General features: G+C 69.8%; 42 protein-coding genes and 1 riboswitch (1 of these 43 running past the window's edge). Of the genes, 15 read left to right on the forward strand and 27 right to left on the reverse strand.

All coding sequences use genetic code 11. The features are described from left to right. The first annotated feature begins 157 nt into the window (after positions 1–157). Together PKF00_RS35995 and PKF00_RS36000 are read left to right on the forward strand one after the other, a co-directional pair. Positions 158–4534 (forward strand): RHS repeat-associated core domain-containing protein, encoded by a 4377-nt coding sequence (locus PKF00_RS35995; protein WP_271222195.1) that lies wholly within the window; start codon positions 158–160, stop codon positions 4532–4534. 193 nt (positions 4535–4727) lie between these two features. Further along, complete coding sequence (locus tag PKF00_RS36000) at positions 4728–5240, forward strand: hypothetical protein (protein WP_271222196.1); 513 nt, start codon at positions 4728–4730, stop codon at positions 5238–5240. A 288-nt stretch (positions 5241–5528) separates the two neighbouring features. Here the strand turns inward: PKF00_RS36000 and PKF00_RS36005 are convergent, their stop codons facing one another. Beyond that, positions 5529–5651: a hypothetical protein gene (locus PKF00_RS36005; RefSeq protein ID WP_271222197.1), complete on the reverse strand. Its 123-nt coding sequence runs from the start codon at positions 5649–5651 to the stop codon at positions 5529–5531. 385 nt (positions 5652–6036) lie between these two features. Further along, positions 6037–9720, reverse strand: a complete 3684-nt coding sequence (locus tag PKF00_RS36010; protein ID WP_271222198.1) for an nSTAND1 domain-containing NTPase — start codon at positions 9718–9720, stop codon at positions 6037–6039. A 335-nt stretch (positions 9721–10055) separates the two neighbouring features. On the opposite strand from PKF00_RS36010, the gene PKF00_RS36015 reads away from it, so the two are divergent. The 4 genes from PKF00_RS36015 (at position 10056) to PKF00_RS36030 (ending at position 20090) form a co-directional block, all read left to right on the forward strand. Continuing rightward, on the forward strand, positions 10056–11081 hold the full coding sequence (locus PKF00_RS36015; protein ID WP_271222199.1) for an AraC-like ligand-binding domain-containing protein: 1026 nt from the start codon (positions 10056–10058) through the stop codon (positions 11079–11081). Positions 11082–11272: 191 nt separating this feature from the next. Continuing rightward, entirely contained in the window at positions 11273–18853 is a 7581-nt protein-coding gene (locus PKF00_RS36020) for a DNA/RNA non-specific endonuclease (protein WP_271222200.1), read from the forward strand. Next, positions 18837–19385 (forward strand): SMI1/KNR4 family protein, encoded by a 549-nt coding sequence (locus tag PKF00_RS36025; protein ID WP_271222201.1) that lies wholly within the window; start codon positions 18837–18839, stop codon positions 19383–19385. Before PKF00_RS36020 ends, PKF00_RS36025 begins: the two co-directional genes overlap by 17 nt. 153 nt (positions 19386–19538) lie before the next feature. After that, the gene (locus tag PKF00_RS36030) at positions 19539–20090 is read left to right on the forward strand and encodes an SMI1/KNR4 family protein (RefSeq protein ID WP_271222202.1); all 552 of its coding nucleotides are present in this window, start codon (positions 19539–19541) and stop codon (positions 20088–20090) included. Positions 20091–20385: 295 nt separating this feature from the next. Here PKF00_RS36030 and PKF00_RS36035 read toward each other — a convergent pair whose 3' ends face one another. From PKF00_RS36035 to PKF00_RS36075, 9 genes are all read right to left on the reverse strand, one after another. Beyond that, positions 20386–21093 carry a hypothetical protein gene (locus tag PKF00_RS36035; RefSeq protein ID WP_271222203.1) on the reverse strand — a complete coding sequence of 236 codons (708 nt, stop codon included), beginning with the start codon at positions 21091–21093 and terminating at the stop codon, positions 20386–20388. A gap of 38 nt (positions 21094–21131) precedes the next feature. Further along, positions 21132–21341 carry a hypothetical protein gene (locus PKF00_RS36040; RefSeq protein WP_271222204.1) on the reverse strand — a complete coding sequence of 70 codons (210 nt, stop codon included), beginning with the start codon at positions 21339–21341 and terminating at the stop codon, positions 21132–21134. Between the two features lie 585 nt (positions 21342–21926). After that, positions 21927–23093 carry a site-specific integrase gene (locus PKF00_RS36045; protein WP_271222205.1) on the reverse strand — a complete coding sequence of 389 codons (1167 nt, stop codon included), beginning with the start codon at positions 23091–23093 and terminating at the stop codon, positions 21927–21929. A 450-nt stretch (positions 23094–23543) separates the two neighbouring features. Next, positions 23544–24302 carry a tyrosine-type recombinase/integrase gene (locus PKF00_RS36050; RefSeq protein WP_271222206.1) on the reverse strand — a complete coding sequence of 253 codons (759 nt, stop codon included), beginning with the start codon at positions 24300–24302 and terminating at the stop codon, positions 23544–23546. Positions 24303–24682: 380 nt separating this feature from the next. Continuing rightward, positions 24683–25339 (reverse strand): response regulator, encoded by a 657-nt coding sequence (locus PKF00_RS36055; RefSeq protein ID WP_271222207.1) that lies wholly within the window; start codon positions 25337–25339, stop codon positions 24683–24685. Continuing rightward, positions 25336–26412: a sensor histidine kinase gene (locus PKF00_RS36060; RefSeq protein ID WP_271222208.1), complete on the reverse strand. Its 1077-nt coding sequence runs from the start codon at positions 26410–26412 to the stop codon at positions 25336–25338. The genes PKF00_RS36055 and PKF00_RS36060 overlap by 4 nt, the downstream gene beginning before the upstream one ends. 1 nt (position 26413) lies before the next feature. Next, the gene (locus tag PKF00_RS36065; RefSeq protein ID WP_271222209.1) at positions 26414–27829 is read right to left on the reverse strand and encodes an alpha/beta fold hydrolase; all 1416 of its coding nucleotides are present in this window, start codon (positions 27827–27829) and stop codon (positions 26414–26416) included. 82 nt (positions 27830–27911) lie between these two features. After that, the gene (locus tag PKF00_RS36070) at positions 27912–28292 is read right to left on the reverse strand and encodes a hypothetical protein (protein ID WP_271222210.1); all 381 of its coding nucleotides are present in this window, start codon (positions 28290–28292) and stop codon (positions 27912–27914) included. A 462-nt stretch (positions 28293–28754) separates the two neighbouring features. Further along, positions 28755–29438 (reverse strand): TetR/AcrR family transcriptional regulator, encoded by a 684-nt coding sequence (locus tag PKF00_RS36075; protein WP_271222211.1) that lies wholly within the window; start codon positions 29436–29438, stop codon positions 28755–28757. Positions 29439–29592: 154 nt separating this feature from the next. Here PKF00_RS36075 and PKF00_RS36080 point away from each other — a divergent pair, with 154 nt between their 5' ends. After that, positions 29593–30543 (forward strand): quinone oxidoreductase family protein, encoded by a 951-nt coding sequence (locus PKF00_RS36080; protein ID WP_271222212.1) that lies wholly within the window; start codon positions 29593–29595, stop codon positions 30541–30543. Between the two features lie 253 nt (positions 30544–30796). Next, on the forward strand, positions 30797–31648 hold the full coding sequence (locus PKF00_RS36085; RefSeq protein ID WP_271222213.1) for a class I SAM-dependent methyltransferase: 852 nt from the start codon (positions 30797–30799) through the stop codon (positions 31646–31648). Positions 31649–31801: 153 nt separating this feature from the next. Here the strand turns inward: PKF00_RS36085 and PKF00_RS36090 are convergent, their stop codons facing one another. The 3 genes from PKF00_RS36090 to PKF00_RS36100 all read right to left on the reverse strand — a co-directional run bounded on the left by PKF00_RS36090 (position 31802) and on the right by PKF00_RS36100 (position 34527). Further along, positions 31802–32122, reverse strand: coding sequence for a hypothetical protein (locus tag PKF00_RS36090; RefSeq protein WP_271222214.1), 321 nt, complete (start codon positions 32120–32122; stop codon positions 31802–31804). A 301-nt stretch (positions 32123–32423) separates the two neighbouring features. Next, positions 32424–33056, reverse strand: a complete 633-nt coding sequence (locus PKF00_RS36095) for a cysteine hydrolase family protein (RefSeq protein ID WP_271222215.1) — start codon at positions 33054–33056, stop codon at positions 32424–32426. A gap of 214 nt (positions 33057–33270) precedes the next feature. After that, positions 33271–34527, reverse strand: coding sequence for an MFS transporter (locus PKF00_RS36100; protein ID WP_271222216.1), 1257 nt, complete (start codon positions 34525–34527; stop codon positions 33271–33273). A 134-nt stretch (positions 34528–34661) separates the two neighbouring features. Here PKF00_RS36100 and PKF00_RS36105 point away from each other — a divergent pair, with 134 nt between their 5' ends. Then, entirely contained in the window at positions 34662–35597 is a 936-nt protein-coding gene (locus PKF00_RS36105; RefSeq protein ID WP_271222217.1) for a LysR family transcriptional regulator, read from the forward strand. Positions 35598–35767: 170 nt separating this feature from the next. Here the strand turns inward: PKF00_RS36105 and PKF00_RS36110 are convergent, their stop codons facing one another. Together PKF00_RS36110 and PKF00_RS36115 are read right to left on the reverse strand one after the other, a co-directional pair. Next, complete coding sequence (locus PKF00_RS36110; protein WP_271222218.1) at positions 35768–36394, reverse strand: TetR/AcrR family transcriptional regulator; 627 nt, start codon at positions 36392–36394, stop codon at positions 35768–35770. An 8-nt stretch (positions 36395–36402) separates the two neighbouring features. Beyond that, positions 36403–37323: an alpha/beta fold hydrolase gene (locus PKF00_RS36115; protein ID WP_271222219.1), complete on the reverse strand. Its 921-nt coding sequence runs from the start codon at positions 37321–37323 to the stop codon at positions 36403–36405. A gap of 254 nt (positions 37324–37577) precedes the next feature. On the opposite strand from PKF00_RS36115, the gene PKF00_RS36120 reads away from it, so the two are divergent. Beyond that, positions 37578–37961 (forward strand): VOC family protein, encoded by a 384-nt coding sequence (locus PKF00_RS36120; protein WP_271222220.1) that lies wholly within the window; start codon positions 37578–37580, stop codon positions 37959–37961. Between the two features lie 151 nt (positions 37962–38112). Here PKF00_RS36120 and PKF00_RS36125 read toward each other — a convergent pair whose 3' ends face one another. Both PKF00_RS36125 and PKF00_RS36130 read right to left on the reverse strand, forming a co-directional pair. After that, positions 38113–39558: an acyl-CoA carboxylase subunit beta gene (locus PKF00_RS36125; RefSeq protein WP_271222221.1), complete on the reverse strand. Its 1446-nt coding sequence runs from the start codon at positions 39556–39558 to the stop codon at positions 38113–38115. Between the two features lie 205 nt (positions 39559–39763). Continuing rightward, entirely contained in the window at positions 39764–40702 is a 939-nt protein-coding gene (locus PKF00_RS36130) for a nitroreductase/quinone reductase family protein (RefSeq protein WP_271222222.1), read from the reverse strand. A 91-nt stretch (positions 40703–40793) separates the two neighbouring features. On the opposite strand from PKF00_RS36130, the gene PKF00_RS36135 reads away from it, so the two are divergent. Both PKF00_RS36135 and PKF00_RS36140 read left to right on the forward strand, forming a co-directional pair. Next, the gene (locus PKF00_RS36135; protein WP_271222223.1) at positions 40794–41285 is read left to right on the forward strand and encodes a MarR family winged helix-turn-helix transcriptional regulator; all 492 of its coding nucleotides are present in this window, start codon (positions 40794–40796) and stop codon (positions 41283–41285) included. Positions 41286–41418: 133 nt separating this feature from the next. Then, entirely contained in the window at positions 41419–42507 is a 1089-nt protein-coding gene (locus PKF00_RS36140) for a winged helix DNA-binding domain-containing protein (RefSeq protein ID WP_271222224.1), read from the forward strand. A gap of 61 nt (positions 42508–42568) precedes the next feature. On the opposite strand, the gene PKF00_RS36145 is transcribed toward PKF00_RS36140, so the two are convergent. Genes PKF00_RS36145 through PKF00_RS36165 form a run of 5 tightly spaced genes read right to left on the reverse strand, consistent with a single transcriptional unit; the run spans position 42569 to position 47494 of the window. Continuing rightward, positions 42569–43987 carry a sulfatase-like hydrolase/transferase gene (locus PKF00_RS36145; protein WP_271222225.1) on the reverse strand — a complete coding sequence of 473 codons (1419 nt, stop codon included), beginning with the start codon at positions 43985–43987 and terminating at the stop codon, positions 42569–42571. Next, positions 43984–44913: an ABC transporter ATP-binding protein gene (locus PKF00_RS36150; protein WP_271222226.1), complete on the reverse strand. Its 930-nt coding sequence runs from the start codon at positions 44911–44913 to the stop codon at positions 43984–43986. Before PKF00_RS36150 ends, PKF00_RS36145 begins: the two co-directional genes overlap by 4 nt. Positions 44914–44915: 2 nt before the next feature. Beyond that, positions 44916–45692 (reverse strand): ABC transporter permease, encoded by a 777-nt coding sequence (locus tag PKF00_RS36155; RefSeq protein ID WP_271222227.1) that lies wholly within the window; start codon positions 45690–45692, stop codon positions 44916–44918. Next, positions 45689–46483: an ABC transporter permease gene (locus tag PKF00_RS36160; RefSeq protein WP_271222228.1), complete on the reverse strand. Its 795-nt coding sequence runs from the start codon at positions 46481–46483 to the stop codon at positions 45689–45691. Before PKF00_RS36160 ends, PKF00_RS36155 begins: the two co-directional genes overlap by 4 nt. Before the next feature lie 15 nt (positions 46484–46498). After that, positions 46499–47494 (reverse strand): ABC transporter substrate-binding protein, encoded by a 996-nt coding sequence (locus PKF00_RS36165; RefSeq protein ID WP_271222229.1) that lies wholly within the window; start codon positions 47492–47494, stop codon positions 46499–46501. Positions 47495–47660: 166 nt separating this feature from the next. Here PKF00_RS36165 and PKF00_RS36170 point away from each other — a divergent pair, with 166 nt between their 5' ends. Next, positions 47661–48677, forward strand: coding sequence for a DUF4037 domain-containing protein (locus PKF00_RS36170; protein ID WP_271222230.1), 1017 nt, complete (start codon positions 47661–47663; stop codon positions 48675–48677). 7 nt (positions 48678–48684) lie between these two features. Here PKF00_RS36170 and PKF00_RS36175 read toward each other — a convergent pair whose 3' ends face one another. The 4 genes from PKF00_RS36175 to PKF00_RS36190 form a co-directional block, all read right to left on the reverse strand. Continuing rightward, a complete protein-coding gene (locus PKF00_RS36175) occupies positions 48685–48990 on the reverse strand; it encodes a DUF3817 domain-containing protein (protein WP_271222231.1) in 306 nt (101 codons plus the stop codon). Between the two features lie 237 nt (positions 48991–49227). After that, positions 49228–49986 carry an SAM-dependent methyltransferase gene (locus PKF00_RS36180; protein WP_271222232.1) on the reverse strand — a complete coding sequence of 253 codons (759 nt, stop codon included), beginning with the start codon at positions 49984–49986 and terminating at the stop codon, positions 49228–49230. 429 nt (positions 49987–50415) lie between these two features. After that, positions 50416–54060 (reverse strand): methionine synthase, encoded by a 3645-nt coding sequence (metH, locus tag PKF00_RS36185; protein ID WP_271222233.1) that lies wholly within the window; start codon positions 54058–54060, stop codon positions 50416–50418. 13 nt (positions 54061–54073) lie between these two features. After that, positions 54074–54150: riboswitch (S-adenosyl-L-homocysteine riboswitch) on the reverse strand. Positions 54151–54333: 183 nt separating this feature from the next. Further along, positions 54334–55788: an alpha/beta hydrolase family protein gene (locus PKF00_RS36190; protein ID WP_271222234.1), complete on the reverse strand. Its 1455-nt coding sequence runs from the start codon at positions 55786–55788 to the stop codon at positions 54334–54336. 261 nt (positions 55789–56049) lie between these two features. On the opposite strand from PKF00_RS36190, the gene PKF00_RS36195 reads away from it, so the two are divergent. Together PKF00_RS36195 and PKF00_RS36200 are read left to right on the forward strand one after the other, a co-directional pair. Continuing rightward, a complete protein-coding gene (locus PKF00_RS36195) occupies positions 56050–57489 on the forward strand; it encodes a sensor histidine kinase (protein WP_271222235.1) in 1440 nt (479 codons plus the stop codon). Next, a protein-coding gene (locus PKF00_RS36200) for a response regulator (RefSeq protein WP_271222236.1) crosses the window boundary here: on the forward strand, positions 57486–57671 show its 5' end (the start). Its footprint extends 477 nt past the window's final position; the window shows 186 of its 663 coding nt (coding positions 1–186); it begins with the start codon at positions 57486–57488; the stop codon falls past the right edge of the window. The genes PKF00_RS36195 and PKF00_RS36200 overlap by 4 nt, the downstream gene beginning before the upstream one ends.

The raw sequence follows: 57671 nt of genomic DNA on the forward strand, positions 1-57671 counted from the left end.
CAAGAACGCCAAGAACGAGGAGACCACCTACCGCTACACCGCGGCCGGGGACCTGGCCGAGCAGACCAGCCCATCCGGCCTGGTCACGGCGTTCACCTACGACGCAGTCGGCCGGATGATCTCCCGTAAGGAGATCTCCCAGGCGCACCCTGCGGGAGTGACCACCACGTTCACCTACGACGGGGTGGGGCGGCTGCTGACCCAGACCGGGGCCGGGGTGAAGAACGAGGTCACCGACGTCACCCACACCGCCAAGACGACCCTCACCTACGACGCCGACGGCAACCGGCTCACCGAGACGCTGTCCGACCTGACCGGCGGGGACCCGGCGCGCACCGTCACTTACGCCTACGACACGCACGGCCGCGTGGAGACGGTCACCGACCCCGAGAACGGGGTGACTCATGCCGCCTGGGATGTCACCGGTGCCCAGGTCTCGGCGACCGACCCGATGGGGACCGTGACCACATTCGGCTACACCGAACGTGGTGAACTGGCCACCACGACGCTGAAGAGCTGGACCGGCAGCCCGGTCAACCCGCAGCCCGCCCAGGACAAGGTACTGGAGTCGATCGCCTACGACTTCGCAGGCCGATTGGCCAGCAAGGTCGACGCGATGGGGCGCAAGACCTCCTACAACTACTTCACCGACAACCGCCTGTCGCAGGTGATCGCCGACGACGTCCGGCTGAACGGCTCCACCACCCCCACCGACGTGGTGCTGCAGGCCAACACCTACGACGCGGCTGGCAACCTCACCGAACAGGTCACCGGTGGCGGCAAGAGCACCGTCGTCCGCGTCTACGACGCCGCTGGCCGAACCACCTCCAGCACGCTGGACCCGGCCGACCTCAACCGTAAGACCGCCTACGTCTACGACGCGCGCGGCAACGTCATGCGCACGACCTTCACCGGCGCGGGCACCACGCGCACCGAAATCACCGACTATCAGCACAACACGCTGGGCCAGGTGACCCGGCAGGAGGTGGAGAACGGCACCGTCGACCTAGTGGCCACCAGCACCTACGACGACCGGGGCCTGCTGACCGCCACGACCGACCCGCGCGGCAACGCCTCCGGTGCCACCGCCGCCGATTTCACCACCACGATGCGCTACGACATCGCCGGGCAACTGGTGGAGGTCAAAGCACCGCAGGCGACGATCGAGAAGAACGGCACGGCCGCCGCCGGCAGGCCCACGACCAAGCATGGCTACAACACCGCTGGTGAGTTCACTCAGAACGTCGATGCCGAGGGCCGCACCGTCACCTCAGCCTATGACAAGACGGGCCGTCTACTTTCGACCACTTCGCCGTCCTACACCCCGCCGGGGGGGACTGCGGTCACTCCGACGGCCGCCTTCACCTACGACGCGGCGGGCCGCCGCACCCAGGTCACCGACGAGCGTGGGTATGTCACCAAGACCGACTATGACGCGCTGGGCCGCCCGGTGCGCAAGACCGACCCCGGGCCGTCCGGCCCTGGAGGTGTATGGGTGTCGGAGTTCGACCTGCTGGGCGAGCAGCTCGCCGCGGTCGATCCGACCGGCGCTCGCACCGAGGCGACCTACGACGACCTGGGCCGGAAGATCACCCAGACCCAGATCGAGCGCACTCCTGCTGCTGCGGCCTACACCACCGCGCTGACCTATGACGCCGCGAACAACCTCACCAAAACCGTCGCGCCGGGCAACAAGACCACCAATTTCACGGTCAACGCGGCCGGGGAGGTCACCAGGGAGTCTGACCCGCTGACCCACGACACCACCTACGGCTACGACATTCGAGGCCGCCAGACCAAGGTCACCGACGCCCTCGGCAACGCCACCGAGGCCGTCTACGACCTGGCCGGGCGCAAGACCTCCGTCAAGAACCTCGACAACACCAGCGCAACGGTGCGCACCGTCGGCTACGGCTACGACCTGGCAGGCAACGCGACCAGCACCACCTCCGCCGAGGGATACGTTACCAACCGCACCTTCGACGCGCTGAACCGGACGACCTCGCTCATTGAGCCGGTCACCAGTACCAAGACGATCACCACCACGTTCGGCTACGACGCCACCGGCGCCCGTACCCGCCTGACCGACGGTCGCGGCAACGTCACCTGGACCACCTACAACAGCCTGAGCCTGGCCGAGTCGGTGATCGAGCCGTCCACCACCGCCCACCCCAACGCGGCCGACCGCACCTGGACCACCGTCTACGACGCCGCCACCAATCCGGTGGCCACCATCCAGCCGGGCGGGGTGCGCGTGGACCGCACTTTCGACCACCTGGGCCGGATGACCAAGCAGACCGGCACCGGCGCCTCGGTCACCACCCCCGACCGCGACGTCACCTACGACCAGGCCGGCCGGACCACCGCGATCGGCGACTACACCCTGGAGTACAACGACCGCAGCCTCTTGACCAAGGTGTCCAAGGCCACCGTCCAGGTGGCCACCTACGCCTACGACGCGCTCGGCAACCCCACCCAGCGGGTCGACCCGACCGGCACGGCGAACTTCACCTACGACAACGCCAACCGTCTGGCCACCGCCGGTGACCCGGTCACCGGCCACACCTGGACCTACGGCTACGACAACGCCGACCGCCTCACCAGCCAGACCTCCGCGAGCCCGGTCAACACCCAGTCCTACACCTACGACGCCGTCGACCGGCCGGCCACCCACACGCTGAAGAACAGCTCCGGCACCCAGCTGGCCAAGGTCACCTACGGCTGGGACAAGGATGACAACCTCACCGGCAAGACCACCGTCGGCACCGCCGGAGCCGGCGCCCACACTTATGGTTACGACCGCTCAGGCAGGTTGACCTCCTGGACCGCCCCCGCTGGCACCACCGCCTACACCTGGGACGACGCCGGCAACCGCACCGGCGCCGGATCCAAGACCTACACCTACGACGAGCGCAACCGCCTGACCTCCGGCGACGGCACCGACTACACCTACACCCCGCGCGGCACGACGGCGACCGAGACCAAGGCGGGCACCACCCGCAACCTGGCCTTCGACGCCTTCGACCGGCTCATCACCGACGGCGACGTCAGCTACGGCTACGACGCGCTCGGCCGGACCACCTCCCGCACCAAGGGCCCCGACCAGCAGCGCTACGTCTACTCCGGGCTGACCAACGACATCGCCGCCGTCACCGACGCCGTCGGCGCCGTCCAGGCCAAGTACGGCCGTGACCCGTCCGGTGGTTTGCTCGGCCTGCAGGAGGGTGGCACCACCGCCCTGGGCACGATGACCGACCTGCACGGTGACGTGGTGGGCACCTTCTCCGGCACCGCGCTGGTGGACTCGGTGGCCTTCGACCCGTTCGGCGCCGTCACCCACCGCACCGGCGCCACCCGCGCGCTGGGCTACCAGGGCGAGTACACCGACCCGGACACCGGCAAGGTCAACATGCACGCCCGCTGGTACCGGCCCGGCACAGGTGCGTTTGCCTCCCGCGACACCGCCATCCTCGCCCCGAATCCGTCCGTTCAGGCCAACCGCTACACCTACGGCAACGCCGCCCCGCTCACCGGAACCGACCCCACCGGCCACAGCACAGTGATTCAGACAGGTGGTTCGACTGGAGGCAGGGGAGGAAGCCCTGGGTGGCAGGGGGCTATCCCCAGCCCTGTGTCGTCGACCGGCGCGTACGGAGACTGGGTGGTGCCGCCGCCCATGAGCCGGAACGGGCCGGAGTACGCCTACGGCGAGAACTGCTGTGTGACGTTCAACGGGACTACCGAGGCGGACTTCGATTGGTACAACGACCACTTTGGCGAGTGGACAAGGCTTCCGCTGCTTGGGCGTGATGAGGCCGAGAGGCTAGGCCTCATGGAAAACGGCAGAGAAATAGATCAAAAAGACTACTGGGAGGCCGACTGGGATGTCCGGCTGAAGTACATAAAAAAATGGTCTCCGACGCTGAGCGAAGAAAAGCTTCTCATCAACTGGGTAATGGCAGGGGGATGGGATAAGGCTCTTGAGGCTTTGTCCAAGGCCAATAAAAATATGCTGGCTGCGCGCGCCGGCGGGAAGGCGTCACCTTACGATTCTGTCGTAAGCGACAAAGAGATACAGGAGTGTCTCGACAAGCTCGGTCCATACAAGTGTCAAACGATTCAATCAATAAGGCATTTCGTTAATCAATTCGTCAACGAGAGGACGAAAGAGAAGAGCTGGGCAAGGAATGCGCTCAGGCATTTCGTGGGAATAGTCATGATATGCAAGGAATTTGACTGCAAGGTAGCGAAAACGATTGCCGACATTCACGAAAAGTATATAAATAAAAACGACCCAAAAGAGGTCAGGGATAGCGAATTCGACAAAGTAATCAACGACATGGCGATTAAATATTACAATAAGAATAAGGCCGTGATAGAGCGATCCCTCTCTTCCAGTGGACTGCTTTATCGCATATTTACGGGAGGGGTGTGGGCGGTGTGCGGCGAGAAAATAACTCCCGCAACGGATCCGGTATCATGCAAGGACGTGAACGCCGATCCTTACGGTGAGTTCAAGGGCGTGAAATTGTAGCCGTCCCAAAGAATTAAAACGACCGCCTTAAAGACGGAGTTACTTCTACCGGAAACCGCCCAGTAGAATACGGAGTCAGTCCCGTATTCTACTGGGCGGTTGAGGGAATGCTAGAGGTTGCCGATGACGCGCCAGTAATTACCTCCCGCGGCCGCGACTTTCTCTTTCGGAGGGATCGCGGTAGACTCCTCCTGTGAGAAGTCGTTCTATTGGCATACTGGCTCTTATTTTTCTAGCTGGATCAATCCTCGCCCTAGTCACCTCATGCCGGGGGTGGTTTCTGAGGACCGAAGTAAGCGATTGTTCGGCTAACGATAGAAAACTGATTCCCGAGCTCGTGTCTCAAAAAATCCTCAGCGCTCATCCACCTGGCGCCACAAAAAGCGGAAGTGGTTATTCTGGGTGCGACAGTGACGACTCGTACGCATACGCAGGAAGCTCTTACGCTTTCTCCGGTTCCTTCGCCGACGTTCTATCATTCTACAGGGCGGCAGCCGAGAAAGATGGGTGGCAGCCGGTGGGTGAGGACACGTCTCCGGAGATAAACAAGAAAAACTACTGCTTCCGAAAGTCAATAGATGCCACCACGGCCTACTTCTCTGTAGAACTACTGAAGAAGCAAGAGAAGGGAAAAGATATAAAGTATGACGTAGCAGTTTCCTCTAGTCATGAAGAAGCTCCTGCGGACGGCGGTATTCTGTGCTGATGAAGTGAGCGTCGTTTTCGCCATGTTAAGCAGGAATCTGCGTGTGATCATGATAAGAAGATCGGGCTATTCGCTGACGATGCCGTCGATCCGCCCGCTCAGCAGGTCGGCGTGACCGTCGTGCCGAACATACCCCTCAATCATGCGCAGGTAAGGCCGGAATATGCGGGGGATGTATCGCCGCGCCTCTGGCCGAACAGAAGCACGGCTTTGTCCCCTTTGGCTCAGGTCGGCTGAGCTGCGCGAACGCCTCATTTGGGCCTGGTGGCGCGTTTCTTACCGACACCCCTACTCGGCCAGCCTCTCGGCGGTGGTCGGCAACGGGGTGCGGCCGTGCATCGCGCACCAGGTGGTGAACGCGGTCCAGTCCCGGGCGTAGGCACGGCTGGTGGTGACGAACCCGTCAGCCACCCGGGCCCGCGCCGCGGGCGACAGCGCCCGGTCGGCCTCGGCCCCGGGGTGATCGGCCGGGACGGCGACCGCGAAGGGCGCACCGTACCCGCCAGAGGGCCAGGCGGGCAGCAGGGTCCCGGCGAGCAGAGCCGGACCAGGCGCTCTGGCCCGGGGTCCGGATCGGGGATGGAGGGACGAGCACCGGTCCTTCGCAGAGCGGAGGTGATCATGATTCCGGGTTGCGATAAGCATGGTGATGCGCGCCCGCTGCGCGGCGGCGAACGCCAAACTCGGTCGCCCTGGAAGTCCTGGTGGTCGACGAGTCGCACTCCATGCGACAGGCTGCCGGGGAAAGCAGCCGCCTCAGGCCAGGTCCAACTGGCGTAAGCCCGTGCGACCTCGCTCAGGGGCAGATTCGCTGGTATGGCTGGCCGGGGACGTACTGCTGCCATTCCTGCGGGGTGAGGGAGCGGCCCATGACGGCGCAGACCGCCGCGGACGGGTCCGTAGGTAGCTTCACCGCCCACAGGCGGACGGTCTTGTCCGCGCCGCCGGTGACCAGCAGTCGGCCGTCGGGGCTGAAGGCCAGCGCGTTCACCGCACCGTCATGGCCCAGCATGGGGGTGCCGATCGGGCGGCGGGTGGCGACGTCCCACAACTGGACGTGTCTGTCCTTGCCCGCGCTGGCCAGGGTGGTGCCGTCCGGGCTGAAGGCGAGCCCGGTCACCGTATCGGTGTGGCCGGTCAACGGGGCGCCGAGCGGGCGACGCGTGGCGACGTCCCACAGCCGGACAGTCGCATCATCCGTGGTGGCCAGGGTGGTGCCGTCCGGGCTGAAGGCCACCGCGACGACTGAAGGGGCGTGGCTGGTCAGCGGGGCACCGATCAAGCGGCGGGTACGGACATCCCAGAGCTGGGTGCCCCAGGCGCTACCGGTGGTGGCCAGCAGGCGGCCGTCGGGGCTGAAGGCCACCGCGTTAGCGTCGGTGAGGCTCAGGTCGCTGGTCAGTGGGGTGCCGATCGGACGGTGGGTGGCGGTGTCCCACAGCTGGACGGCACCGTCCTTGCCGGCGGTGGCCAGGGTGGTGCCGTCCGGGCTGAACGCGACCGCGGTGACGCCACGCCCATGACCGGTCAACGGGGCACCGACCAGGCGGCGGGTGGTGACATTCCACAGCCGGGCGCTCCCGTTGTCATCGCCGGTGGCCAGGGTGGTGCCGTCCGGGCTGAACGCGACTGCGGTGACGCCACGCCCGTGACCGGTCAACGGGGCACCGATCAGGTGATGGGTGGCGACGTTCCACAGCCGGAGGGTTGTGTCCTCCTCGGCGGTGGCCAGCAGGCGGCCGTCGGGGCTGAAGGCGACCGCGTTGACGCCCAGCGCGTGGCCGGTGGCCGGGACATCGGTCGGGCGGTGCAGGGTGGTGTCCCACAGCCGGGTGGTGCCGTCCCGGCTCGTGGTGGCCAGCAGGCGGCCGTCCGGACTGAAGATGAGGTCGGAGATGCCCTGGCTGTGGCCGGTCAGTGGGGTGTCGATCAGGCGGCGGGTGGTGAGGTCCCACAGCCGGATGCGACTGCTTGTGCCCACATCGGAGGTGGCCAGCAGGCGGCCGTCCAGGCTGAAGGCCAGCTCACCGGCCCGTTCAACGGGCAGCTTGCCGATCAGGCGGCCGGTGGCGACCTCCCACAGGCGCACGGGTTCGTCCTGGCCGAAGGTGGCCAGCAGGCGGCCGTCCGGACTGAACCGCACGCTGCGGTAGACACTGACGCCGTCGATGAACAGGGTGCCGGTCATACGGCGGGTGGTGACATCCCACAGCTGCAGGCGTCTGTCGTCGGTGGGGGCGACGGCCACGGTGTCGCCGTCCGGGCTGAGGGCCGTCATGAGGACGGTGGTGACACGGGCCGTAGACAAACTGGTGATGAGACGCCGGGAGGCGACGTCCCACCGCTGCACGGTCCCGTTGGCACTGACCGTGTGGAGCGTGGCGCCGTCCGGGCTGAACCGCACCAGGGTGACGACGGTGATGTGGTTGGTGAGCAGCGTGGCCAGAGGGCGGCGGGTGGCGACATTCCACAACTGCACGCTTTGACCGCCCGCGGCGGCCAGTATCGTCCCGTCCGGGCTGAACGCCATCGTGTGGACGCTGCTGCCGTGGGCGGAGCCGGTGGGCAAAACGCGGAAAGAGCGTCGGGTGGCGACCTCCCACAGCCGCACTTCTCCGTCATCGTTTCCGGTGGCCAGCGTGCGGCCGTCCGGGCTGAACACCGCTGTGTTCACGGCGCCGGTGGAGCTGTTCAGCACGCCGCGCAGGGAACCGGCCAGCGTGGCGAGCATGCCATGGCGAGCCTCGTCGGTGGGGGCGAAATGCCAAGAGGCGGCGGCCAGCAGCCCGGACAGCGCCGGGTCGGTGGCGGCCAGTTCGTCGCTGCTTTTCGCGATCAGCCGGGCCAGGACTTCCTTGCCTTGGGCGTCGGCCTGCCGGGCGGCGGTGACCGCGGCCACCGCGGCACCCGAGGCCACGACGGCCAGGACGGCCAGGACGGCCACCGCCAGCCGCGCCAGCTTCTTGCGGCGGGCGGCGGCGTGTTCGGCCCGCTCAGCCGCCTGCACGGAGGCGTTCAGGAAGGCGTGCTCGGTGACGGTGAGGTCGTCGGGGCGGCCCAGCAGTGGCTGGGCGGCGGCCAGGCGCGCTCCCTGATAGAGGGCGCCGGGGTCTCGGTTGTGGTCGTGCCAGATGGTGGCGGCCTCGCCCAGGCGGCGGCGCAGGCGCAGCAGCTCGCGCTCCTGGTCGATCCAGGTCCGCAGCCGCGGCCAGGCGGAGATCAGCGCTTCATGGGCCAGCTCGACGTGGTGTTCGTGCAGCGTCACCAGCCGGGCCTGGGCGAGCTGCTCCAGGGCGACCTCGGGGCAGGCGGCGGGGTTGAAGTCGTCGTAGAAGGCTGGGCAGCGGGTGTCGGCCGCCTGATCACCCGGGTTGACCAGCCGCAGCAGCACCCGTTTGGCCTGGTCGGCCTCCTGCGGGGGCAGCCGGGTGTAGAGGCGTTCGGCGGTGGCGGCGATCGCGCCGTGCACTCCACCGGCCCGCTCGTAGCCCTCCAGGGTGAGCAGGGTGCCGCGGCGGCGCCGCCAGGTCTCCAGAAGGGCGTGCGACATCAGCGGCAGCCCGCCGGGTTCCCTGACGACCTCGTCGACGATCCTGACGGTCAGGGCGCGTTCCACGATCAGCCCGGCCGCCGCGGCCGGTTTGACGATCGCCTCACGCAACTCTTCCCGGCTCATCGGCCCGACCAGCACGGTCGCGCCCTGCAGGGCGTGGGTCAGGCCGGGGTGTTCGGCGCAGCGGCCGAAGAAGTCGGCCCGCACCGCGAGAACCACCCGCCCTCCGCCCGGCCGGGCAGCCTCCAGCAGGGCATCGATGAACGCGGCCCGCTCGAGCGGATCCGCGCACAGGGTGAACAGCTCCTCGAACTGGTCGACCACCACCAGCCCACCCCCACCCCTGGTCGCGCTGGTGGTGAGGGTGTCGGCATGCTCGCGCATCGGATGCGCGCCAGGGGTGAACACCACGGCCTCCGGCACCGGCTCGCCCAGAGCTCCTTTTCGGGCTGCGGGAATCAGACCAGCGCGCAGCAGGGAGGACTTGCCGCTGCCCGAGGGCCCGAATACCGCGGCGAAGCGGTGCCGTCCCAGCAGCTCTGTCAGCTGCTCCAACAGCCGTTGCCGACCGAAGAACCGGTCGTGGTCGGCCGTGTTGTAGTGCGCCAGGCCCTGATACGGCGCGGCTTGTTCCTCTCCCTCCTCACTAGGAGCAGGGGAGGCCTGCTCGTCGGCCACCTGTCGCCAGCGCGCCTGCCAGACGGCGACATCCCCATCGCATGCCTGAACGTAGGCCGCCACCACCGGCCAGGACGCCAGCTGCTGCCCGGCGGCAGCCCGTGACAGGGCGGTGATCGAATACCCCGCCCGGCGGGCCATCTCCCGGTAGGTCAGGCCGCCGGCCTCCTGACGGAGTTTACGAAGTTCGTAGGCGAAACGCGGTACCGATCCCGCGGCAGGGTCCAGAGGAGTCTCGCTGCGGCCCACTCAGGTGCTCCCTATGTGCTCGACGTCGAAAGATCACCCGCGCCGCCAAAATTACCCATACGGGAAGATAGCGGCAACCGGGTATGGCGGCCGCGAGAGAGGCGCAGTGGTTTCGGGCGCGCCACGAAGAGGGCTGTGACCTGCGTGAATTGGATTGTTTTTGTTTACTTCCGACACCTGACCTGCTCAACAACGTGCGAGCCGTCTACATGTGAGTAGAAGCGAAAAACACGCCCTCTAACAGCGCGAAAGGGGTTCTTCGTGCGCAGCGGTAAATACGGGAGACCGATAAAGGATTCCTCGTCAGGCAAGAAACGCATCACGGAGAACCATCGGTGATCGAGACGGTGTTCCGCAGCCAGGACATGCCCGCTGCCGACCGGTTTGCCTGGTGGCACGAGATGACCACCCAATCGCTCGTGCCCACCTTGATGCGCAGCGACAACGAAGCGGAGTTTCCCGCCAGCTTGCGCCTGGTCGATCTTGGCCTGGCCCGGCTAACCCAGCTGTCCTACCCACCGCTGCGGTCCCGGCGCACCCCGCTTCTCATCCGCCGCTCCGACCCCGAGATCTACAGCCTGTCGCTGACCCTGCGCGGCACCATGGCCCTGGACCACTGTGGTCGCCACGCCGTCGCCACGCCTCAGGACCTACTGCTTTACGATTCCTCCCACCCATTTCACGCCCGCACCACCACCGGCGGCACCGACAACGTCGAAGGCATAATCCTGCAGATCCCCAGGGCACTGCTGCCGCTGCCTACCGACAAGCTCACCCGGCTCACCGCCACTCGCCTGACCGCTGCACAAGGGATCAGCGTGCTGCTGGCCAGTCATCTCACCGCCCTGGCCCGGCACGCCGCCGACTACGCCCCTGCCGACGCCGCTCGCTTGTCGGCCATCACCGTGGACTTGTTCGCCGCGGTGTGCGCCCACCATCTCGAGGTCGAGGCTGCACTGCCGCCGGAGACCCACCGGCAGGTGCTGCAGACCCGCATCCACGCCTTCATCCAGCAGCACCTGGGCGACCCGGGTCTGCGCGCCGACACCATCGCCGCCTCCCATCAGATTTCTGTCCGCTACCTGTACCGGCTGTTCGAGGACCAGGGGCTGAGCGTGGCCTCCTGGATCCGCCAGCGGCGCTTGGAGCGCTGCCGCCGCGACCTGGCCGACTCTGCCCTGCATCTCCGGCCGATCCATGCCATCGCCACCCGGTGGGGTTTTCCCAATGCTGCGCAGTTCAGCCGTGCCTTTCGTGCCACCTACGGCATATCACCCACCGACTACCGCCACCTCATCCGCCGCGACGGCGCCGTGCACGAATTGCCAATGACTATGCAGAGCAAGCCAACGACTTCCTGACCGCCGCCGGTCACGCTGACGGGGCAAGGTCACGGCCTTGCCGTACAACGTGAGTTTTCTGATGTGTGCACGTGATCGTTCCTGTTGAGCATGCTCCCGACCATCGCCCTGGCCTGAGCCAGTGCCACGTGTGGGTCGGGTGACGCGCAGGCGCAGACCGCCGCGCTGACCGGTTCGGAGGAGGACGGCGTATGCGCCGCATGACGTCAAGGCCGCGATCGATCCTTGGGACGCTTTTACTCACCGTCACAATGCTTCCTGGCCTGCTGCCCATCACTGCCCTGCCCGCGGAGGCAGTGCGGGTGACGGCATCAGCGCGGCCGCCGGACACGCCAGAGCAGTTGTCGAGGTCGGCGGCGAGACTGCCATCGCTGGTCTCGGAAAAGACCACGACCACGTCGGTCAAGGTGCCGGCATCAGCGAAGAAGTTCTCCTGGCCGAAGGGAGCGCTGCCGATCGAGGCACGCAGCCTTGCGGCTGAGGATTACTGCGCACGCTATCCGTATTACGACTCCACGAAGCTGTACCCGGCCGGGTCAGTGATCACCTTCGGCGGCCATATATGGAGAGCGCGTAAAGAGACAATAGGCCAGCTGCCCGGAGGCGGATGGGCAAGTTACTGGGTCGACGAAGGTGTCTGTCCGCCGCCGCCCTCGCCGCCGAAAGCCCCGAGTGTGTCGGCGATGTTCCCGACCGATCAGATGCTGGTCGATTCCCGCACACCGTTGCTGGTGGCAAGCGGCTGGAGCAATCAGATGAGCGGCTACTCGGTCCGACTCACCTTCAAGGTCTGCGACGATGCGGCCATGTCCGGGGCGGGGTGCTTTTCCTCGGAAGAACTCCTAGGCTCTGTCAATTCCTGGCGGATCCCGGATGCCAGGAAACTGTCCTGGAGCAAGCAGTACTGGTGGAAGGTGACGGGCAGGGACACCGGTAACGGTCTGACCGACACCGATTTCGGGTCGTTTACCACCGGTGTGCGCCAGCCGGCCATCACCTCGCAGCTGGCCACCCGCGGCGTCAACGGCCAGGAATTCCACCAGCTGGCTGGCAACTACACCACCACCTCCACCGACGCTTCGGTGGCTGCTGCCGGGCCGCCGCTGTCGATCGTGCGCTCCTACAACAGCATGGACCCGCGCACCGACGGGCTGTTCGGCGCGGGCTGGTCCACCCGGTTCGACATGAAAATCCGCAAAGAGAAAGCGGGAGAGGTGCCCACGCTGCTGGTGACCTACCCCGATGGCCGTCAGGTGCGCTTCGCCGACAACGGGGATGGTACTTTTCAGCCTCCGCCCGGCATGTACGCCACCCTGGCCGAGGTCATGGACACCCCGCCGTGTGCATCCGGCGTCGCCTGCTCGCCGGTGGGCTGGCGGCTGATGGACAAGTCCTCCACGACCTACCTGTTCGACGACCAGGGCCAGCTCAGCAAGGTCACCGACGCCTATAACCGCAGTGTGCAGCTGGAGCGCACCACCGACGGCAAACTCAGCAAAGTCACCGCCCCCGGCGGCCGGTTCCTTGCCTTCACCTGGAACGGCAACCATGTGGCGTCGGTGTCCACCCCGCCGGTCGACGGCCAGCCACCGACTTGGACCTATGCCTATCAGGGTGACCAGCTGACCCGGGTGTGCACGCCGATGGCCGCACCGCACTGCACCGACATTGACTACACCACCGGGTCGCTGTATCGCAGCAGCGTGCTCGACTCCGACGCCCTCGGTTACTGGCGGTTGAACGAGACCTCCGGCACCACCGCCGCCAACTCCGGATGGGGAACGGGAACAGCCACCTACGGTGGGGTGAGTCTGGCCCAGCCGGGCGCGCTGGCAGGCACCGGCGACACCGCGGCGACCTTCAGCGGCACAGCCCAACTGACCCTGCCCAGCGACAGCCTGGCCCGGCTGCAGGGCGCCGCCTCGTTCGAGACCTGGTTCAAGACCGCCTCCCCGGGCACCGTGCTGTCGGTCGGCACCGGCACCGGCGCGGGCCTGCTGTATGTCGGCACCGACGGCAAACTCCGCGGCCAGCTACGCCGTCTGAACGGCAACACCCCCATCGCGCCGATCACCTCGGCCGCAGCGGTCAACGACAGCGCTTGGCATCACGTCGTGCTGGCAGCGACCGGAACCGAACAGCAGATGTACCTGGACGGACAGCTAGCCGGGGTACTGCCCGGCTCCACAGTCAGCGACTGGCCGACCTCCGCCACGGTCGGCGCCGGTTCAGTCTCCGGCACCTGGCCCTCGACACCCGCCTCGGGAGGCTTCCCGTTCACCGGGCAGATCGACGAGATCGCCCTATACGCTAAAGCGCTGACTCCTGAAGGAGTGCAGGTGCACTACGCGGCGCGGGCGGCGGTGCCGTACAAACTCACCAAGATCACCCAACCCTCCGGGCGCATCTGGGCGGCCAACGCCTACGACGCCGCGACCGACCGGATCAGATCTCACACCGACCAGCACGGCGGCACCTGGCAGCTCGCCGCACCGGCCTACGACGCCAACACCGGCCTGTCCACGGTCACGGTGACCGACCCCAAGAACAACACGCTCAAATATGCCCATGACGCCTGGCGTGGCTACCGAATGGTGAGTCAGGAAGACCAACTCGGTAAGATCACCTCCTACACCTACGACACCGGCGGCTTCCTGGCGAAGACCACCGACCCCAACGACAACACCACACAGCAGGTGAGTGACGCCCGCGGTAACGTCACCGCAGTCACGATCTGCCGAGCGGCGGGCAACTGCCAGACCAGCTACCGCTCCTACTACCGCAACAGCGCCGATGAGTTCGACCCGCGCAACGACCAGGTGACCGCCACCCGAGATGCCCGTTCGACTGGTGCCACCGACACCACCTACGCCACCGTTTCCGAGTACACCGCTCATGGTGAGCTGGCCAAACAGACGACTCCCGCGACGCCGGACTTTCCCAGCGGTCGGTCGGACATCTATGCCTACACCGACGGCACCGAGGCGGCGGTCGGCGGCGGCACCACTCCGGCCGGCCTGCTGAAGTCGGCCAAGGACGCCAAGAACAACGAGACGACCTACCGCTACACGGCGGCCGGTGACCTGGCCGAGCAGACCAGCCCGTCCGGCCTGATCACCGCGTTCACCTACGACGCGGTCGGCCGGGTGGCCTCCCGCAAGGAGATGCCGCAGGCCCACTCCGGCGGAGTGACCACGACGTTCACCTACGACGGGGCGGGCCGGGTGCTGACCCAGACCGCTCCCGGGGTGAAGAACGAGGTCACCGACGTCACCCACACCGCCAAGGTGACCTTCACCTACGACGCGGACGGCAACAAGCTCACCGAGACACTGTCCGACCTGACCGGCGGGGATCCGGCGCGCACCACCACCTACGCCTACGACACCCACGGTCGCCTGGAGACGGTCACCGACCCCGAAAACGGGGTGACCCGTGCCGCCTGGGACAACATCGGCGCCCGCGTCTCAACGACCGACCCAATGGGTACCGTGACCACCTTCGACTACACCAAACGCGGTGAGCTGGCCACCACAACGCTGAAGAACTGGACCGGCAGCCCGATCAGCCCGCAAGCTCCCCAAGACAAGGTGCTGGAGTCCAACGCCTACGACCCCGGCGGCCGACTGGCCAGCCGAGTCGACGCGATGGGCCGCAAGACCACCTACACCTACTTCGCCGACAACCGGCTGTCACAGATGATCGCCGACGACGTCCGGCTGAACGGCTCCACCACCCCGACCGACGTGGTGCTGAAGGCCAACACCTACGACGCGGCAGGCAACATCACCCGGCAGGTCACCGGCGGCGACAAAACCAAGGTCGAGTTCGTCTACGACGCTGCCGGCCGGATGAGCTCGACCACGCTCGAGCCCACCACCCTCAACCGCAAGACCGCTTTCACCTACGACGCGGTCGGCAACATCACCAGAGAGACCTTCACCGGCGCGGACACCACCCGCACCGAGGTCACCGACTACGTCTACAACGCCCTGAACCAGGTGACCCGGCAGACCGTGGAGAACGGCGCCGACGACCTGGTGACCACGTGGACCTATGACGACCGGGGTCTGCTGACCGCGACCACCGACCCACGGGGCAACGCCTCCGGTGCCACCGCCGCCGACTTCACCACCACGACGCGCTACGACCTGGTCGGACGGCCGGTGGAGTCCAAGGCACCTCAGGCCGTGATCGAGAAGAACGGGGCGGCCGCCGTCAACGGCAGACCAACGACGAAATACGGTTACAACACCGCGGACCTGCCCACCCACACGGTCGACGCCGAAGGCCGCACCGTTACCGCTGCCTTCGACAAGGCCGGACGTCTGACCTCGCTGACCTCGCCCTCCTACACCCCATCGGGCGGGACGGCGCTCACCCCGGCGGTCGGCTTCGCCTACGACGCGGCGGGCCGTACGACCCAAACCACCGATCCACGCGGGTACGTCACCACGACGCAGTACGACGCGCTGGGACGTCCCGTCAAGGTGACCGACCCCGGTCCGTCGGGGCCCGGCGGAGTGTGGGTGTCGGAGTACGACCTGCTGGGCGAGAAGCTCGCCCTGGTCGACCCCACCGGCGCCCGCGCCGAGGCCACCTACGACGACTTGGGCCGGAAGATCACCGAAACCCAGATCGAACGCAAGCCGGCCACCGTGGCACTGACCACGACGCTGACCTACGACACCGCCGGCAACCTCACCAAGAGCGTCGCGCCGGGCAACAAGACCACCACCTATACGGTCAACGCGTCAGGGCAAATCACCTCCGTCAAGGATCCGCTCGACCACGCCTCCACCTTCGACTACGACCTCCTCGGCCGGACCACCAAGGTCACCGATCCGCTGGGCAACGCCACCGAGGCCAGCTATGACCTGGCGGGCCGACGAATCACGGCCAAGGATCTCGACAACACCGGTGCGACGGTGCGCACGTTCGGCTTCGGCTACGACGCGGCGGGCAACCCGACCAGCACCACCTCCGGCGAGGGGCACGTCACCCGCCGCGAGTTCGACGCGCTGGACCGGATGACCTCCCTCATCGAGCCGGTCACCGCCAGCAAATCGATCACCACCACGTTCGGCTACGACGCCACCGGCGCCCGTACCCGCCTCACCGACGGTCGCGGCAACAGCACCTGGACCACCTACAACAGTCTGGGACTGCCCGAAGCGATCACCGAGCCGGCCACCACCGCTCATCCGGCAGCGTCCGACCGCACCTGGACGGCCCTCTACGACATCGCGGGCAATCCTGCCGCCACCCTCCAACCGGGCGGGGTTCGCATCGACCGGACCTTCGACCATCTCGGACGGCTCACGAAGGAAACCGGGGCCGGAGCCTCGGTCACCACGCCGGACCGCACCTACGCCTACGACCTGGCGAGCCGCCGTACCGCGATCGGCGACTACACCCTGGAGTACAACGACCGAGGCCTGCTGACCAAGGTGTCCAAGGCCACCAACCAGGTCGCCGCCTACGCCTACGACGCCCTCGGCAATCCCACCCAGCGCGTCGATGCGACCGGAACGGCGAACTTCACCTACGACAACGCCAGCCGCCTGGCCACCGCCGGCGACCCGGTCACCGGACGGAGCTGGACCTACGGCTACGACAACGCCGACCGGCTGACCAGCCAGACCTCCACCGGGACGGTCAACAGCCAGAGCTACACCTACGACGCCGTCGACCGCCCTCTCTCCCAGACCCTGAAAAACAGCTCCGGCAGCGAGCTGGCGAAAGTCGTCTACGGGTGGGACAAGGATGACAACCTCACCACCAAGACCACCACCGGCACCGCCGGAGCCGGCACCAACACCTACAGCTACGACCGATCCGGCCGGCTGACCTCCTGGACCGCCCCCGGCGGCGCCACCACCGACTACGAGTGGGACGACGCCGGCAACCGCACCAAGGCTGGATCCAAGACCTTCACCTACGACGAACGCAACCGCCTGACCTCCGGCGACGGCGTCGACTACACCTACACCCCACGCGGCACCCTGGCCACCGAGACCAAAGCGGGCGTCACCCGCAATCTCGCCTTCGACGCCTTCGACCGGCTCGTCTCCGACGGGGACGCCACCTACGGCTACGACGCGCTGGGCCGCCTCACCTCCCGCACCAAGGGTGCTGACCAGCAGCGGTTCGTCTACTCCGGGCTGACCAACGACATCGCCGTCGTCACCGACGGCACCGGAGCCATCCAGGCCAAATACGGCCGCACCGTCTCCGGCGGACTGCTCAGCCTGCAAGAAGGCGGCACCGCCGCCCTGGGCGTGATGAGCGACCTGCACGGCGACGTGGTGGGCACCTTCTCCGGCACCGCGCTGGTCGACTCGGCCGCCTACGATCCGTTCGGCACCGTCACCCAGCGCACCGGCGCCCAGCGCTCGCTCGGCTACCAGGGCGAGTACACCGACCCGGACACCGGCAAGGTCAACATGCACGCCCGCTGGTACCAGCCCGGCACCGGTGCCTTCACCTCCCGCGACGACTGGACCCTCAACCCCAGCCCGTCGGTCCAGGCCAACCGCTACACCTACGCCAACGCCAATCTCCTGGTCGGCACCGACCCGTCAGGACACATCCTGCCCCTGCTGGCGATCCCCGCCTGGCAGTTAGGCGTGCTCGTCGTGGGAGCCGTGGGCGCGTACGCGGGGGCCCAGTACGCGAAAACCCACCCGTTCTACACCTCCAGCAGCAGTAGCAGCACCACCACTTCGACGTCCAGCTCCTCGACGGCCAAGGGCACCACCGCCACGAAGCCCCAGGGAAGCGCCTCCACCACCAGCTACACCGCGACGAGGCCCCAGGGAAGCGCGTCAACCGGCTCCTACACCACCCCCACCCCGCAGGGGCCTGCGGTCACCAACGTCCCGCAGAGGCCTGCGAAGTGCGTCACCAGCTGCGGAGGAGCGATTCCGAAGGCCCAACCGGTCCCCAAGCCCAAGCCCGTGCCGGCCGACCTCAGCAAAGTCCCCGACGCCGTCGTCGACACGAACAGTCCTTCGTTCATCAACGACCCGCACAACGCCAACAACCCGATCTACCAGCGCACAGCACAGCAGGAGGTCGACTACCTCTGCACGCACGGCGCCTGCACCAGGAGCTACACGGGCCACGAAGGCGTGCAGATCAACACATCGGTCGGCGAGATCGCGGTCAGAGCGGTGCCGGTCACAACGACGACCAGGAGCACAGTCACCAGCCACACAACAACGACAACGACGGACAAGAACCCCAGCGGCGAACCAGAACCCCGGGCTCCTCTGCCGCCGGTCGGCACGGAGAGGGAGGAGGAGTGCCAGCCGGGAGTGACTATCAAACCGCCCGATTCCATGAACCGCCCCGTTGGTGGAAACGCCACCTACTGCAACGGGAAAGGCCTCGACGGCGGCACCCCCGCAACCGTCGATCCGGTATATTGGCCGGACGAAAATCCGGAGCATCCGACAAAAGATATCCGCCTATACGACAGGTGTCACCTTATTGGTAGGCAACTGGGTGGCTCCGGCCAAGACGTCAACAACCTGACCCCATGCATAACCGATGTGAACAATGGCCCTATGAAGAGAATTGAAAACCACGTGGTCAAGGCCGTCCGTACCGGGCTAAGAATCGACTACGAGGTTACGGCTCGCTATGAGGGAAATAACACAATGCCGGACAGATTTCGCCTTGTCGGCAAGGTGAATGGCGAAATATATATGGACGAATGTCTCCATAACGATCTAGACGCGACGGTGACAGATGGCATCTATTGCTGATTTCGAGGCGATAGTCGGAGCCCCCACGACTGCAGCGCCGGTCGTGGACTGGAACACACTTGAGGAAACCGTCGGCCTCGTGTTCCCGAGTGACTACAAAGATCTTATGAATCGCTACTCCCAGCTGTCGATAGATCGATTTCTAGGAATGCTGATAGCGCATCCGGGAAAGCGCGACGTGCGGTCGGCCAAGGACCGCGTCATCGAACGCCTATCTCATCTTGAGGCGGACGACGACGACTCCATTGAGCTTCTCGACGACGAAGGTGAACGATCCTTGAGGACGCCTTTTCCGCTCTATCCGCACCCCAACGGACTCTACCCGTGGGGATCCACTCAGAACGGAGACGACTGCCTCTGGCTCACAGGTGAGCGTCCTGAAGAGTGGACCGTTGTGATCACCGACGGTTATTTCTGGTGGCACTTCCCAGGTTCGCTTCTGGAGTTTCTCGTAGGAGCTCTCTCTGGGACGGTCAGGTGCCCGATTTTCCCCGGGGAGGGGACGCTCGAAGCAAGCATTCAGGAGCTTTGAGCCGACTTATCCTTATGAATTTTCCCTACCTCTCCCACTTCTCGAATTCCCGGCCCTACTAAGGTACGACGTCACAGGCCCACTTCACGGTGCGGGGCGAGTACATGAACGAGGAGTATTGCTTGGACAACAGCTTTGGAGGGACGACGCTAAGTGTCCAGTCTTGCCGACCTTGAGGCGATCATCGGGCCTCCGGGAATTCCTCCTCCAGTTGTGGACTGGCCTGCGATCGAACTGCACACGGGGCTGGTGTTTCCCTCTGACTATAAGAGTTGGGCTTCAAGGTACTCCACGCTAGAGTTCGACGAGTTTCTTCTGGTGAGTAAGCCGGGAGGCAACTCGAACCCGCAGGAGTTCATCCAGGGGTGGTCGGATGTATTGGGGAACATGCGACAGTGGGCGACACGCTTCGGCGAGATTGAACTCGTTGACGATAACGACGTCCCCACTGCGGCATCGCCCTTCCCTGTGTATCCAAGCGTGGGCGGACTCTTCCCGTGGGGAAGCACGACCAATGGAGACTATTGTTGCTGGCTAACCGACCCTGATCCGGATAGGTGGACCATCGTCATAACGACTCTTCACCAATGGTGGCACTACCCGGGAACGTTCACCGACTTTCTGGTCGGTCTATTGACTGCGCAGGTCCGCTGTCCAATGTTCGGCGCAGAAGGACTGGTGGGCGCGACTGTGGAAGAGCTCTGAGAAAGAGAGCTGCAATAAAACGTTCTATCGGGTCATAGCGATTTCGTGCATGCTCCCGCTGGAGCGCCTCCGCAGGTTGAAGCCGTCGGCTTAGGCGGTCCGCGCTGCGGCGGCGATCACAGCCAGCTCCGCGTACGCGCCCGGCGTTGATCCAGCGTCCTGCATCAGACTCTCCGCCACGAATGACCACCAGCCGACAGGCGACACGAAAATCGAGCCTACGGCGGGCGCGCCCGCACCACCGGGCGCGCCCGCGACTGCCAGCAAGAGCAGGCGGCGCTTGCCGGAGAATTCGTCAGGTTTTCAGACCGGCAGGCGGCGGGTTGGACCGCGTGAACTCCTTCATGTTGATGGCGCGCCACACGTCGACCCATTCGTTGACATCAGCCCCGCACGCCGTCACGATCGCACGGACGACATACAGTGATGGCATCCGCAGCCGCTTGTGATTGAGCGCGTCGTGCAAGGTGCTGTAAGGGATCCGGGATATATCCCATTCGTCTGGCCCGGTGGAGTAGCAGATTGTTTGAAGGCTCGCCCCGGACCAGACCTGCAGGAGATGCAGCTGATAACGGTACTCCTGAGGGGTGCTGGCCAGCCAAGGATCCGGCTGGGCAGAGCCTTGGGCGGGCTTTGACCGCGCGGCCGCGGCCTGCCGCACCTCGTTCTGGCTCTTGCCCGCTGCCGGGCCTTCAACATGGTTTTGCCTGGAGGTATCGCGTGTCCGGCCAGCGGCAGCGTGAGCCTCGTTCCACAGCGTCGGCCAGGGCTCTTGATCCGGTACTCCGCCGCAGGCGGTGATGAAGTCACTGGTGACCTCCCAGGTGGGGCAGCAGTGACCGGCAGCGGCATCGGCGAGTACCGAACGTGAGTGGTGAGCGGCCTTGGCGAGTTGGGCGTAGGTCGGGGCCGGTGAGCCCGCCAGCGCGCGCAGGCGGCGAAGCTCACGGGCCAGTTTCTCAACCGACCCGTCCCCGGTGATCGGCTTTTCGGGTCGTGCCATCTCAACGATCCCTGTGCGGTGGTTCGCTGAGCGGCCGCTCAGCGGCCGGGCAACGACGGGACCGGCGTCTGGAGAAGGTCTCCGATGGTCGCGGTCAGGGCGGCCAGGGCTACGCCGAGCGCGAGCGCGGGGTCGCTGCCCAGGGAGGTCAGAGTGACGACGAAGGCCATGACGAGCACCCAGACGATGATGCGGATTGTCGTCCCGCGCCACGGCGAGGGCAGGGGAAGGTGGGGCATGAGGGACATGGAGTCTCCACAGCTTGAGCAGGTGGTCCGGATGAGCGGTTTCGTACCGACACCATGCGCGTGCGCCCTCGGGGTTTGCCCTCCGCCGAGGCGAACAAGGCGTCGATAACCGCAATCATGACCTCACCGTGCGTAGACCGTCATGAGATCATGCGGGCCGCAGGCCAGCCGGACAATCCAACTGTCACCCCTATCAGGCGGCGATCATCTCTTTAAGCAGGTAAACGCGTTACAAGGAGCGCCGAGCACCGCAAAAATCACTATCGCCCTGGTCCGGGAATCTCTGCTTCCCTCCGAACTGGTCCGGGGCCCGCTGTGGATAACCCTCCCCTAGACCACGCTTATCGGTATGGCGCTGGAACCGGACCCGACAACAGGACTTCGGCCAGGTCAGCCACCCCACGGCGTCAGTTCGTTGGTCCGGATGAGCGCATGGGGAGACACACCACGGCCTTCCCGATTTGCCCCGGGGAGGCCGTTGTCTTTTCAGAAGTCCGGACAACCCCTCCGGACAATGAGCACGACGCCCACGTCCTGGACATCAATCACCGGTTCAGAGACCGATGGGGTGCCAGGCCGCCAGGGTTACAGACCCACGCCGCGCATCGGGTTGTCGCGCCATTTGTCGGCGGTGCGGATGTAGCCGTGCACCACCGGGGACTTCTCCGACCACCGGCCGTGCCGGGCGATCGCCGAGACCGGCGCGCCGGCCTTGGCCGCGGCGGTGGCGCCGCCGGCGCGCAGCGAGTGCGCACTGAACGCCTCGGCGTTCGGCAGGTTGGCCCGTACGGCGGCGCGGCGCACCAGCAGGTTCAGCCCGTGCCCGCTCATCCGCGTCACGGCCTTGCCCGCCGCACCGGTGGTGCCGGTCAGGCGGCCGTGCCGGTCGACGCCGCGCAGCAGCGGCCCGCTCGTGACGCCGTAGGTGGCCAGAGCGGCGGTCCAGGCCTGCACCACCCGCACCGGGCAGGTCTCGGCGTGCGAGCCGTACGGCAGCGGCACGGTCTCGCCGTGCGCGTCCTGGTCGGTCTTGGACCGGCCGATGAACACTTCCAGCCCGTCCGGCGTCAGCGTGACGTCGGCGATGTTCAGGGCGGCCAGCTCGCTGCGGCGGCCCATCAGCGCGAACCCGAGCACCAGGGCGGCCCGGTCGCGCAGCCCGGCCAGAGTGTCGGGCGCGGTGGCGTCCAGCATCTTCCGCAGCGCCTCGAGTTCGGCCGGGGGTGCCTTGCGGGTGCGCTGTCCGGCGTCGGCGCATTGGCGGCGGTAGGCGCGCAGGGCCAGCCGGGCCGGGCGGGCGTCGGCGGTGGTTCCGGCGAGTTTGTGCCGGGACTGGATGCAGGCCAGCGCCCGCTCTACGGTCGACGGCGCCGGGAGGGTGCCCTTTCGGGTGGGGGTGGCGGCCAGGTGGGTGACGTACTCGGCCAGCGTCTCGGCGGTGGCCGGCAGCGGGGTGCGGCCGTGCGTCGCGCACCAGGCGGTGAAGGCGCTCCAGTCGCGGGCGTAGGCGCGGCCGGTGGCGGTGGCGAACCCGTCGGCGACCCGGGCGCGCGCGGCCGCCGACAGTGCCCGGTCGGCGTCACCCTTGGGGCGCTCGTCCGGGACGGCGGCCGCGAGGGGCGCGCTGTACCCGCCGGAGGGCCGGGCGGGCAGCACGGTCCCGGCGAGCGCATCCGGATAGGTTCCCGGACCCAGGTCCGGGTCGGGGGCGAGGGGGGCGAGCACCGGTCCTCCGCAGGTCGGGGTGATCATGGTTTCTGGGTTGCGATAAGCAAGATTATCGCAACCCAGACTACAGACGGCGGGAACCGACACGCTTCGGCGGAGAGTCGCCCGCACGGCGGGTGCTCGGCGGTCAGTGCCGGGTGCGCCAGCAGACGATCAGACCGAATCGGATTGCGGTGGCACTGAAAGTGCGACCATGGATCTCGCTCCATAAGCGATCTTGACTGTCGTCCGCCCGCAGCCCCCATGAACACAGAAGGATCCGGATGAGCTTGGAGCCAGCCCCACAGAATCTGCCAGTCTGGGGTGCCGTTAAGGAACGTGCGATGAGCCGCCAAACCGCGTTTGAACTGCGCCGATGGACCTGCACGGCCCGAACTCGGGGTGCTGTCAACGAGCGTGTCACCGCCCTAAACGAGGGTGATCATGATTGCTGAGCTGCGGTGCCTGTCATGATGCGAGGCGGTGAGCAGTAGGTCAGCGGGTCCGGCGTCGTGCGGAGGGGTCGGCGTCTGCGGTGCCCTGGGCGGAGGCCTGTTCGCCGAGTTGGACGTAGCAGCCGAGGCTGCCCAGGTGCTGGTGGCGGGATTTGGCCTGGAGCTCGGGGGCGGTACGGCCGTCGGCGGCCAGGTGCTGGAGGGCGGAGTGCCGTAGCTGGTGGAGAGTCCAGCCGATGCCGTGCGGGTCGAGGGCGACGATGGCGGTCTTGAACAGGTATTCGGCGTGTGGGTAGGACAGCCGGCCGCACCCGGTGGCGGGGCAGACGTCGGCGGCCGCGGGAGCACGCGGCCCGGAGGCGGGGGCGCGCCGGTCGGCGGGGAAGAGCGGTCCGGTGGCGCGGCCGCGCAGCAGCCGGGGCAGGAGCCGGGCGGTGCCGGTGGCCCAGTGCACGTACTCGATCGCGCCGCCCTTGGAGGTGACGCGGCCGCGCCGGAACTCCAGGTCGAGGTCTTCGATGTTGAGGGACAGGAGTTCTTCGGCGCGGGCGGCGGTCTCATACAGCATTCGCCACAGCAGTCGCTCGCGCAGACGGTGCCGGTCGTCGGTGAACAGCTTGTTCAGGCGGGTGCGCGGGATGGAGCGGTCGCCGCGGCGGGCGCTCTTGCGACGCTGCAGCCGCCGGGCGGGGTTGGTGGCGAGGATCTCCTGGCGCTGCGCCCAAGCGGTGAAGGAGAGGTGAAGGAGATGAGCGCGGACAGGTGCCGGTTCCAGGTCACGGCCGCGGCGTCGGCCCACCGCTCCATCACCGCGGCGTAGTCCTCGGGGGCGAGTACGTCGGCGGCCCGGTCCCCAGCGAGCGCGATGAGCCGCGCGAGGGTCTCGGCGTAGCTGTCGTGGTTCGGACGGAGTCGAGGTACCGGTTGACGGCGGCCGCGACGGGTTCGCCTTCAGCGGGTGGGGTCGGGAACGGTACGACCGTCATGAGGGCCTCCCGCGCTGATGTGACACATAACGTTGCCGAGTCGGCCCCGGCCCATCGTGCGGCGAGCTGGGCGTCTGCCCGGCCTGGGAGACCAGTGTGACAGGTAATGCGAATTCTGCGCGATGAGGCAAGCGCTCATCGCGATGTTCGTCTCATTCGTCTCATGGGACAGGGGTATGAGACCGGCGGACGGTCAAGGTGCATCGCGGGTGACGATCCCGTGTTCGTATGCGTAGATCGCTGCGTGCACGCGGGTCCGGAGGCCGAGTTTTGTGAGGATGCGGTTGACGTGGGTTTTGACCGTGCCTTCCTCGATGGTGCATGCGGCGGCGATCTCGCCGTTGCTCATCCCGCGGGCCAGGAGGCGGAGCACGTGGTGTTCGCGCGGGGTCAGCAGGTCGAGTTCGGGGGTGGCGGGGCGCGGGGACAGGGCGGCGAAGCGGCTGATCAGGCGGCCGGTAACCTGCGGGTCGATCAAGCCCCTGCCCTGGTGCAGCTCGCGGACCGCTGCGATGAGCACGTCGGGGTCGCTGTCTTTCAGCAGGAAGCCGGCCGCCCCGGCGCGTAGCGCGCCGAACAGGTACTCGTCGAGGTCGAATGTGGTCAGGGCGAGCAAGCGGGGGGCGGATTCGGCGGCGGTGAGGCGGTCGATGGCGGCGATGCCGTCCATGCCCGGCATGCGCAGGTCCATCACCACCACGTCCGGCCGGCGCAACAGCGCCTGGTGCACCGCTTCGGCGCCGTCGACGGCCGTCGCGATCACGTCGATGTCGGGTTCGCCGTTGAGGATGAGTCGCAGCGCCTCCCGCGCCGCTTCCTGGTCGTCGGCGACCAGCACCCGGATCGTCACCACGCGTTCCCTTTCCTGGGCAGGTCGGCGCGGACCTGCCAGCCGCCTGTCTCCACCGGTCCCACCGACAGGGTGCCGTCGAGCAACCGCACCCGCTCCCGCATGCCACGTAGGCCCCGCCCCTCGGCCTGGGGCGCAGGGGCCGGGGCGCCGTTGTCAAAAACTTCGATGCACAGGCCGAGGTCGCTCTGCCGCAGGTTGACGGTGACCTCGGTCGCGTCCGCATGCCGTACGGCGTTCGTCAGCGCCTCCTGGACCACCCGGTAGGCGGTGTGATCAACGGCCGGTGGCAGCACGTCCCCGGTCCCGGAGCGGCGCACGGTGATCGTCCGGTCTGCGCAGGTGAGCCGTCTCGCCAGCCGCTCCAGGTCGGCGGTGCCGGGCTGGATGGCGGCGGGGTGCTCGTCGAGCGTCCGCAGCAGGCCGCGTACCTCGGTGAGCGCCGACTGCGACAGGTCCGAGATCGTCTGCAGGGCCTGCTTGGCGGGCGCGTCGCCGGGCGCCCGCTGGGCCGCCGCGGTCTGCAGTCGGATCGCGGTCAGGTGGTGGCCGACGCTGTCGTGCACGTTTCTGGCCAGCCAGGTACGCTCCTCGGCCAGCACGCGCTCCGCCTCGGCCCGCTGCAGTCGCAGCGACTGGTCGGCCCGATCTCGGTGCAGCCGCAGCGCGTAGCCGGTGGCCACGGGCGCGACGCTCATGATCATTATGTTGGTCGGCTCCGGGACGCCCTCGCCCCCCATCACCGTCAGGGTGCCGAGAACCCAGCATGAGGAGATCGCCAGCACCAGGCCGGGACGCCGCGGGCGGTGGTAGACGGCCGCGCAGAACAGGGTCATCGTGACCAGCATCCCCTCCCAGCGGTGTAGTTGCGCCATCCCGGCCAGCGCGATCGCCGCCGATGTCGTGGCGGCGATCAGCGGCAGCACCCGGCGTATCAGCAGAGGGAGGCTGACCCCGGTGCTGAAGACGACCAGGAGCGGCAGGTCGACCGGGACTCGCCGCTCCAGTGCCGTCAGCAGCGCCGCGGCGATCGTGGCGCCGGCGACGAGCAGAATCTCCCTCAGCCAATGCATGTCACGATGATCCCGGACCGCAGGTCGTGCCCGCGGGCGGGAGTTGCCCGGTGGTCAGGTAGCGGTGCACGTGGTCGCGGACGCAGGGGTTGCCGCTCCAGTAGAGCGCGTGACCGCCCTTGGCCTCCAGGTAGCGGGCGCCGTCGAGTTGTGCGGCGACCCGGTGTCCGTACGCGGGCGTCGACGTGTCGTCGTACTCGCCGTTGGCGATCAGGATCGGCGGCAGGCCGCGTGGGCGAATCGGATGGGGCGGGTAGGGCGTCTTCTTCGGGAGTCCGGTGCAGAGGTCGGCCATCGGCCAGGCCGCGGTCCAGCCGATGCGCGGCGCGGTCTTTCTCAGCCGTGCCTCCATGGCCTTGACCTCACGGTATGCGGTCGGGAACGGGAAGTCGGCGCACATCGTGATCCTGCTGAGGTCCGGGTCGGGCGCCCCGGCGAACGGCTTGGCGAACCGGGTGGCGTCACCCGCGTCCGCCTCGGCCAGGGACTTGGCCAGTTCGGGCCACGTCGCGTCGAAGGAGACAGTCGCGCGGGAGGCGATCAGGGCCGCGCCGGCCGTGGCACCCGCTCCGGCGCCGGGCGCGGGAATGGGCCGCTTGGCGGCGCGGGCCATGACCTCGTCCCACACCTTGAGCACGTCGCGGCCACGCAGCGCGCAACTCCGGTCGGTGGCGCACCACCCGGCGAAGCGGTGCAGATTGTCTTCCTTGACCTTCGCTCTGGGCAGGACCCATTCATCCCACGACCGGTTGGTGTGGTCGATCAGACTGTCCAGATACATGCGGCCGACGTGGGACGGGAAGTACTCGGCGTAGGCCACACCGAGGACGCCGCCATAAGAGTTGCCGAAGTAGTTCAGCTTCCGCTCGCCCAGCGCCACCCGGACCGCCTCCAGGTCGCGGGCTCCTTGCCAGGTGTTCAGGTTGCCCTTGAGCGGACCGGCGGCTTCGGCGCATCCCAAGCCGAAGCGGTGGTTCTGTTTTGTGTACTGGGCGAAGGCGGCGCGGTCGGTGAACACCCACTCCCCGTTGGCTGGATACGGCGCCGGATTGGGGCAGCGCACCTCGGTGCTCGCCTCGAACCCGCGCGGGTCGAAGAGCACCACGTCGAACCATTGGGTCAGGTCGGCGAATGTGTTCTTTGTCTGGCGCAGGATCGAGATCTGCTGGGCGGGGCCGCCCACGTTGAGGACAAGCGTGCCCTTCCTGGTCGCCGGGTCACGCGCGGGAAGCTTGGCGAGCCCCAGCGTGATCTGTTCGCTCTTGGGGGCGGCCCAGTCGGCGGGCACGGTGATCCGGCTGCATTGCAGGCCGTCTCCGCAGTCCTGCCAGGCCAGCCCGGTATCCGCCACCACGGGCGTCGCCGCTGTTATGGGGAGCAGCATTGTGCCGAGCGCGGCAATGATCGTTTTCTTCATGGCACCTCAGCTTTGCCGAGAGGACTGCCGCGGGTCGTCCACCTTTCGATAGATCCTTGCGCGTGCATACCGGTGATCACCTTCAAAAGGGGCGGTTCACCGCCTGCGCCACAGCGTTGGTCAGGCGATCCGGCTTCATCGGGGTTGAGGAACAACCGGACAGCCACTGGCGGTGAGATAGATCATGGTGCAGATGGTCACTGCCACCTGCGGAAACATCAAAGGGAGCCAGTGCGCTCGCACACAGCACGGCCGGCAGCGCCCGCGGGCTCGCCCAGCCCATCCCCTGCGCGGACCGGGCCGCCGCCTGACGCACCCAGCCGCGCGCCCCATTTTGGGCTGCGGCGATCTGCTCGGGCGGTAGAGCGTGACCACCCGACACGGACGGCTCAGGCAGTTCAGGCGGCTCGGGGTGTTGCTCGCCCTGCGGGCTCACACTGCTCCTGACCATGAGATTCGGCATGCCGACATAGCGTGACGGCATCAGAGGCCGCAGCGGCGCGGCATCCGGCCCCTTGCGGCATCCATGGTCTTATCGGCCTGATCCCGCTGAGCGCTACCCAACCCCAGCACATCGGTCTGGCCTGAACGGCGAGCACTCACCGATCATCTGGCGAGGTATCGCGCACCGGCGCTGAGGCGCCGATGTTCAAGCGGGCGTTGACGTCCAGGCGTACCTCGCCGTAGGGGCGCACGTGCAGCCAGAACAGCGGGGTCAGACCGCGCCGGTCGACCGGGGTGAGCAGGCCGGCGGCTGTCAGGCCCGAGTCTGCCGGAGTGGCCGGACTCGTTAAGAGTGATTAGTGGCTAATGACCTCTGACGGAGATGTTTCCAGCTGCCGCGACCGGGTTCGTGCTCAGCGGGCCGAGCAGTCGATGTCGCAGCGTCCGGCGTTGGGGGCGCACCCCAGGCGGAAGTCGCCGGTCAGCCGGTTCGGTGTGGCGGCCCGTAAAGGTCGTCGAGGCGGAGCGGTGCGGGCTGGGGCAGGGACGGCGCGCCGTCCGTGGTCCGGCAGGACTGGAGGAAGTAGGCGAGCAGGCGGCGAGAGGCGGCCAGGGACACCTCCGGGGACTGCCGCACGACGCCGTTGTTCGCCAGGAGCAGGAGGGTGACGTCGCTGGGATCGAAGTCCTTGCGCAACTGCCCTGTGTTCTTCGCGCGTTGTACCAGCTGGGCGAGTCCTGCCTCGGCGCGGGCGCGCTCGCGATGGAGGTCGGGATCGTCGGGAGACTCCTCGAGGAACGCGGCGCTGAACCCGCGGTCTTCGACCTGCATCCTGCACACCTTGGTGAGGACGGACCAGAGACCGCGCCCGGGATCGTCGTCCCGTAGGGCCTCGTCCAAGGCTGCGACGCACTCGGCGAGCTGCTCGGAGAACGCCGCGGCGATCAGCGAGCCCCGGGTCGGGAAGTGCCGGTAGAGGGTGGCGGCGCCAACGCCGGCCCTGCGGGCGATGGTGCTGGAGGGTACGTCGGCGCCGTTGAGGGCGTACGCCTCGCGAGCGGCCTGAAGGAGCCGGGCGCGGTTGTGCCGGGCGTCGGCCCGCTGCCCCCGGACGGGGGTCTCGGAGGCGGACGAGGACGGGTTCCGAGACGGCTGAATAGGCATGTCTCTCACTTAACCACAAATGGAAGAGGTCCTCCGCTTAGCGGGGTTAGCCTGCTCTGGTGCCACGGCATCGAGGTCACCGAGGACGTCTGAGCCTCGTCGTTCGGCAGCCACTTCCCCTTTCATGCGCGGCAAGACGCCACAAGGAGACATCATGCGTGCAGTAGAGATCACCGACTTCGGTGGTCCGGAGAACCTCAAGCTGGTCGACCGGCCGGACCCGACCGCCGCGCCGGGCCATGCCGTATTGGCGGTGGCAGCGGCCGGGGTCGGCCTTTTCGACGTTCTGATACGACAGGGCGCCAAGCCCGACGTCGGCACCGGCTTCGTACCCGGCCTGGAGGTGGCGGGCACGGTGGTCGAGGTCGGTTCGGAGGACGACGCCGGGTGGGTGGGACGCCGGGTCTTCGCGCCGACCGGACACGGCGGCGGCTACAGCGACCGCGCCGTGGTGCCCGTCGACTCTCTCGTAGAACTACCGGAGGACGTCTCGTCCCATGACGCGGTAGCGCTCGGGGTGAATTCCCTGGTCGCCGCGGCAAGCCTGGAAAGGGCCGACCTCAAGGCGGGCGAGCGGGTGCTCGTTCGAGGCGCCGGTGGCGGGATCGGCGTGCTCACCACCCAGCTCGCGGCCGCTCGGGGTGCGACGGTGATCGCCTCCGTTCCCGACAGGTCCGTCGCGCAGCGGCTGTACGACCTGGGGGCCACGGAAGTCGAGGGCCTGGACGCGGTCGACCCGGGCCCGGACGGCCGCTATCACGCCGTCATCGACATCGTCGCCGGTTCCGACGTGGCCGACTTCATCCCCCTGCTCCGCCCGAACGGCAGGTACGTGATCAGCGGTATCGCCGCAGGTGCCCCCACCCCCGACTTCGGCATGGCGCTGTTCGCGAACTTCCAGCAGTCCTGGACCATCTCGACCCTCAGTCTCACCAGCGCACCGTCGAAGACCGCCGCCGAGACCTTCGCCCTCGTCTTCGCCGACTTGCGGGAAGGCCGCCTGAAGCCGGTGGTGCACGGCACCTTCCCGCTGGACGAAGCCGCGGCCGCGCACACTCTGCTGGAGTCCCGCACCGCCTTCGGCAAGATCGTTCTTACCGTCTGATTCGGCGGGACGAGCAGATCACCCGGTTGTACTGCCTGACGGGTGGTTCGCCTGGTCGAAACAGCGGCTGTCGGCCCGCCCGGACGGTGCCGCGGTCGACGACGCGGCGTGTGTTTGTCAGGGTGTCTTCCGGGGCGGGACGTCGGCTCACAGCCCGACGCCGCCCTGCACGGCCTCCAGGACGACCGGGCGCCCGCGCCGGATCACCCGGACACCGGCCCGCCCGCTCACCACCGCTTGGAAAGGGACTGACATGCCTGACGGATGGCAGTGGGACAGCACTCTGTTCCAGGGAAGTGCGGCCTACTACGAGCGCGGCCGGCTGCCGTACGCTCCGGGCTTCGCCGAAACGCTGGCCACGGCCCTCGGCCTGGACGGCCGGGGCCGACTCCTCGACGTCGGCTGCGGGCCGGGCATCGTGACGCTCCCCCTGGCGCGGTTCTTCACCGAGGCCGTCGGCGTTGACCCGGATGAGGACATGTTGGCCGAGGCTGAGCGACAGGCCATGCGTCGCGGGGTGACCAACGCGCGTTGGGCGGCTGCCCGAGCCGAGGACCTGCCGGCCGGTCTGGGGAGATTCCGGGTCGTGGTGTTCGCCCAGTCCTTCCACTGGACGGATCGGGACCGTGTCGCCGCGACCGTGCTGGAGATGCTGGAGCCGGGAGGCGCGTTCGTCCACATGAGCGACCTCAAGGATCGGCCCGCCGAACCGGCGCCGCCGCCGCTGCCCGCTCCCCCCTACGCGCAGATCGGCGACCTGGTGCGCCGGTACCTGGGGCCGGTACGCCGCGCGGGGCGGGGAACGCTGGTCAACGGCACGCCGAACGGGGAGGACCTCGTCCTGGCACGGGCCGGGTTCGAGAACTTCGAACGACATGTCGTGCCGGCGGGGGAGGTGGTCGACCGCACTGCGGACGACATCGTGGCGTGGGCGTTCTCCCGATCGGACTCCGCCCCTCATCTGTTCGGCGACAGGATGGCGGACTTCGAGCGGGACCTGCGCGCGGTGCTGCGGCGAACATCACCTGGCGACCGTTTCGCGGAGCGTCTTCCGGCGACCGAGATCATGACCTGGCGCAAGCCCGTGGTGAGCCCGGCGCCGTGACCTCCCGCAGGTCCACGACAAGCCCCTCGAAGGGTTCCGGTGGCGATCGACGGTCACATCAACGCTCACCAGGACAAACGCCTAGCGCGCGATCTCCGGTTTCAACGTCCCCCTGGCCGCTGGAACCCCCTCCCGCCCGCCTGGCCGTGTGGATCAGATCCGGAGCTGGCGGGTGATGGACGGGTCGGTGACGGTGGCGTCGGCGGCCAGGAGGAACGCCTTTGTCGCCTCGAGGATCTGCTTCACCTTGGCCAGAATGCTCTTCCTGCGCACCTTGGCCTGGACGCGGGAGAGCTGGGCGACCACCTCCATGCCCCCGGGCCGGGCCAGCACGCCGAGGGCCGCGTTGGCCACTCGTTCGCTGCGTGAGTTCGGGCCTGATCCGCCGATCCCGGTGCCGGCGGCCAGGGCCACCTCGCCCAGGAGCCGCTTGGTCGTCCATTCCGCCGAGATCGGGACCGCCTCCAGCGCCACGCCAGTCTGGTGAGGAGTCTCTGGCCGGCGACGCTGCCGTCGGTGGTCCTTGTGAGCAACTGCGCCCACAACGCCGCCCTCCGCCATTCGCTCTCGCCCCATTCGGCGGAGAGTTCCTTCAGGAGCGCGTCATCGACGAAACGGTGGGCGTCTTGGGGGCGGAGGGTGGTGTCGAGGCGGCGGGCATGTCGAGTCGAGCTCGAAGCACCCGTACGGCATGAGCGTCACACCCTCCAGGCCTTCGGCCTGGAGGGTGTGACGCTCATGGAGATCCCCGAGGGTCGCCGATCGTCGTTGACGGTTACGCCCTGCCGGTCCTCGTCCGATCGGGACGGCTGTCGTGCAGGAGCGAGCGCAGTTCGGCGGTGTCGATGATGTGGGCCAGTCTCGGGAAAACGCCGGTCATCAGAGCCTGGTGGACTTGCGGGTCCGGGTCGGTGACGCCGTCGGAGAGGACGTAGAGCCGGTAGTCGCGGTCGGCGGCGTCGGTGACGGTGGACAGTACGACGCCGCTGGTGGTGATGCCGGCGATGACCAGGGTGGTGATTCCGCGATCCCGCAGCCGCCGGTCCAGGTCTGTCGTGGACAGCGCGCCGTAGCGAGTCTTGCGGACGGTGATGTCGCCGGGCTCGGGAGCGAGCCGATGGTGGAAGTCTGTGGCGGGATCCGCGTGGTGCATGAGGCGCTGGCGGCCGATGAGGGAGAAAGTCCTGTTGGCCGGCGGGATCGCCGCCCAGTCGGCGTCGGTGAAGCCGACTCGCACGTGGGCGATGACGGCGCCGTGCGCTCGCATGCCGGCGATGGCGTCGGCCACCCGTGACAGCAGCGCTTCCGGGTCGGCCAGGCCAGGCAGCGAGGCCAGGATTCCCCGCTGGTAGTCCATGACGAGCAGTGCGGTCGTCCGGGGGTCCAGTGCCGGGGGCGTGACGGTCATTTTCTCTCCTTGGGTGATGAGGGCGCCCTGACACGCGAGATCGCGTGCCGGGGCCGACTGCGCATCGGGTACGTGAGTCACGATTTGCCGCGCCGCGCCCCCCGCCGGCCGCGACGGAGGCCGTCGCGCTCGTCCGCGCGCTGTACGCGGAGGGGGTGAACCGGCGCCGAAGAGGGGCACGCGGCCCGATCGCGGTGACGGCCGTGGCGGCCCGTCAGGCACGGCTCGGTGCCGACTCCGACTCCGACTCCGGCTCGGTGAGGGGCGCCGCGGCGCGGCGGGGGAGCAGCAGCGGGGTCGTCAGCAGCAGCACGCCGGCCAGGACGATGGCCGTGCGCGGGCCGAGCAGGCCGCCCAGCACGCCCCATACGGCGGTCAGGAGCGCGGTCGAGGCCTTGGTCGTCACCGCCCAGGCGGACAGCGTGCGGGCGACCCGGTCGGTCGTGGTGCGCTCGAGGCGGTAGGTGGCGTAGACGGGGTTGAAGACCCCGCAGCAGAAGATGAGCCCGAGTTCGACGCCCATCACCAGTAGCAGCCCTCCGGTGCCCGGCCCCAGGAAGGCCAGGCCGACGGGCCAGAGCGCGCGCAGCGTCCCGGCCACGACCAGGACCCGGTGCTGCCCGAACCGGGTGACGAGCGGTCGGGCCAGCCGCGAACCGAGCAGCCCGCCGATCGCGGGCGCGGCGAAGGCGAGGCCGTACTGCCACGGTGTGAACCCGAGCGGGCCGAGCATCAGGACGGCCAGCAGCGCGTCGGTGGCCATCACCAGGCCGTTGAACAAGGCGGTGTTGAACAACAGCGGACGCAGCGTCGCGTCGGCGAGGATGTGCCGCCAACCGTCGAGCAGGTCCCCGGCCCGCACGCGCGCGACCTCCCGGCGCTCGGGCCGTGGCTCCTGGCCGCCCGTCGCGCGGATGCCCAGGGCCGAGAGCAGGTAGCTGACCGCGTCGGCCACCACTGTCGCCACCGGACCGAGGAGCCCGATCGCGGCACCCCCCAGCGGCGGCCCGATGATCGTGGTCGTCCAGGTCGTGGACTCGAACCGGGCGTTGGCGACGAGCAGGTCCTCGGCCGGCAGCAGCGTCTTCAGGTACGCGCCGGAGGCGGCGCGGAAGGTGATGTCGGCCGCCGCGACGACGACCGAGACCAGCAGGAGCTGGACGAAGGAGAGCACGCCGAACGCGAACGCGACGGGGACCGTCAACAGCGCCGCGAACCGCACCAGGTCCATCCCGATCAGCACCGGCCGCTTGCGGCGGAACTCCACCCACGGGCCGAGCGGCACCGCCACGGCCGCGCCCACCGCCGCCGCCACGGAGGACAACGCTGCGACCTCCGCCGGCCCGGCGTGCAGTGCCTGGACGGCGATCAGCGGGAACGCGCCGAAGGCGAGCCACGTGCCGAGCGCGCTGGTCCCGTACGCTCCCCAGAGCCACCCGAACTGCCGCCCCAACCGGTGCCCGCTCCGCATGCCCGACGCTCCTCGCCACTCGCCCGCACAACCAATCCGCGATCGCAAGCATCAAAGCGCGCCCCACACCAGGGGATCAAACAACCGCAATGCCGCCTAGCCACAACCAATGGTTGTATCCATAGGGTGTCCGCATGGATCTCGACACCGTCCGGACCTTCGTCGCCGCCGCCGACGCGGGGCAGTTCCAGGAGGCCGCCGCCGAGCTGGCGGTCACCCAGCAGGCCGTCTCCAAGCGCATCGCCGCGCTGGAGCGCAACCTCGGCGTGCGGCTGTTCACCCGCACTCCGCGCGGCGCCGAGCTCACCATCGACGGGCAGGCGTTCCTGCCCCACGCCCGCGAACTGCTCCGGGTCGCCGAGCGCGCGGTCGCGTCCGTCCGCACCGGCAGCCGTCCGCTGCGCGTCGACGTGATCGCCTCGCGCGGCGCGGCGTCGGGTCTGATGCGCGGTTTCCACCGCGCGCACCCCGAGATCGAGCTCGACGTGGTGATGCTGTTCGACATCGAGATGGCCGTCGCCGCCATTCGGTCCGGTGTGATCGACGCGTCCTTCCGCGCCGTCGCCGTGCCCGGTCGGCCCCTTCCCGAGGACATCGAGTCCGTCCGGGTGCTCGACGAGCCGCTTCAGCTCCTCACCGGCCCCGCCCACGCGCTGGCGTCCGCCCGGTCGGTGCCCCTGACCCAGCTCACCGGGCACCGGATCTGGATGCCCGGCATCGTCCCCGGCACCGAGTGGGCCGCCTACTACGACGATCTCGTCGCCGAGTTCGGCCTCACCATCGAGGCGACCGGCCCCAACTTCGGCTCCGACGCGCTCCTCGACACCGTCGCCGACACTCCGGCCCTGGCCACCTTCATGGGCGAGCAGACCCGCCTCGTCTGGCCTGCCGACCACGGCCTGCGCCGCATCCCGGTGACCGGCCCCACGCCCGTCTACCCGCACTCGCTCCTGTGGCGCCGCGACAACCCCCACCCCGCGCTGGCCACCCTCCGCGCCCACCTCGCCGCCACGGCGGCCGGCCACGGCGCCGCCGGAACCTGGGTGCCGGACTGGGTGATCCCGCACTGAACGCCGCCGCCTCGTCCAGCCTCGCGGTGACCGTGCCGCAGCGCCGCCCGCCCCGGCCCCGCGGACATGCGCACCCCTTTGGGGCGCTACTGCTCAGTGCGGCAGAAACGGGCCGCGAGGATGGACGGCTGCTGGCCGGAGGGCGGACGAGGAGCCTGGGCCGGTGCGGTTCAGTCCAGGGACGGCCGTAGTGTGGCCCTCGGTCCGAAGAGGCGGTCGAGGTGGTAGTCGACGATCGCGGCGGCGGCCTCATGGCTGCGCTGCCGGCTGAGGACGCTGGAGGTCAGGCCGTTGGCGAGAGCCAGAAGAGCGGCGACCTCGGTGCGCGGGTCACGATCGGGATCGATGTCCCCGGCCTGTTGCGCGGTGGTGAGCCGTGCGGTGAGGAAGTCCTCCAGCGCGTTGGGCAGGGTGAGCCCGGTCGCGGCGAGCGCCGGGTCGGTGAGGGCGGCGGTGTAGTAGGCGGTCCAGGCCAGCGAGTCCAGGCGGCTCTGCTCGTCGGAGGGCAGGATCGCGCCGAGAACGGCGGCGAGAACGCCTCGCGGTGTCAGCTCGCCCGCCGCAGCGGCGGCCCGCTGCCTGACCCGGCGGTCCATGCGGGCGCCCAGCTCGGTGAGGCCGGACTCCAGCAGGGCCTGCTTGTTCGTGAAGTAGTACTGAACGACACGCAGCGAGACCTCGGCCTCGGCGGCGATCTCACGCATCGACACCGCCTGCAGGCCGCGGGTGCTGGCGATGCGCAGCAGCGCCTCGGTCAACTGGCGCCGCCGCTCATCATGATCGACCTGTTTGGGCATGCCCGTTCCTACCTGTTGTTCGTGCTGTGCTCAGGCGTTGCGGTCCCGGGCAGCGCCTGGCCGGGAAAGGTGAGGATCCGCTCGGCGACCAGGTCCGGAGCTTCGACGGGCAACCCGTGTCCGGTGCCGGGCACGATCTCCACGCGCCAGGACGGCACGATGCCGGCCAGCCGTGCGGCCACCGCCTGCGCGTCGAGCAGCGCGCTGCGGGCGCCCAGCAGCACCTGTACGGGTACGGTCAGCTCGCGAATCTGCTCGTCGGTGTAGGCGGGCGGGATGGGCAGCCGCCGGCGGAAGGACCATCCGACCCGCATCAGCCTCATCAGCCCATCTTCGCGCAGCACCCCGTTGTCCACTACGCCGGCCATGCGGTGTCGCAACGTACGGGGAAGCATGGAGGCGATGGCGCCGGCAAGGGCCCACCGGATGAACCGCCTGGGCAACGGCGCGAAGCCGCCCGGGTCCACCAGCGTCAGCGCCGCGACCCGGCCGCCCCCGCCGAGCTGCTGTTGCACCGCGGTCCAGCCGCCGTAGGAGAAGCCCGCCACGTGTGCGCGTTCGGCGCCGAGCGCGGTCAGGACGTCGGTGAGCCAGCCGCCGATCTCGGCGCCGGTCGTGAGCGGCCGTGTCTGAATCGAGCGGCCGGGCTCGCCGAGCGGGTCGACGGCGTAGACCGGGCGTGTGCGCGTCAGCGGTTCGATGTAGCGGTACCAGGCCAGTGCGTTCCCGCCGGCGCCGGACAGGAGGACCACCGGATCCCCCTCGGCGGGCCCGGCCCGGTGGACCCGCACGGTGCCGGCGCGGGTCTCGACGTCGACGGCGTCCACCGGCGCCGGCCACAGCTCGCCGAGCACTCGGTCGTAGACGGCGAAGTACTTGTCACGGGCGGAGTCGCCGGTGAAGGCCGACGGCCGGTCGGGTGTGCGCATGGTGACGTCATCCTCCTCTTAATGGATACAGTCGTATCCTAACCGATCGCGCCTTGCCCCTGTTTCGCGGAGGAGCGCAGGCGCTTGGCCAGGACGGGGCTCTCGGGGAGTCAGGCCAGGCGCCACCCGGCGACTCGACGGCCAGGGAGGCGATCGAGAGCGACACCGCCGGGCAGAACGCGACCGCGTAGCGCGTCGCCCTCCTGCGGGCGGCCGACGATCAGTTCTCGGGCCGTCTACGTACACTGTCGGGCATGGCATGCCGCATCAGTGAGCTGGTCATCGACGCCGCCGATCCCGACCGGCTCGCCGCGTTCTGGAGCGAGGTCCTCGGCTACGTCGAACTCGGCCGGGAAGACGACGGAAGCATCGAGATCGGGCCGCCCGACGCCGGCTTCGGCGGCCCGCAGCCCACCCTCGTCCTCAGCCCCAGCAGCGACCCGCGGACCGGGAAGCTCCGAGTGCACATCGACGTCAGCCCCACCGACCGCGATCAGGACGCCGAGCTGGAGCGGCTGCTCGCCCTCGGCGCCAGGCCCGTCGACGTCGGCCAGACCGGCGCCGAGAGCTGGTACGTCCTGGCCGACCCGGAGGGCAACGAGTTCTGCCTCCTGCGCCCCCGGCTCCAGCCCCTCTGACCACGCGCGTCCCGAAGCCAGGCCGCTCGGCCGTTCGAGTGAGGACGGGGGTCTGCCCGTCGGTGTCCGGCGGCCCAGGAGCGCCCGCGTTTCCCGTACGACCGGTGGCCGGACGTCGATCCCGGATCGAGTGTGTGCGGGCCGGGGCGTTCTAGAGCGGGATGTTGCCGTGTGCTCCCCGGCCGGGTGCGGCCTCGGCGATGGCCTGGGCGACGGCTCGGCGGGTCCTCGCGGGCTCGACGACCTCGTCGACGACGCCGGCGTCCTGGGCGCGCTCGAGACCACCGGCGATCTTCTCGTGTTCGGCCGCGAGGCGCTCCTCGAGGGCGTGCCGCTCCTCGTCGGGCACGGCGGCCAGCTCTCGCCGGTGCAGGATGCGGACGGCGGCGACCGCGCCCATGACCGCCAGGCCGTCGGCGGTCGGCCAGGCGAGGACCTTCGTCGCGCCCAGCGAGCGGGAGTTCATCGCGATGTAGGCGCCGCCGTAGTTCTTGCGCGTCACGAGGGTCACCCGCGGCACGACCGCCTCGGCGAACGCGTGCAGCAGCTTCGCGCCGCGGCGTACCACGCCGTCGTGTTCCTGGCCGACTCCCGGCAGGTAGCCGGGAACGTCGACGACGACGACCAGCGGCACGCCGAAGGAGTCGCACATCCGGACGAACCTCGCCGCCTTCTCCGCCGATGCGGAGTCGAGGCAGCCGCCGAGCCGCATCGGGTTGTTCGCGATCACGCCCACCGTGCGGCCGCCGAGGCGGCCCAGCGTGGTGGTGATGTTCGGCGCCCACCTGGGGTGAAGTTCGACCGGCTCGGGGGCGTCGTCGAGCAGCCCGGCCACGAGCGGTCTGACGTCGTACGCGCGCCGGGGGTTGTCCGGCAGGATGCCGCCGAGGTCGACCTCCGTGACCTCTTCCAGGCGTATCCGGCCCTGGCGGCCCAGCAGCGTGGCGACTCGCCGAGCCCTCAGCAGCGCCTCGGCGTCGGTCCTGGTCACGACGTGGGCGACGCCGGTGTGTCCGCTGCGCGGCTCGGGGCCGCCCGGGGCGCCCGTGCCGGCCTTCTCGCCGGCGCCCGGGCAGGCGACGTCCGGGCCGGTCACGAAGATGCGGCCGCCCTCGGACAGGATGACGACATCGGTCAGCGCCGAGCCGTACGCGGCGCCGCCGGCGGCCGGACCGAGCACGACGGAGATCTGCGGCACCAGGCCGGAGGCGTGGGTCATCGCCGCGAAGGTCCGGCCGACGCCGTGGAGCGACTCGAGGCCCTCGGCCAGACGCGCGCCGCCGGAGTGCCACAGGCCGATGATCGGCAGCCGCTCGCGCATCGCGTGGTCGTAGGCGCGCACGATGGTCTCGCAGCCGGCGGAGCCCATGGTCCCGCCCTGAAGGCGCGGGTCGCCGGCGAAGGCCACGACCGGCATCCCCTCGATCCGGCCGACACCGGCGAGGACGTCACCGTCGTCGCCTTCGACGAGGGGCCGCAACGACCCCTCGTCGAGCAGCGTCTCGAGGCGGGCCCGCGGATCGGGTGGGGCGACCTGGTCACGGAGGGCGGGTTCCCCGGCCGCCGAGGCGGGGGCGGGACTGTTGGCGACGGTCATGACTCATTCCTCCCGGGGGCGGCGCACGCGTTGTGGCCGCCGAAGCCGAACGAGTTGTTCAGGACGTGACGTGTCCCACAGTGCACCGTGAGGATCAATCGTGTTCATGCGCTCGGGCGCCAACGTGGGGCGGCGCGCCTTGTTCCGCTCCTACAAGTCGGCGGGAGGTGACGCGAGGCGGCCGAGGCCGAGGGCCGAGAGAGGGTCAGCGGGGGGCGGGCCACGGCACGGCGGGCAGCGCGTTGAGCACGGGGACGAGCTGGTCTTCCTCGTAGTCGAAGTGCGCCTCCAGCTCGGAGGCCAGGCGGTGGATCTCGGCGCGCAGCCGCAGGGGGTCGGCGACGGCGGGCCGGCCGGGGCCCAGCTGGGTGAGCAGCGTCTGGAGCTCCTCACGCAGGCGCTCCACCACGCGGTGCTCCTGCCGCAGGCGTCGCAGCGCCTGGCCGAGCTGGGGGAAACGCTCTTCCAGGTGGGGGAAGGCCACGCCGTCCTCTCCCGTGTGGTGCCTGTCGAGGGCCGTGCAGAAGGTCAGGCAGTGTTCGCGCAGGTGTCGCCCGAGCTCGAGGCCCGGCCCGGCGGTGACGCCGGTGGCGGCGTGCGCGCCGAGGTAGGCGTCGGCCTCCTCGCGGAGCGCGGCCAGCTCCCCGCGGAACCAGTCGTGCAGCGCGCGCAGCTCGTCGCCCGCCGCGCGGGCGCGGGCCTCGGCGGGGTCCGCGGCGGCTCGGCGGAGGGCGATCACGGGGATGGTCCGCGCGGTCGCCTTCTGGTAGTCGGCGTAGCCCGGGGCGGCCTCGGCGACGCGGGCGAACAGGCGATCGCGCTCCCCGCCCCGGACGGGGACGGCGATGGCCTCGTAGGTCTCGGCGCCGGTCTCCACGGTGGCCCGGGGGTCGGCCATGAGGTTGTGGTACCAGGCGGGGTGGCTGTCGGCGCCGGCGTTGGAGGCGACGACGAGGAGGCGGTCGCTGTCGGGGAGGAATCCCAGCGGGGAGGTGCGGGGCCTGCCGGTCCTGGCGCCGGTCGTGGTCAGCAGGATGAGGGGCGATCCTTCGAACGGACCGCCGACTCTGCCGGCGTTCGCCCGGAACTCGGCGATGACCTGCTGGTTCCAGTCGGCGGGGGAGGCCGCTTGCGGCTCGGTCACGGAGGGGCCTTTCCGATAGTCTCGGAGCGAAAGCAGCTTTGCTTTGAAAGCAAAGCTATTTTGAACTGAAAGCTATTGAGGAGCGTCGCGGATGTCAACCGGCAACCAGGGGCAGGAGGCGGCGGGCCCGAGCGTCGACGACGGGATCCGCACGTTGCTGCTGCTCATGCCGCGCATGGTCGGCAGGGTCAAGCGGATCCGGGTCCCCGAGGATCTGCGGTCGCTGTCGCTGGCGCCCCGGCACCTGTCGCTGCTGGCGTTCCTGCTGTTCGACGGGCCGATGGGGGTCAACGAGCTGGCCGCGCGCCTGGAGGTCGCCCCGGCCACGGTGAGCCTGATGGTCGGCGAGCTGAGCCGTAAGGGGATCTTGTCGCGGCGGGAGGACGAGGCCGACCGCCGCCGGACGATCGTGAGCATCTCCGAGGCCCACAGGCCCGCGATCGACGGATGGCTGGCGCGCGGCGCGACCGCGTGGCGCAGGGCCCTCGAGCCGTTGACGGCGGCTCAGCGGCAGATGTTCATCGACACCCTGAAGGCCTACGAGGAAGGGCTCGGCGAGGAGCGGGACGGCGGGGACGCGTAGGCGAGAGCACATCCCCCGGGGACGACATCCGGCGGCGCCGGACAGAAGGCCTTCGCCTCGCCTCGCGACACTCCTTTTGGAACGAATTATTCCGTTCTGTTATGATGCTGAGGTCGCCAAAGGAAGGACACAGATGCCCCAGGTGCTCAGCGGACGCGCGCTCAACCGGGCCACCCTGCACCGGCAGCTACTGCTGGAACGGGCCGAGACGCCGGCGCTGGAAGCGGTGCGGCACCTGTACGGCATGCAGGCCCAGGCGCCCAACCCGCCCTACGTCGGGCTGTGGACCCGCCTTGCGGGCTTCGAGCACGAGGAGCTGGCGCGGCTGCTGCGCGAGCGGCTGGTCGTCAGGGTCGCGCTGATGCGCTCGACCATCCACCTGGTCACCGCCGACGACTGCCTGGCCCTGCGCCCGCTGCTGCGGCCCATGCTGGAACGCGGCCTGCGCGGCAAGGGGCTGGCCGGGCTGGACCTGGAGGAACTGGCTCGGGCGGGACGCGCCCTGGTGGACGAGCGGCCCCTCACCTTCGCCGAGCTCGGGCGGCTCCTGCTGGAGCGGTGGCCGCAGCGGCCCGCCGCCGACCTGGTCACCGGCGTGCGCAACACGGTGGCGCTGGTGCAGGTGCCGCCGCGGGGCATCTGGGGTGTGGGCGGCCAGCCCTCCCACACCAGCGCCGAGGCGTGGCTGGGGCGCCCCCTGGACGCCCGGCCCGACGCCGCGCAGATGGTGCGCCGCTACCTGGCCGCCTACGGCCCCGCGACGGTCATGGACATCCAGCAGTGGTCGGGCATGACCCGGCTGGGCGAGGTCGTGCGCGACATGGACCTGCGTCACTTCGTGACCGAGGACGGCGCCCGGCTGGTCGACCTGCCGCAGGCCGTCCTGCCCGACCCCGAGACCCCGGCCCCGGTGCGCTACCTGTCGGAGTTCGACAACATGCTGCTGTCGTTCGGCGAACGCACCCGGACGCGGATCATGGCCGACCCGTACCGCGCGAGGGTTTTCACCGTCAACGGCATCATCAGGGCGACGGTGCTGGCCGACGGGTTCGTGCGCGGCATGTGGAAGGTGACCTCCAACCGGCGCGAGGCGGTGCTGGAGGTGGAGTTGTTCGAGCCGGTGACGGCACGGCAGCGCGAGGACCTCAAGGAGGAGGGCATGCGCCTGCTGGGCTTCGTCGCCCCGGAGGCGAGAACCCACGACGTGCGCCTGGAGCCGTGACCGGCCGGCGCCGATCGGCGCCGGCCCGGCCGCGGGCCGCGCCTTCCGTCCGCGGCGGGCGTCAGTCGGGTTCGCCGTCGGCCAGGGAGGGCCGCGCCTGGGGCGGGTAGGGCAGCAGGGCGGCGTCGAACTCCTGCCAGGTCTTGAGCAGCTCGGCGTACAGGTCGGGCAGCTCACGGCTCAGATCGGCCTTCTCCCTGCCGTCGGCGGTGACGTCGAACAGCCGGCCGCGCGGTCCCTCGCCGCCGAAGTAGTCCTGCCACAGGGGCTTGGCCGTACGGTCGTAGAGGAACTTGTGGCGGCCGCGGCGCAGCGCGCCCTGGCCGCGGGTGCGCCACAACAGGTCGCGCTCGGGGGCGTCGGCGCCCTCCAGCAGCCACGGCAGGAGGCTGACGCCGTCCAGCGGGTGGGTCGGGGCCGCGGCGGCGCCCGCGGCGTCCAGCAGGGTCGCGGTCCAGTCCATGGTGATGGTCGGCACGTCGGTGACCTGGCCCGCGGCCAGCGCGGCCGGCCAGCGGACGATGAACGGCACGCGGATGCCCCCCTCCTCCAGGTCGCCCTTCTCCCCGACGAACGGCCACAGGAAGGCGAAGCGCTCACCGCCGTTGTCGGAGGCGAACACCACGATGGTGTCCTCGCGCAGGCCGCGTTCGTCGAGGGCGTCCATGACCTGGCCTATCCCCGCGTCCAGCGCCTCGACCATGACGCGGTAGGTGTCCAGGGAGCCGCCCTCGAAGTGGAACAGGCCGGTCAGCTGCTCGCGGCGGGTGGCGGCCGTGACCTTCTCGCTGACCGCCTCGTCGGCGGGCCCCTCCCACGGCCAGTGCGGCGCGGTGTAGTTGACCTGCAGGTAGAAGGGGGTGTCCGGGGTGCGGGAACGAATGTAGTCGGCGGCCTTGGCGCTGACGATCTCGGTGTAGTAGCCGGTCTCCTCCACCGGGGTCTCGCCCTCGTACAGGTCCGGCTCGCCCCGGCTGTCGATGTGGGAGAAGTAGTCCATGGCCCCGTCGAGGTTGCCGAAGAAGACGTCGAACCCGATCTTCAGGGGGCTGAACCAGGGCAGCCAGCCGCAGTGCCACTTGCCGAACATCGCCGTGTCGTAGCCCTCGCCCTTGAGCAGCGAGGGCAGCGTCGGATGGCCGGCGGGGATGCCGGAGCGGGAGTCGCGGGTGACCAGGGGTTCCTGCAGGCCGCCCTCCAGACGGCCCGGGTAGCGGCCGGTGTACAGGGAGATGCGGGTGGGCGAGCAGGTGGGGGAGGCGGCGTAGCCGTGGGTGAGCCGCACCCCGTCGGCGGCCAGGCGGTCCAGCACCGGGGTGCTGTTGTGCAGCGAGCCGTAGCAGCCCAGATCGCCCCACCCGAGGTCGTCGGCGAGGATGAAGACGATGTTGGGGCGCCTGGCCGGGCGGCCCTGGCCGGTGGAGGCGAAGGGCCGCTCGTGGGCCGACCAGTCGCTCCTGCGGTCGGGAAGGTGGCTCATCGCTGCGGGGTCCTTTCGGTCACGGGAGATGCGGGGATCGCGAAGTCGCCGGTTTCCGCGGCGTTCGCGGCGTCTGTGGTGTCTGTGGTGTCTGTGGTGTTCGCGGGGGCGCCGGGGCGGCGGACGAGGTCGAGGACCCGGTGGCGCAGCCGTCCGAACCGGGGGTCCTCCTTGGTGGTGGTCTGGCTGCGCGGCGCGGGCAGCGCGACCTCGACGACGGCGGCGACGGCCGACGGCGGCGCCGACAGCACCACCACCCGGTCCGACAGGTAGACCGCCTCGTCGATGTCGTGGGTGACGGTGACGATGGTCATGCCATACTGCTCGCGCAACGGCAGGACCAGGTCCTCCAGGTCCATCCTGGTCTGGGCGTCGACCGAGGCGAACGGCTCGTCCATCAGCAGCAGCCGGGGCTGGTAGGCCAGGGCGCGGGCGATGGCGACGCGCTGCTGCATGCCGCCCGACAGCTCCCGGGGGCGCAGTCTCTCCTTGCCCTCCAGGCCGACCGAGGCCAGCGCCCGCAGGGCGCGCTCGGCGGCCTCGGCCTTGGGGACGCGGGCCGAGCGCAGCGGCAGCGTGACGTTGCCCAGCACCGACAGCCACGGCAGCAGCGAGCGGCTGTAGTCCTGGAAGACCAGGGCGACGCCGGGTGGCGGCCCGTCCACCGGGACGCCGGAGATCAGGACGCGGCCCGCGGTGGGCGCCAGCAGCCCGGCCAGGACGCGCAGGACGGTGGTCTTGCCCGCGCCCGACGGGCCGACGATGGAGACGATCTCACCGGAGTGCACGTCGAAGGTGACGTCGCCGACGGCGTCGTGCGTCCCGGCGGGGGTGCGGTAGGTCTTGGCCAGTCCTTCGACGCGCAGCAGAGGCGGGGCCCCTGCGGCCGCCCGCGCGGGGTGTGCGGGGTCGGATACGGCGGTCATGGTCAGGCTCCTGCGAAGGTGGCGGGCAACAGTCCGGCGCGGCGCAGCACGGCGCGCTCGGCGAGGGTGAACAGGGCGTTGAGCAGGCAGCCGAGAACGGCCAGCAGCAGCATCCCGGCCCACATCTGCTCGTAGGCGAAGGACTGCTGGGCCAGCAGCGTCTGCGCGCCGATGCCCTGGGAGGCGCCGACCATCTCGCTGACGACCATCACCAGGACCGCGATCGACAGGCAGGTGCGCATCGCGGCCAGGATGTACGGCGCGGCGGCGGGCAGCTGCACCACCAGCAGCCGCCGCAGGCCGCCGATCCGGTAGACGGCCGTCAGGTCGGCCAGCGCGGGGTCGGCCGAGCGCAGCCCCTCGCTGGTGTTGATCAGGACGGTGAAGAACACGCTGAAGGCGATGACGCCGATCTGCATCTGCGGCCCGACGCCCAGCAGCATCAGAAACAGCGGCAGCAACGCCACCGGGGGCAGCGTGAGGGCGAAGGAGATGAGCGGCAGCAGGGCCGCCCGGACGCGCCGGGCGAGGCCGAGCGCGATCCCGCCGGCCAGGCCGCTCAGCACGCCCAGCAGGTAGCCCGCCGCCAGGTCGATCAGGCTGGGCGCGACGTCGCGGCCGAACCCGGGCCCGGTCCAGGAGGTGACGAAGGCCCGCCAGATCGCGGGCAGCGTCGGGAAGAACGGGTCGCGGGCGGCGGAGGCGGCCAGCTGGTAGGCCAGCACCAGGGCGACGGGAAGCACGGCCTGCCAGGCCGGCGCGGCCAGACGTCTCGTCATCGGCCCGCCAGCCGACGGCCGGCCAGATGCTCGATCCGGCCGAACACCGCGGCGATGGCCAGCCCGGCCACGCCCGCGACCAGCGTGACGGCGTAGACGCCGACCAGGTCGTCGCCGCTCTGGGCCAGCACCAGCAACGTGCCCAGGCCGGTGGCGCCGCCGACCAGCTCGGTGACCAGGCACACCCCGAACGCCGTCGCGGCGGCCAGCCGCAGCCCGGTGGCCACCAGCGGGGCGGCCGAGGCGAGCCGGATCAGCACCAGACGGCGCAACGGGTCGAGGCGGTAGCTCCTGGCGGTCTCCAGCAGCAGCGGCTCGGTGGTGCGCACGCCGTACAGGGTCTGCATCAGCAGCGGCCAGGCCGCGCCCTGGGCGATGAGCACCACCTTGAACTGCAGGCCGCCGCCGATGAGCAGCAGCGCCAGCGGCAGCACCACGATCGGCGGCACGGGCCGCAACGCCTCGATCGGCACGCGGAAGAAACGGTAGGCGCGCTCGCTGGAGCCGATGAGGACGCCCGCGGGCACGGCCAGCAGCACCGAGACGGCCAGCCCGGCGGCCCAGGCCAGCGCGGTGTCGGCCGCCGCCGACCAGAACCGGGGCTCGGCCAGCAGCGTGCCGAGCCGGGCGGCGGTCCGGCTGAGCGGCGGCACGACGGAGGCGGGCAGCACGCCGGTGCGGGCGGCCGTCTCCCACAGCGCGGCGAAGGCTGCGACCCCGGCCACGGGGAGCAGCGGGACGGCACGCGCGGCCCGCAAGGGGGCGGGCCGCGCGAGACTCTGGGTTTTCATGGTCGACCCGGCTGCTCAGCCGACGAAGCCGGACAGGTCGGGCTTGGCCTTGAGCCAGGCGAACTCCACCATCAGGGTGGTGAGGGTGTCCAGTTCACCGGCCTGGATCCGCGGCTTGAACGGCCCCAGCGGCAGCTTGGCGGCCTGCTCGGCGCTCAGCCCGGCCAGCGGGCCGCCCGCGGCCTTGACCTCGTCGAGGTGGGCGTTGGCGTAGTCGGCGGTCTTGGCCAGCGCCTCCTTGAACCGCCTGATCGTGTCGGCCTTGGCGGTCGCGGTCGCGGCGCTGGTGAAGTACAGGGCGCCGGGGGAGCCGACCGGCAGGACGTCGCGGTAGGAGTCGCCCAGGTTGACCAGGTCGCCGAACTCCGCCAGCGCCTTGGTCTGGAACGGCTCCAGGATCACCCCGGCGTCGACCTGGCCGTCGTGCACGGCCTTGCCGATCTGGGCGAACGGCAGCGGCACCAGCTGGATGCCCGACGGGTCGCCGCCGGCGTGCCTGATCGAGGCCGGCACGGTCAGCGACAGCAGCGAACGCGGCGCGTTGGTGCCGATCTTCTTGCCCGCCAGGTCCTTGAAGGAGGCGATGCCGCTGTCCTTGCGGACCAGCACCCCGCCGTTGGTGCCGTACTCGCCGACGGTGCTGGTGTTGGAGACCAGCTTCAGCGGCTGGCCCTGGGCGACCGCCAGCAGGGGAGGGGCGTAGGCGGTGTAGCCGAGGTCGTACTGCCCGGCGACGACGCCGGTGACGACGTTCGGGCCGCTGTCGACATTGGTGATCTTCAGCTCGACGCCGGCGTCGGCCAGGAACCCCTTGGCCTCGGCGACCTTGAGCAGGCCGAGCTCCAGGGAGGGGACGACGCCCACGACGAGCTGCCCGGCGGCCCCCGGGGAGGACCCGGTCTCCGCCGCGGATCCGGCGGGCCCGGAGGCCGAGGCGGAGCACGCCGAGGAGGCCAGGACGGCGACGAGCGCGGCGACGGCGAACGCCGGCCGCAGGAAGACGCTTTTCATACTTCTCCTACTGATTTAGTAGGAAAATGGTAGCGCACTCACCCGCCGACCACCATCGAGCCCCATGTCACAGCAGAACCCCCCCGCCCCGCAAAGCCCGAAGGACCCTCGCCGACAGCGGGAAAACCGGATGCGCCAGGCGGCCCCGGCAGGCAGAGTGGACGAAATGATGTCCAGTTTCATCCCTGGTCTGCAGCTTTCACGTGACTTCTACACCCAGGTCGTCCAGCCCGTCGTCGCCGACGTGCCGCACAGCGCGGCGCTGATCGGGCCCGGCTCCGAGGTGCTGGCGTTCGACACCGAACGCTCGACCGACCACGACTGGGGACCCAGGGTGCTGCTGTTCGTCGCCCCCCACCTGAGCGCACAGGTCGAAGCCGCCCTCGCCCTGCGCCTGCCCGACGCCTTCGGCGGCTACCCGGTCGTCGGCGGCGCGGGCGGCACCCACGTCACCGACGCCGCCACCTGGTTCACCCGCCGCCTCGGCTTCGACCCCCTCGAAGCCGCCACCACGCTGGACTGGCTCGCCACCCCCTGGCAACGGCTGGCCGAGGTCACCAACGGCGAGGTCTTCCACGACGGCCTGGGCGTCCTGGAGGCCGCCCGCTCCGCGCTGCGCTGGTACCCGCCCGACCTGGACCGCTACGTACTGGCCTGCCAGTGGAGACGCCTGGCCCAGCAGGAGGCCTTCCCCGGCAGGTCGGGGGAGGCCGGCGACGACCTCGGCTCCGCCCTGATCACCGCCTCCCTCGCGGGCGACCTGGTGCGGCTGGTGCTGCTGATGCGCCGCCGCTACCCGCCGTACGCCAAATGGGCCGGCAGCGCCTTCGCCCGCCTGACGGCCACCGCCGAGCTGGGGGAGGCCCTGTCACGCGCCGCCGCCGCCGGGGACTGGCGAGAACGCCAGCACCACCTGGGCGACGCCTACCGGCGGGTGGCCATGCTGCACAACCGGCTCGGCCTGACCGAACCGCTGCCGGCCACGACCCGGGGCTTTCACGACCGGCCCTTCCAGGTCATCGACGCCCAGCGCTTCGCCGACGCCCTCACCGCGGGCATCACCGACCCCCGGATCCGCGCGCTGCCGCCGATCGGCTCGGCCGACCAGTTCTGCGGCTCGGCCGACCTGCTCACCGACCCCCGGCTCTGCCGGGCCATGACGCGGGCCGTGCTCGGCCTGTAGCCCGGGATCAGACGGTCGCCGGCTCGCGGCGGCGGCCCAGCATGCGCCGCTCGAACCACAGCGAGGTGAACGGCGGCACCGCGCACGCCAGGCCCAGCACCACCGTCGGCACGCTCCAGCGCGCCGCCCGCGCCGCGGCCAGGACCCCGGCCACGTACAGCACGAACAACCCGCCGTGGATCGGCCCGAAGACCTTGACCCCGAGCTCGCTGGTCTCGGCGATGTACTTGAAGTACATCCCCACCAGCAGCCCGGCCCACGAGCACGCCTCGGCGATCGCGACGTAACGGAACAGGCGCAGAACGCTGGGCACGGCGAGGGACCTCCTTGACGACAGGGGAAACGGCCTCCAGCCTAGGGGCGGCGGGGGCCGGTCCCCTCTCCGGGGCGGCGCCCGCCCGCCGCCGCCCTCGCGCACCCGGGCTCCGGCCGAGGGCCGCACCCGGGCCGGGCGCGCCGACGGGACCGTACGCGCGACCGGTAAGGCCACCGGCGGCGGACCGGGACGGCCCGGCCCGCCGCCGGCCCCGCAGCTTCTCCTGCCGCCGCCCTACGGCCGCCGCGCCACCAGGAGCAACCGGGGGCTGCCGAGCCGGAACGGCGTGCCGTCGGCGTCGCCGTACAGCTCGACGCCGGCGAACCCGGCCTCGGTGACCAGCCGGACGACCTCCGCCGCGGTGTAGACGTGCTGCACGGAGGTCCCGCGGTGCTCCTGCGCACCCCGGCGGAAGGTGAACGAGGTGAGCCAGCGGCTGTTGGCCGCGTCGTACTCGTTGACCGAGACGGCCTCGACCCCGCCGAACGTCATCGGCGGCTCCTCCAGGGCCAGGTTCGGCAGCAGCGACTCGGCCACGAATCCGTAGTCCAGGACGAGCGCGCCTCCGGGCACGACGATCCCGGCCAGAGCCGCGAGGAACTCCTGCGTGCCGGCGTGCTCCAGATAGCCGAAGGCGTTGCCCATGCACATCGCCGCGTCGGCCCGGACGTCGGCGGGAAGCGCCCGCATGTCGCCCTGGCGCAGGTCGAGCTCGAGCCGTTCGCCCGCGGCGGCGGCGCGGGCGTGCGCGAGGGCCTCGGCCGAGACGTCCAGGCCGGTGACCCGGCAGCCGCGCCGGGCGAGTTCGAGGGCGTGCCTGCCGCTGCCGCAGGCCACGTCCAGCACCCGGGAACCGGGACGGAGCCCGGCCAGCCGGGTGACGAAGCCGACCTCGGCGGCGGTCGCCCGCTCGGGCACGGCCGCCCGCCAGAAAGCGTTGGGCAGTTCGGTGAAGAAGTCCGCGTACCACGCGGACAGGGAGTCGTGCGACATTCCATGTGCTCCAGATCAGGTGCGCGACGACCGGCGCCGCGCGGACGAGAGAATCTCCGCGAGACCGGGGCACGACGAACAGGCGCGTTCACACGCGCCGAACCGGCCGCCGCAACGGCCGCGTCATCATCCGCCCCGGAGTGACCGGGCGGTGACCATGGCATCGCCTTCTCGTGATCGGCCGGGCCTCTACCCGGCAGGAGCAACCGCGACCAGCCTACGATCCGGCCCCGCGGTCTTTCAACGGGATAACCGGCCCCGGGCCGGGACGACGCCGGGCCCGGAGCGTCAGCGGCCGACCGCTCGAGGACGGCACGTCCCGGCGGGTTCCCGCCCCGGGGCCGGGGCGGGCGTGAGGCGCCCGCACGGCGCCGGTGACCTCCGGCAGGCGGATCACCCCCTGAGGCCACCCCCCGTGAACGGGCGCGCTCAGGGCTCGTAGGCCAGGTTCGGCCGCAGCCATCGCTCGGCCTCCTCCAGACTCAGCCGGGCCCGCCGCGCGTAGTCCTCGACCTGGTCGCGGCCCAGCCGCCCGACGGTGAAGTAGCGGCAGTCGGGATGCGCGAAGATCAGCCCGCTGACGCTCGCCGCCGGGGTCATCGCGTACGACTCGGTGAGGGCGATGCCGTGCGCGCCCGCGTCGAGCAGGTCGAACAGCGTCTTCTTACGGCTGTGGTCGGGGCAGGCCGGATACCCCAGCGCGGGCCGGATGCCGCGGTACCGCTCGGCGTGCAGGTCCTCCAGGACGGGCTGCGCGTCCGGCTCGAACCAGGCACGACGCGCCCGCAGGTGGACCAGCTCGGCGAACGCCTCGGCGAGCCGGTCCGCGAGCGCCTTGACCATGATCGCCCGGTAGTCGTCGTTCTGCTCCTCGTAGCGGGCGGCCAGCTCCTCGGCGCCGTGCACGGCCACCGCGAACCCGCCGAGGTGGTCCCCCGACGGCGCCAGGTAGTCGGCGAGGCTGCGGTTGGCGCGCCCGTCGGGCTTGACCGTCTGCTGCCGCAGCATCGGAATCCGGGTGCCGTCCTCCAGCACCAGGTCATCGCCCTCGGAGTGCGCGGGCCAGAACCCGTGGACGCCTTCGGCGCGCAGCGAGCCGTCGGCGATGATCTGGTCGAGCAGCTCCTGGCCGTCGTCGTACAGCTCGCGGGCGACGGGCTGGTCGAGGATCGCGGGGAATTTGCCCTTGAGTTCCCAGGCCAGGAAGAAGAACTGCCAGTCGATCATCTCGCGGAGCTCGGAGAGGGCGGGCCTGACGACCCTCAGCCCGGTGAACTCCGGCACGGGCAGGTTGTCGAACGACGGGCGCCCGGCGTTCGCGCGGGCCTCCTCCAGGGGGAGAAGCGGCTGCTGCCGCCGGTTCTCGTGCGCCTCGCGCAGCGCCTGCTGCTCCTCGCGGTTGGCGGTGTCGAGCGCGCCCGCCCGGTCGGCGTCCAGCAGGTCCGACATCACCCCGACGACCCTGGAGGCGTCCAGGACGTGCACGACCGGGCTCGCGTAGGCGGGCGCGATCCGCACGGCCGTGTGCTGCCGGGAGGTGGTGGCGCCGCCGATGAGCAACGGCAGCTTCAGTCCGCGCCGGTCCATCTCCGCGGCGACCGCGACCATCTCGTCCAGCGACGGGGTGATCAGCCCGGACAACCCGACGACGTCGGCGCCCTCCGCGACGGCCGTGTCGAGGATCTTCGCCGCCGGCACCATGACGCCCAGGTCGACGACCTCGTAGTTGTTGCAGCCCAGGACCACCCCGACGATGTTCTTGCCGATGTCGTGGACGTCGCCCTTGACGGTGGCCAGCACGACCTTGCCCTGGCCGCGACGCACGTCGATGCGGCCCTCCAGCCGGGCCTGCTCCTTCTCCGCCTCCATGAACGGCTCGAGGTAGGCGACCGACCGCTTCATCACCCGGGCGCTCTTGACGACCTGCGGCAGGAACATCTTGCCCGAGCCGAACAGATCACCGACGATCTTCATGCCGTCCATGAGCGGCCCCTCGATGACCTCCAGAGGGCGCTCGGCGGCCTGGCGGGCCTCCTCGGTGTCCTCCTCGATGAAGTCGGTGATGCCGTGCACCAGCGCGTGCGCCAGGCGCTCGGCGACGGGCTGCTCACGCCACGACAGATCGACCTTGCGCTCGGTGCCGCTGCCCGAGACCGTCCGCGCGAACTCGATGAGCCGGTCGGTGGCGTCCTCCCGCCGGTCGAACAGGACGTCCTCGACGCGCTCGAGCAGGTCGGCGGGGATGTCGGCGTAGACGGCGAGCTGGCCGGCGTTGACGATGCCCATGTCGAGCCCGGCGCGGACGGCGTGCAGCAGGAACGCCGAGTGCATGGCCTCACGGACCACGTCGTTGCCGCGGAAGGAGAACGACAGGTTGGAGATGCCGCCGGAGGTGAGCGCGCCGGGGCAGCGCTCCTTGATCCGCGGCAGCGCCTCGATGAACTCCCTGGCGTAGCCGTTGTGCTCGCTCATGCCGGTGGCGACGGCCAGCACGTTCGGATCGAAGACGATGTCCTCGGCGGCGAACCCCACCTGCCGGGTCAGCAGGTCGTAGGCGCGGCCGCAGATCTCGACCTTGCGGTCGGCGGTCTCGGCCTGGCCCTGCTCGTCGAAGGCCATGACGACGACGCCGGCACCGAACCCCTTGATCCTGCGGGCCTGCTCGAGGAAGGGCTCCTCGCCCTCCTTGAGGCTGATGGAGTTGACCACGCCGTTGCCTTGCACGCATTTGAGCCCGGCCTCCAGCACGCTCCACCGCGAGCTGTCGATCATCACCGGAATCTTGGCGATCTCCGGCTCGGTCGCGATGAGGTTGAGGAAGGTGGTCATGGCCTGCTCGCTGTCGAGCAGGTCGGCGTCCATGTTGACGTCCAGGAGGTTGGCGCCGCCCCGGACCTGCTCCAGCGCCACACCCGCGGCGGCGGAGAAGTCGTCGGCCTCGACGAGCCTGCGAAAACGCGCGGAACCGGTGACGTTGGTGCGCTCGCCGATCATGACGAAACCGGTGTCCGGGCCGATCTCGAAGGTCTCCAGGCCGGAGAAGCGGCTGCGCCTCGGCGGGTCGGCGACCTTGCGCGGCGCCTTCCCCGCCGCGGCCCCGGCGACCTGCGCGATGTGCGCCGGGGACGTGCCGCAGCAGCCGCCCACGACGTTGACCAGCCCCTCGGCCGCGAACTCGCCGAGCAGCCTCGCGGTCTCCTGCGGGGTCTGGTCGTAGCCGCCGAACGCGTTGGGCAGGCCCGCGTTCGGGTGCGCGGCGGTGTACGTGCCGGCCAGCCGGGCCAGCTCCTCCACGTGCGGACGCATCTCGGTGGCGCCCAGCGAGCAGTTCACGCCGACGACCAGCGGCTCGGCGTGCTTGACCGAGTTCCAGAACGCCTCGACCGTCTGACCGGACAGGGTGCGCCCGGACAGGTCGACGATCGTCACCGAGATCCACAACGGCAGGTCGGGCGCGACCTCCCCGGCCGCGGCGATCGCGGCCTTGACGTTGAGCGTGTCAAAGATCGTCTCGATGAGCAGCAGGTCGACGCCGCCCTCGGCGAGCGCCGCGATCTGCTCGGCGTAGGCCGCCTTGACCTGGTCGAACGTGACGGCCCTGTAGGCCGGGTCGTCGACCCGCGGCGACAGCGACAGCGTGACGTTCAACGGCCCGACCGACCCGGCGACGAACTTCCCGCCGGCCTCGTCGGCGGCCTGCCGCGCCAGCCGCGCGCCCTGCAGGTTCATCTCCCGCACGTGCTCCTGCAGGCCGTAGTCGGCCTGGGCGACGCTCGTGGCGGTGAAGGTGTTGGTGGTGGTGATGTCGGCGCCCGCCGCCAGGTACTGCCGGTGCACGTCGATGATGACGTCGGGCCGGGTGATGTTCAGCAGGTCCGGGTCGCCGGTGACGTCCATCGGATGGTCGGCGAACCGGTCGCCCCGATAGTCCTCCGGCGTGAGAGCGGCGCCCTGGAGCATCGTGCCCCACGCGCCGTCGAGCACCGCGATCCGCTGGTCGAGAACGGCCCGCAGCTGCCGCGTCCGCTCCTCGCGTGTCCCGCGACCCCCGACGACCTGCGCTGATTCCTGCATTCGACGCCTCCTCCCTGAGGAGGCGCCCTTGTTGTCGTCATGCAGGCCGAGCGTGGCGGGCGAAGGCCCGTTGCAGCGCCTCTCGGCCTGGCCTCCGATCTTACCCGTCCTTCGGGACATCCGGCAGGCCGAAGGGCAACACCCGTTCGGCACAAAGTCGTCGGCGGTGATGCCGGGCTGTTGCCCGGGGCCGGGGCGGGACTGTGACCCCGATCGAGCGGACCGCGTATCCGCGGTTCAAGCGGCTGATCAGCGCGCGCGAGCCGCAGCTGTTCAGCGGCTGTTGTCCGGGCGGTAGACGCCGAGGTCGCCGTAGGCCGACAGAACGCCGGCCAGGTCACCGGGTTTGTTCCGCAGGGTGGTGTCCAGGAAGGCGAGAGTGGTCGCGGCGACGACGTGCGGGCTCTCGGTGCGGCCCAGGGAGCCGACTATCGAGGGCACAGGCGGCAGGTACAGGGGGCCGTCCATGAAGGTGAGGTGTGCAGCGCCGGGGATGGTGAGCCGGTAGCCCGTCGCGGTGCTGCGCTTGAGGGCCTCGGTGAGGCGGGGCATGTAACGCGGGTCGGTTCCGGTGGTGACGGCCTGGGTGAGCGCGAGCGCCGGCTGCTGGAGGGAGGGGGAGGTGGGGCCGTGGGGGTAGCCGTCCAGATCGATGACGGCGTCGAACCGGCGGTCCTGCCGGGCTGCCTGCAGGGCGGCGGCGCCGCCCATGGAGTGGCCGGTGACCGCGACCCGACCGGTGTCCAGGCGTCCGGTCAGCGGGCCGGTGATCTCACCTCGGTCCAGACGGTCCAGCTGGGTGAGGACGAAGCCGAGGTCGGCGGCCCGGACAGCCGTCCAGTCAACCGCCAGCTTGGCGTCCTTGTCCCGGTCTCCGGTGGAGGCGGTCTTGGCGTGGATCGTCCGGCCGTCGGCGAGGACGACGGCGGCGGAGTCGTACGGGTGGTCGAGGGCGGCGACCACATAGCCGTGGCTGGCCAGTTCCTCCGCCCAGGCGGTGTTCTGGGTACGCACTCCGCTCGCCCCGGGAGAGAACAGCACGACCGGGAACCGTTCGCCCTCACCGGCCACCGGGGCGTCGAAGACCGAACGGGTGCGGGCACGCGGGACGCCGTCGACCAGGAAGCCAGGCAGGCCGATCCCGCCGGTGAGGGCGTCGGAAACGGTGCGCGCCTCGTGCCGCGTGCGTCCGAGGTACTGGGCCCGCTGCGCGCCCGCGGGGCTCTTCTGCGCGGGATACCAGAGCTGGACCACGACCGTGCGCCGGTCGCGCGGATCGGCGGTGAAGCCCTCGGGGCGGCGTGGGTCGGTCCACTGCACCACGTGGGCGCCGACCGCGAAACGGCCCGACGGCTCGGGGAACACGGGTACGGGAAAGGCCCAGGCGGCCACCGGACCCGTGGCGATCAGGCCGGCGCAGGCCACCGACCCCGGCAACGCCAGCCACCATCGGGCCCGCCAGGCCGGCCGGCCGGTACGGCGTCGCAGCAGGGGAGAGAGGGCGAACGGCAACGCGACGGCGGCGCCTGCCAGCACCGGCAGCATCTGCCAGCGGATCCCCACCACACTCAGCACGATCGCGGACAGCACGACAACCGCCCCCGCCGCGATCGTGACGCGTGGGCGGGCGGCGGAGGGAAGCCAGCGCGCCACCACCAGCGCGACGGCACCCAGCACGACAAGAAATTCCAGAGGGGACATGTACAGCCCCGCGATGATCTCGGTCACCCGGCCATCCTCAGGGCGGGGCACGCGATGCCACATCGATCCCGGGTCGCCATGGCATGCGACCGCAGTCGCAATCCGAGGCGTGTCCCCTGTGCGACCGCAGTCGCACCCAGGCGTCTCGCCCGTGCGACCGCAGTCGCAATCGAGCACGCCAGGTGAACGGCCGCTGTGCGACCGCGTAAGGTGGCGGGACTCCTCGTAAGGTGGGCGGGACTCCTCCTGCGGTCGTACCCCGGCGCGCTGCCGTCAGACGGTGGACTCATGCGCTTCGCGCTCCCCGCGGCCTACCGTGACAGGGCCGCGGCACACGCCGGGGAGCGCGGAGTGCGGGCTCCCCGCACCCGCCCCCGGCTGTACGCGGTGGTGGCCCCGGCCGGGGCCACCATGACGCTGAATCGACAGGGACGTGTGATGACCGAGGCGGCCGCAGAGCCCGGCGATGCCCACCCGGTGCGCTACCGGGACCGCGTGCGGCGGACGAGGACAGCCGTACGGCTGACGAGGTACGCCGGCCTGGCCTCCGTGCGAGCGGCGCGACTGCTCAGAGCCGCCCGGCGCTGGGGCCTCCGGCTGCCGCCCATGGTGTGGGACTCGCTGTTGCCGGCGCTGCTCCTGCTCAACATCGTGACCACGCGCGCGCCGCAGGAGCTCCCGGTGGCCGTGGCCCTCACCGCCGCCCTCGCGCTGCCCCTGGTGTGGCGGCGCCGGGCCCCGCTCACGGTGTTCGGCGCCGTGGCGGCCGCGGCCTTCGTCCAGTGGCTGATGGACGTCCAGCTGCCGGCGGACATCGCCTTGCTGGTGGTCCTCTACACGGCGGCCGCGAACTCGGGCCGGCGCGGCACGCTTGTCGCCGGCGCCGTCGTGGAGGGCGGGGCCCTGCTGGCCTGCCTGCGCTGGGCGACGGAAGGCGCATTCCTGACCCCCTTCGTCGCGGTGACCGCGATGGTCGTCGCCGCCGCCGTCCTGGGGGTGAATGTGCGGACCACGCGCGCCTACCTCGCGGCACTGGAGGAACGGGCCGCACGCCTGGAGCAGCAACAGGACCAGCAGGCGCGACTGGCCGTCGCCGAGGAGAGGACACGTATCACCCGGGAGATGCACGACATCGTCACCCACAACCTGTCCGTCATGGTCGCGCTCACCGACGCCGCCGTCTACGCGCAGCACCGGTCGCCCGACAAGGCCACCACCGCGATGCTCCAGATCTCCGAGACCGGCCGGCAGGCCCTGACCGACATGCGGCGCTCGCTGGGCATCCTGCGGACCGACGAACCGGACGCGGAGCGCCACCCGTTGCCCGGCATCGCGCAACTGGAGACCCTCGCCGACCAGATGTGCGCCGCCGGGCTGCCGGCCCGCGTCGAGGTCCAGGGCGGCCACACCCACATACCCGCCACCGCGCAACTGACCGTCTACCGCCTGGTACAGGAAGCCCTGACCAACACCCTCAAGCACACACCCGCCGGCACACACGCGAAGGTCCGGATACGGTGCTCAACCGAGACCGTCACAGTGGACGTCACCGACAGCGGCCCCTGCCCGCCGCTTCCCGGCGCCACACCATCCGGCCACGGCATCCCCGGCATGCGCGAGCGCTCGGCCGCCTACGGGGGGAAGTTGCAGGCCGGACCGCTTCCGGGCGGCGGCTGGAGGGTCCATACCCGCCTCTTCCTCGGCAGCGGCGGAGCGGCGTCCACATGACGATCCGCATCCTGATCGCCGACGACGAAGCGCTGCTCCGTATGGCCTTCGGCGCGGTCCTGGAGACCCAGCCCGACATGGCGACGGTCGGCGAAGCCGCGGACGGCGTCCAGGCCATACGCCTCGCCCGGCAGCTGCGCCCCGATGTCGTCCTCATGGACGTCCGGATGCCCGGGACCGAC

Origin of the sequence: Streptosporangium carneum (genome assembly GCF_027922005.1) — a bacterium.
Taxonomy (GTDB): domain Bacteria; phylum Actinomycetota; class Actinomycetes; order Streptosporangiales; family Streptosporangiaceae; genus Streptosporangium; species Streptosporangium carneum.

What these genes read in the sequence shown, in the direction of transcription:
- PKF00_RS36020 (WP_271222200.1), top strand. Translation starts at nt 11,273, where the DNA reads ATGCGCCGCATGACGTCAAGGCCGCGATCGATCCTTGGGACGCTTTTA.
- PKF00_RS36025 (WP_271222201.1), top strand. Translation starts at nt 18,837, where the DNA reads ATGGCATCTATTGCTGATTTCGAGGCGATAGTCGGAGCCCCCACGACT.
- PKF00_RS36035 (WP_271222203.1), bottom strand. Translation starts at nt 21,093, where the DNA reads ATGGCACGACCCGAAAAGCCGATCACCGGGGACGGGTCGGTTGAGAAA.
- PKF00_RS36040 (WP_271222204.1), bottom strand. Translation starts at nt 21,341, where the DNA reads ATGTCCCTCATGCCCCACCTTCCCCTGCCCTCGCCGTGGCGCGGGACG.
- PKF00_RS36045 (WP_271222205.1), bottom strand. Translation starts at nt 23,093, where the DNA reads ATGATCACCCCGACCTGCGGAGGACCGGTGCTCGCCCCCCTCGCCCCC.
- PKF00_RS36060 (WP_271222208.1), bottom strand. Translation starts at nt 26,412, where the DNA reads ATGCATTGGCTGAGGGAGATTCTGCTCGTCGCCGGCGCCACGATCGCC.
- PKF00_RS36065 (WP_271222209.1), bottom strand. Translation starts at nt 27,829, where the DNA reads ATGAAGAAAACGATCATTGCCGCGCTCGGCACAATGCTGCTCCCCATA.
- PKF00_RS36070 (WP_271222210.1), bottom strand. Translation starts at nt 28,292, where the DNA reads ATGCCGAATCTCATGGTCAGGAGCAGTGTGAGCCCGCAGGGCGAGCAA.
- PKF00_RS36075 (WP_271222211.1), bottom strand. Translation starts at nt 29,438, where the DNA reads ATGCCTATTCAGCCGTCTCGGAACCCGTCCTCGTCCGCCTCCGAGACC.
- PKF00_RS36080 (WP_271222212.1), top strand. Translation starts at nt 29,593, where the DNA reads ATGCGTGCAGTAGAGATCACCGACTTCGGTGGTCCGGAGAACCTCAAG.
- PKF00_RS36085 (WP_271222213.1), top strand. Translation starts at nt 30,797, where the DNA reads ATGCCTGACGGATGGCAGTGGGACAGCACTCTGTTCCAGGGAAGTGCG.
- PKF00_RS36095 (WP_271222215.1), bottom strand. Translation starts at nt 33,056, where the DNA reads ATGACCGTCACGCCCCCGGCACTGGACCCCCGGACGACCGCACTGCTC.
- PKF00_RS36100 (WP_271222216.1), bottom strand. Translation starts at nt 34,527, where the DNA reads ATGCGGAGCGGGCACCGGTTGGGGCGGCAGTTCGGGTGGCTCTGGGGA.
- PKF00_RS36105 (WP_271222217.1), top strand. Translation starts at nt 34,662, where the DNA reads ATGGATCTCGACACCGTCCGGACCTTCGTCGCCGCCGCCGACGCGGGG.
- PKF00_RS36110 (WP_271222218.1), bottom strand. Translation starts at nt 36,394, where the DNA reads ATGCCCAAACAGGTCGATCATGATGAGCGGCGGCGCCAGTTGACCGAG.
- PKF00_RS36115 (WP_271222219.1), bottom strand. Translation starts at nt 37,323, where the DNA reads ATGCGCACACCCGACCGGCCGTCGGCCTTCACCGGCGACTCCGCCCGT.
- PKF00_RS36120 (WP_271222220.1), top strand. Translation starts at nt 37,578, where the DNA reads ATGGCATGCCGCATCAGTGAGCTGGTCATCGACGCCGCCGATCCCGAC.
- PKF00_RS36125 (WP_271222221.1), bottom strand. Translation starts at nt 39,558, where the DNA reads ATGACCGTCGCCAACAGTCCCGCCCCCGCCTCGGCGGCCGGGGAACCC.
- PKF00_RS36135 (WP_271222223.1), top strand. Translation starts at nt 40,794, where the DNA reads ATGTCAACCGGCAACCAGGGGCAGGAGGCGGCGGGCCCGAGCGTCGAC.
- PKF00_RS36140 (WP_271222224.1), top strand. Translation starts at nt 41,419, where the DNA reads ATGCCCCAGGTGCTCAGCGGACGCGCGCTCAACCGGGCCACCCTGCAC.
- PKF00_RS36145 (WP_271222225.1), bottom strand. Translation starts at nt 43,987, where the DNA reads ATGAGCCACCTTCCCGACCGCAGGAGCGACTGGTCGGCCCACGAGCGG.
- PKF00_RS36150 (WP_271222226.1), bottom strand. Translation starts at nt 44,913, where the DNA reads ATGACCGCCGTATCCGACCCCGCACACCCCGCGCGGGCGGCCGCAGGG.
- PKF00_RS36155 (WP_271222227.1), bottom strand. Translation starts at nt 45,692, where the DNA reads ATGACGAGACGTCTGGCCGCGCCGGCCTGGCAGGCCGTGCTTCCCGTC.
- PKF00_RS36160 (WP_271222228.1), bottom strand. Translation starts at nt 46,483, where the DNA reads ATGAAAACCCAGAGTCTCGCGCGGCCCGCCCCCTTGCGGGCCGCGCGT.
- PKF00_RS36165 (WP_271222229.1), bottom strand. Translation starts at nt 47,494, where the DNA reads ATGAAAAGCGTCTTCCTGCGGCCGGCGTTCGCCGTCGCCGCGCTCGTC.
- PKF00_RS36170 (WP_271222230.1), top strand. Translation starts at nt 47,661, where the DNA reads ATGATGTCCAGTTTCATCCCTGGTCTGCAGCTTTCACGTGACTTCTAC.
- PKF00_RS36180 (WP_271222232.1), bottom strand. Translation starts at nt 49,986, where the DNA reads ATGTCGCACGACTCCCTGTCCGCGTGGTACGCGGACTTCTTCACCGAA.
- metH (WP_271222233.1), bottom strand. Translation starts at nt 54,060, where the DNA reads ATGCAGGAATCAGCGCAGGTCGTCGGGGGTCGCGGGACACGCGAGGAG.
- PKF00_RS36195 (WP_271222235.1), top strand. Translation starts at nt 56,050, where the DNA reads ATGCGCTTCGCGCTCCCCGCGGCCTACCGTGACAGGGCCGCGGCACAC.